Origin of the sequence: Pseudomonas citronellolis, assembly GCF_029335315.1 — a bacterium.
Taxonomy (GTDB): Bacteria; Pseudomonadota; Gammaproteobacteria; order Pseudomonadales; family Pseudomonadaceae; genus Pseudomonas; species Pseudomonas citronellolis_A.
The window spans coordinates 1-49,487 of record NZ_JARJLT010000149.1 but is presented as its reverse complement, the minus strand read 5'-3'; the positions used below and the strand labels follow the sequence as shown (position 1 = coordinate 49,487).

Genomic DNA, 49,487 nt, shown 5'->3' with positions numbered 1-49,487 from the left:
TGCGCCAGCGCTGGAACCACTTGGCCGACGGCCTGCAGCGGCTGCTCGGCGATTCCTTCCTGAGCCTGGTGGCGCGCCTGGGCATCGCCTCGATCTTCTTCCTTTCCGGGCGCACCAAGGTCGAGGGCATCCTCAGCATCACACCGAGCACCTACGAGCTGTTCCGCACCGAATACGTACTGCCGCTGGTGCCGCCGTACATCGCGGCGCACCTGGCGACCTACGCCGAGCACCTGTTCCCGATCCTCCTGGTGCTGGGCCTGGGCACGCGCCTCTCGGCCCTGGCGCTGCTGGGCATGACCACGGTGATCGAAGTCTTCGTCTATCCCGACGCCTGGCCGACGCACCTGTCCTGGGCCGGCCTGCTTCTGCTGCTGGTGGCCCGTGGCGGCGGCGCCTGGTCGCTGGACCGCGCGCTGGGCATCCGCTGAGGCGATCGCGGCTAGTGGCTGGCGGCTAGCGGCGCCGCGGCGCCGTCCAGTTCGCGGCGCGCCTGCTCCAGCCAGTCGTGCTCGCCGGCGAAGGCGCTGGCGTAGTCGACCACCGCATAGCTCAGCGACAGGCCCGAGAGCAGCGCCTCGTCGTGATCGCCGAACAGTTGCTCGATGCGCTCGATGCAGGCGCGCACGCCGCTGCCATGGGTATGCCGGAACAGCACCAGGAATTCGTCGGGCTGGCGCCGGCAGACATGGTCGGTGTTGCGCACTTCGGCCTTGATCAGGTGCCCCAGGCGCAGGCTCAGGGCTTCGGCGGTCAGGCCGCCGTAGCGCCGGCGCAGCGCGGCGTGGTCGTCGATGCGGATCAACGCCAGGCTGGCGCGCGGGCCGCCGCGACGGCAGCGACCGAACTCCTCGGCCAGCTGGTGCAACCAGGCGTCGCTGGGCAGCAGCTGGCGCTCGTCCAGGCAGTTGACCAGGGCGAACGCGCGCCGCTGGGCGTGCAGGCGCCGGGCCAGGCTGTAGCTGGTCCAGCCCACCGCCAGCGGGTAGAGGAAGAGCATCGGCAGGCAGGCCCAGATCACCCGCGAGGGAGTGTCCAGTTCGACCTTGAAGCCGATCAGCAGGCCCATCAGCGCCACGCCGGCGAGGTTGGCCAGCAGGCCCTTGAGCATGAACGCCGGGCCGTTGGCGGCGGCGTTGTGCATGGTCACCATCGACAGCAGCAACGCCGACGGCAACAGGCTGAAATGCATTACCGCCAGCCAGCCACCGGCGAACAGCGAATCCAGCAGCAGGTTGCGCAGCTCGGCGCGATACGGCTCGCGGGCGCGCACCGCGATGACCCGCGCCACGCTCGGCCAGACGAAGCCGTTGACCAGCATCCAGGCCCACACGCCAGGCGAGCCGGGGTAGATGAGTACCGCGATGAAGATGAAGCTGAGGCCACACCCCAGGCTGCGCGGCGCGTGAATCCGACGGGCGAAGCCGATACCGGCCGAGAGGCTGCTTTCCATTTCCATACATCGATCCACAGGGCGAGAAGACGCGGTGCCCGCGCATGCCGCGCGACGCCGACTGCTGCGACTCAGGTCAATAACATCCTTGTCTGACGTGCCTTTCCGGGCGGGCGAGTTATGCTTGCCCTGTGCAGGAAAGCGTCATGGAACCGTCCAGCTCACGAACTCCAGTCCCCTGCCGATAAGGAAATGTCAAAAAATCGACATGACCATAGCTGATGGCGATTTGCCCTTGTACGAGGACTGGGCGAGCATTGACGAAGTGGTCAGGAAAATCCAGCGCCCGCAGCGAGCGTGGGGCTCGTCGGTCCTGTTTTCCTGACACCTGACACGGAGCGACCCGCCACGTCCGCTGCCCGGCACGGCTGGTCAAGTTTCAAATACGATCGTATTCTAATCCAGAAGAGGCCTGATGAGTAAGCGCCCCGTCATTGACAGAGACATGGTCCTGGACGCTGCGGAAAACGTGGTGATGCAGCAGGGCGTGGCCGCCCTGACCATCGGTGAGGTGGCCCGCGCCGCGGGGATCAGCAAGGGCGGCGTGCAGTCCTGCTTCGGCACCAGGGACGGCCTTGTCGAGGCCATGTTCAACCGATGGAAAGCTGAATTCGAGACGACCGTGCGCACTATCGCCGAAGACGAAGCGGACCCGCAGGAACGCCTGCGCGCCCATGTCGCGCTGATGGCCGGCAGCGACGAGGGCCTGGGCCAGCGCGCCGCGGCCATCCTCGCCGCGATGCATAGCAACGAAGGGCTGCGCCAGCAGGCCAGCGACTGGTACCGGCCGCTGCTGCTGCAAGCTGAAGGCGACGACGACAAGAGCCGCAACACGCGCCTGGCGTTCCTCGCCGCCAAGGGCGCCTTCCTGCTGCGCTCCTTCGGCATCATGGAGATGTCCGACAGCGAATGGCAGACGATCTTCCGCGAGATCAACAGCCTGCTCGACGCCGCCGACTGACCGGCGGCCACGAGCGCGGCCTCAGGCGGGCACGCCGAGGATCACGTGGGAAGCCTTGATCACCGCGGTGGCGCTCACGCCCGGCGCCAGGCCGAGTTCGCTCACCGCGTCGCGGGTGACGATAGCGTAGACCTTGCTGCCGCCGGCCAACTCCACCACCACCTCGGCGTTCACCGCGCCATCGGTGACGCTCAGTACCTTGCCGGCCAGGCAGTTGCGCGCCGACAGGCGAATGTCGCTGGCCTCGGTCATCAGCATCACCCAGGGCGCCTTGACCAGCGCCACGGCCTCGGCGCCGGGCGCCAGCTTCAGGCTGTTCACGCTTTCCACCGTGACCACCGCCACCAGGCTCTCGCCGCCGGCAAGTTCCAGCACCACCTCGCTGTTCACCGCGCCTGGGCGCACCTCGCGCACCTTGCCCTTGAAAACGTTGCGTGCACTGACTTTCATCGGAATCTCCTGGCTGATTGAAATGCGCCCCGCCCCGGAGCGCGTCCACAACAGCGTAGGAGGCGTTCGCCGCCAGCGCCTGCGGCAGCGGCTCAGGCGGGGAACAGGTCCAGGGTGCGCTCGACTTCGTCCAGGCTGATGCGGAAGCCGTTGCCGTCGGGCGTGCCGACCACGAAGCCGAAGTGCTGGTGGTCGCGGTCCGTCAGGTATTTGTAGAAGCACACGAAACGGTTCGGCGGTTGCAGCGTCAGCACCGCGCCGCCCGGCGGCAGCACGTTGACGCCATGCACCAGTTGGCTGCCCTCGACGCCCACCACCACACGGGCCCCGGCGCAGGCCGCGACTATGCTCGGCACGTCACTCTTCGACGGGTCGAGGATGCGGAAGCCCCGGTGCTTGCGCAGGTGCTCGGCGATCTCCAGCTCGTTGCTCAGCAGGCGCAGGTCGCCGGTCTCGCCGCGCAGGATGAAGACGCCGGGGTGGGGCTGGTAGCTCACGCGGGACAGCAGCTTCTCGCCCATCGCCCGGTAGCGCAGGTGCTGGTGGCTGTTGTGGCCGAAATCGTCGAACAGCACCAGCTCGCGGAAGTACGCGCTGTGCAGGCGGGCCGGCTGCATCTCCAGCCAGGCTTCGTAATCCAGCGTCTGCGGGTACAGCGGGTACCTGGCCGTGGGCGCGATGGTCACCGGCAGGCCTTCCTCGCGGGCCAGCGCATAGGTCAGGCAGTCTTCCGCCAGCCAGGTGCCGAACCAGCGGTTGCCGTAGGGCGAGCAGTAGATCGCGCCGCGATCGACCTCCCGCTCCACGCTGATCCGCGGCAGCCAGCGCGCCCGGGTGGAGGACAGCCAGAAACTGGCGTTGTCCTTGTACAGGGCCCCGTCGATCATCATCACATCCTTGATCAGGTAGGCCCGCGTCGGGTGCTGCTCCATGCTGCCCAGGCCTTCCATGGTCCGCCGGGGGTGCTCGTAGGGAAAGAAGATCTTCTCTTCCCAGCCGGTCACCCGCTCCCACTGGCCGGGCAGGAAGAAGGCCGGCGGCGCCGGGGTGATCTCGCGTGGGGCGATGTCCCAGGACTTGCTCGCCACGCTCTTGAGGTTTGCCGCCTGCTTTCGTGCCAGTCGCCTCCGTGCGATGTGCCAGTACGCGGCAAGGCTCCAGTTCCTGCCGTTGGAACGCAGGCTGTCGCCAGCTTGCGAGGCATCGCTTTGCATGGTGGGACCGTCCTTCGGCGCTACGGCCGATGGCCAGGCGCGGGGGAGTTGCCCGCGCCCGGAACGCTCAGTTGGAGGGAACTCGTTCCATGATCGGCGGCGACTGGAAGTGCGCGTAGCGTTCGCGCAGGCTCTCCAACAGGCGCTCGCGCGGGTTCGTCGTGCAGTACAGGTAGATCTTCGCCAGCCCGCCGAAGACCATCTCGCGGTAGCGCTCGACGATCTCTTCGTCGCTCGGCCCGTCGGGCAGCCCCAGGTGCAGGGTCAGTTGCCGGCCCTCGACGGCGAACAGCGGCGAATCCCAGAGGAACTTGGCCCTTCCGGTCTTGGGCAGGCGCACGAACATGTAGGCCTGGTTGCCCAGGGTATCGATGTCGCCGCCACGGCGGCGTTTCCATTTCAGCAGCCCGTCGTCCGGCCGGGCCAGGCAATGGCCGATGTCGTAATAGTCGAAGCCGTTCTCGATGGCCCATTCCAGCGCCATGTAGGTGTTGATCGAGTTGACCTCGCGCAGCCGCTTGGCGTCGGAGAACACCGCCTCGGGGTAGCCGAAGCGCAGGGTGCTCCAGTAGCGCTTGCCGGCCCGGGTGATCACGCAGCCGAAGTGGCAGGCGACCACCTCGTCGCCTTGCAGGATCAGGTCGAGCCGGCCGACGGACTTGGCGATGCGGAACAGCTCGTCGGTGCCGAACTGCTTGGTGAACTCACCATGCCGCGCGTGGGCGTAGGGCTGCAGCATCTCGCGGTTGGCCCGGTCGATTTCCTCGTCGGTCAGCGCCTGCTGCATGCGGTACAGCGGCCGGGTCTTGCGGATGCTGCGGCGCAGTTCGCCGTCGTACTTGGCGGTGATCTCTTCCAGGGGGCGCCCCAGGGGAACCACCGCGCTCAGGTAGTGCGGCACCGACAGCGCGCCGGCGCTGGGCATCTCGCTGACCACCACCACATGCGGCGACGCCTCGGCGGCCGCGCCCTCCTCGGCCCTGGCCTGGGACTTGCCGCCGATCAGCAGCTTGGCCATGTTGCGCCGGTCCTTGCGGCCGACGTAGAGGATTTCGTAGTCGCTGTCGTTCTGCAGGCGGAACCGGGCGATCTCCCAGCGCCAGAAACAGGCGCGGCTGAGAATGTCCCGCGACCAGCCCATGGCGCTGCGTATCTCGTGGCGCAGGGAGGGAGGTATGAGTTTGCGGACCAATACCGCCACGTTCTCGTTCATGTCCTTGTCGACTTCCTGTGCAGCGTCCGTCCGGAGAAGCGGCAACGTTCGAGGGGGCTTCGATCAGCCGAAGTGGGTTGCCGAGGCGGCCAATGAAGAGTTCACATTAGGTAACAATTTGCCATCAGCAACGAGTAAAGATGCTCGCCAGGCACTTGGCAAGCGCCGCACCGACCGCTTGCAGGCTCTATTTTATGGCGTCAAATTCCCCTCCCGACGCTCTCGCCCGCGGGGTTCGCGAAGGGCTCGGAGGGCCGCCCCTGGCAGGGCGCAGGAGTGCTCCGGAAGCTAGTAGGCCTGCTTGCCGGTGAAGGCCATCAGCGTGCGCACCAGGATGATGAAGTCCAGCCAGATCGACCAGTTGTTGATGTACTCGATGTCCGAGTCGACCCGCTGGATCATCTGCTCGATGTCTCGCGTCTCGCCGCGGAAGCCGCGTACCTGGGCCAGCCCGGTGATGCCCGGCTTGATGTTGTGGCGGGCGAAATAGTCGGCGATGCCCTTGGAGTACTGCGCGTCGTGCTGGATCGCGTGGGGGCGCGGCCCCACCAGCGACATCTCGCCCTTGAGCACGTTGAACAGCTGCGGCAGTTCGTCGAGGCTGGTGCGACGGATGAAGGCGCCGACGCGGGTGGTGCGCGGGTCGTTCTTCTGCGCCTGCTTCACCTCGCCGTCCTCCGGCTGGTGCATGACCATGCTGCGGAATTTCCAGATGCGGAATACCTCGCCGCTCCAGCCCTTGCGCTCCTGGCGGAAGAACACCGGGCCGGGGCTGTCGAGCTTGATCGCCAGGGCCACGGCCAGCAGCACCGGCGCCGCCAGCAGCAGGATGAGCGCGGCCAGGACCTTGTCCTCCAGGGTCTTGAGGAACAGCCCGGTGCCCATCAGCGGCGTCTCGGCCAGGGTCAGCACGGGGATGCCGGCGATCTCCTTGACGCTGTGGTTGATCAGCCGCAGCGAGAAGATATCCGGCACCCAGTTCACCGAGATGTACTTGTCCAGCAGTTGCAGGTAGGAGGCCTTGACCACGTCCGAGCCGTCGATGGGCGTCACGAAATACACGGTGCGGATGCTGTGTTCGGTAATCACCGACTCCAGGTCGCCGATGCCGCCGAGGATCGCCAGGCGCCGCGAGCCCAGGGCCTCGGGCTGCGGCTCGTGCTTGTCGTCGACGCGGATGCAGCCGACCACCGTCTCGCCCAGCCAGGGGTTGCTGCTGATCTTGTGGTGAAGAAAGCTGGCCAGCTCCCCGGTGCCGATGATCAGCGCGTTCTCCAGGCGCGACGGCAGGGTGAGGAACTTCTTTTGCGCTTCGCGCATCACGAAATGCAGGAACAGCTGGACCAGGTAGCCGATGACGAACAGCTCGGCGACCAGCAGCCGCGAATACTCGGCGCTCTGCTTGGTGAGGAAGGCCATCACCGTCAGGAAGCAGAAGGTCGCCGTCCAGGCCTTGAACAGCTTGAAGGCCTTGAGCGAGAAACGCACGTTGCTGCGGTAGATGGCGTAGTGGTCGTAGATCACCGCCAACGCGCCGATCAGCAGCAGGAGCATGACCAGGTAGCTCGGGGTCATGTAGCCGATGTGGTAGAGGGTCAGGTACCAGGCGACGCCGATCACCGCCAGACCGTCGAGCCCCGCCTGCAGGGCGTTGCTGACGCTGCTCCGGCGCTGGAGCAGGGCGCGGCTACTTCTGGGCTCGAAACTCATGCTCGGACCTCGTTGGATGCGCCCCCACACAGACGCGCGAACGAGCGCAGGCCGGCCGGCCACGGCCCGGCGAGGGTCGTGTGGTCGGAAGCGCGAATGAGTCGTATCGAGAACGCAGATGCATGCCGCCACTCACTGCTGAGATCCTCCCTGATCCGACAACCGCCGTAGCACATGCCGGAAGACGCCGCCAACGACGCCACCCCCACTCATACCGGCAACCAGGCGACTACTGCTTTCACTGTAGCAGCACAATCCGATCGTCGCGGGCCGCCGGCCCGCGCCATTCAACGCGGTCGCGAACCCTTGACCGCCGAACGGGTCGCCACCGCGCCGCGATAGAACAGCGTGCGCAACAGGAACGCCGGGTTGCCGAGCACGTAGCGGCGGAACAACCGCCGGGGCTCCAGCAGCAAGCGGTACAACCATTCGAACCCCAGCCGGCGCATCCACGCCGGCGCACGCGAGACCTTGCCGCCGAGGAAGTCGAGGATCGCCCCGCCGCAGACGATCACGCAGGGGCCGCCGGCCTTGGCCAGGCGCGCGGCGAGCAGTTCCTGGCGGGGCATGCCCATGCCCAGCACGATCAGTTCCGGGCGCGCCTGGCGGGCCAGGTCGAGGTAGCTGTCGGCGTCGGCGAAGCCGTGCTGGACGGATACCACGCGCACACCGAACAAGGCCTCGCTGAGCCGCGCGGCCTCGTCCAGGTAGGGCTCGCGGGTACCCCACAGCGCCACCGGGCGGCCCTTGAAGGCGGCCAGCAGCTTCACGATGAAGTCGGTGCCGTTCATGTTCAGCCCCGGCGCCAGGCCCAGCCGGCGCAGCAGCACTTCCATGCCCTTGCCGTCGCGCAGGAGGATGTCGGCCCCCGCCAGCGCCTGCTGGAAGTCGGCGTCGCGGGCCACCAGGTTCATGCAGTGGGCGTTGACGAAGCCGAGCACCGTGGGCCGCTCGGCGCCGGCCAGGGCGTCGAGCAGGGCCTGTTCGTCGCTGCCGTGGCCGACCAGGCGCAAGCGCCCGATGATGCTTCGCCAACTCTCCCGCCAATCCATGTCAGGCATCAGTTCTCCTCGCGCTTGGAGCGCACCCAGGCGACCTGGCGCTTGACCAGGAAGCCGAGGTACAGGGGAATCTTCCTCAGGGCGTAGAACGGTGCGTACAGCAGCACCGAAAACGGAATCAGCCCACGCGCGAAGCGCGCCCAGGCCAGCACCACGGCGGCGCCCAGCACAACCAGCGCGGCCGTCGCCAGCGCCGCCGGCGGCAGCGTGCCGAACAGCGCGAAGGCCAGCCAGCCGAGGCCGAACAGCACGGCCACCGCCAGGCTCAGCAGGGCCAGCGGCGGCACCAGCAGGTCCAGGGTCATGGCCAGCAGGCGCGGGTCGCGGCGGCGCAGCGACTCGCCGAGCAGCCTGGGCGCGTCGCCGAGGATCACCCCCAGGTGGCCATGCTCCCAGCGCGTGCGCTGGCTGCTCTGGCCCTCCTCGCTGCTGGGGAAGAAGCTGTCCACCCGCGCCTGCGGGCAGAACAGCGGCGGCTTGCCGCGCCGGCAGAAATCGAAGCCCAGCTTCAGGTCCTCGACCAGGTGCCCGCTGGCCAGCTCCACCTCGGCGAGATCGTCCCAGGCGAAGGCCATGCCGGTGCCCATCAGCTGGCACGGCAGGCCCAGCCGCGCCCAGCCGCGCGGGCGCACCAGGTTCTTCACGCGCCAGGCGAACTCGCCGACGCGCACCTTGAGCCCGGCGCCCTCCGGCGCGTGCATGAGATCGAGCGCCTGCACCGGCCGCCCGGCCTCGACGCAGCAGCCGGCCAGCCAGCCGACGCTGCCCTCGGCGACCCGGCAATCGGCGTCGACGATGATCAGCACCCGCGGCGGGTCGGCGGCCAGGTGGCGCACCCCGAAGTCCAGCGCGTAGCCCTTGCCGCGGCGCAGCGCGTCGCTGCGCTCGATCACCTCGGCGCCCGCCGCGCGGGCCTGCTCGGCGGTGTCGTCGGAGCAGTTGTCGGCTACCACCAGCAAGCGGTCGCCGGGCAGCAGCTGCGGGCGGACGCTGGCCAGGGTGCCGAGCACCAGGCTGGATTCGTTGTGCGCCGGCACCAGCACCGCCACCCGTGGCCGCGCCCCGCGCGGCGCCGGCGGCAGCCGCGGCGGCAGGCAGGCGAGCAGCACCTGCGCCAGCAACAGCAGCGCCGGCAGCAGCGCCAGCAACGCCGGCACGGCGAGCAGCCAGCCCAGCGCGGCGGTCATGCCGGCACCTTGAAGAAGCCGCCCAGGCGGGCGGCCTCGGTGTCGATGTCGTGGCGTTCCAGCACCCGCCGATGGGCCGCGTCACCCATGCGCTGGAGGCTTTCGGCGGACTGCCCGAGGCAGTCGGCGATGGCCTCGGCCAGTTCCTCCACCGCGCCGGCGGGGAACAGCCAGCCGTTCTCGCCGGCGCGCACCAGTTCGGGAATCCCCGCCACGTAGGTGGTCAGCACCGGGCGGCGCAGGGCCATGGCTTCCATGATCACCACCGGCAGGCCCTCGGCGAAACTCGGCAGCACCAGGGCGCGCGCGGCGAGGATTTCCTCGCGGACCTGGGCGCCGCTGATCCAGCCGGTGATGCGCACCCGCCCCTGCAAGCCGTGGCGAACGACCAGCGCCTCGATCTCCGCGCGCATCTCGCCGTCACCGGCCAGCACGATCTCGAAGTCCACCGCGCGCGCCGCCAGCAGCCGCGCCGCTTCGAGCAACAGCAGCTGGCCCTTCTGCTCGCACAGCCGGCCCACGCAGACCAGCCGCGGCGCGGACGGCACGGCCACGGGCGGTACCTCGTGGAAGACTTTCTCCAGCCCGCAGTGCACCACCTTCACCTTCGCCCAGTGCTCGTGGGCCACCCAGCGGTACAGCTGGCTGCGCCCGAAGGAGCTGATGGCGGCGACGAAGGCAGCGCGCCGGACCTTCTCGCCCAGGTGGATGAACTGCGCTTTGTCGAACTCCTCCGGGCCATGCACGGTGAAGCTGTAGGCCGGCCCGCCAAGGGCGCTGACGAGCATCGCCACCTCGGCGGAATTGGTGCCGAAATGCGCGTGCACATGGGCCGCGCCGAACGCTTCCGACCACAACAGCAGTTGGCAGGCCTCGGCCAGGTAGACCAGGTGGTAGGGCCAGGCGCGGTCGGCGCGGCGGCCCATGCGCAGCGCCAGCCAGAGCGCCGCGAGGAAGCGCCGGGGGCGCGCGCGCAGCAGTTGCAGGGTCGGTTTCAGCAAGCCCTTCAGGCCACCCCTGAGCACGTAGCGGGTCTTTTCGCGCTCGGCCAGGTCCTCGCCATCCACCACCTCGTCGGCGTCCCAGCCGCGCAGGGCGACACGCTGGACCGCGAAGCCCTGGCGCTCCAGCGCGAGGATTTCGCGGCGGATGAAGCTATGGCTGACCTTGGGGTACTGGTTGATGAAGTAGGTGATGCGCATGGCGACCGTCATGGTGAGTGGTTGGCCCGAGTCAGGAGCGCGCCCGGTAGCCATCGCCCGGCTCCAGGCCGTCGATGGACGGAATGAGGCGAACGGCCGCGACCGCGGACGGCGGCGCCTGCTCGATGATCTCGGCGTAGATGCCCTGCAGTTCCAGCGCCTGGTCGCCGAACAGGGTGAGCTTGTCCTTGAACGGGTTGCGGTGCCGGCGGAAGCGCTCGGCGTCGTCGAGGATGGCGATGACGGCCTGGCGCAGGTACTGCGCGTCGCCGCTGAGCGGAATGATGTTGCCGTTGACCCCCTCGACGATGTCGTCGACCGGGCCGCCCGCGTCGGTGCTGATGATCCAGATGTCGCGCACCAGCGCTTCGCGCACGGCCAGGCCGAAGGTTTCCTTGCACTGCGTCGGGCACAGCAGGACATCCAGGCCGGCGAAGAAATCATCGATGTTCGAGGGGTCGTAGCCGGGGCTGACGTTCAGCTTGCCGGCGATCTCGCGGCCGTTCGACGCCGGGCCGAACGGCGAGCCACCGGCGATGCACAGTTCGTAGTCGGAACGTTCGAGCGAGCTGAAAACACGGGCGATCAGTTCGCTGCCCTTCATCGGGAAGGGTCCGCCCACGTAGCCGAAGCGGATCGCCTCGCCCGGGCGCTTGCGGTAGCCGGGCGCCGGCGGCAGCACGCCGTTCTTGTTGACGCGGATCTTGCCGGGGTCGAAACCGTTGGCGATGTACAGGCCCCGGGCGAACTCGCTCGGCGCCAGCAGCGCGGTGGCCTTTTTCAGGTGGCCGGCGAGCAGTTGCTGGCGGTAGTCGTTCAGCGCCGGGTCCGGCACGCACTTCGCGCAGACCTCGCTGCGCACGGTGCTCTGCCCGCAGTAGTTGCCGCGCGTGTCGATCATGAAGTAGCGCCCGCAGACCCACCAGGCGTCATGCAGCGTCACGATGAAGGGGATGCCGGCCTTGCGGCAGCTTTCCGCCACCTGCGCGCCCAGCCCCTGGACGGAGTGCAGGTGCACGATGTCCGGGGCGACGCTGGCCAGCACCGCCTCGAACAGCGGGCCGGTGGCGGGGTTCTCGAAGTCGATGCGGGTGCCCAGCGTCTCGGCCAGGCCCATGCCGATGACGGCGACCCCGTCCACTTCGTAGCGGATCAGGCTGTAGGGCAAGGCGGTGCTCAGCGGCAGCGAGGTGAAGACCAACTGTTCGAAGCGCGAGTCCGCCGCCACCAGCCGGGCCATCTGCCCGGCCACGACGGTGGCGCCGCCAATCCGCCGTGGCGCGTAGTAGGCGTTCACCGTCAGCACCCGCTTGCGCTGCCGGCTGGGTAGCGCCGGGACGACCTGGCGCAGCTGTTCCGCCATGCGCTGCGGCGAATACTGCTCCAGCACCCGGTTGCGAATACGCAGGCCGACACCTTCGCGCAACTGCCGGTCGTCCAGCAGTTCGAGCAGCGCGCGCTCCCAGCCCGCCTCGTCGTCGGCGAGGAAACCGTTGTCGCCCGCGACGATCAGCCGGCGCGGCGTGCCGCGCGGCGAGCAGACGCTGGGCAGCCCGGCCAGGGACGCGCGGAGGAATTCGGGGTGGCTTGCGGCCTCGTTGAAGCGCGTGGCCGCCAGCGGCAGCACGGCGACGTCGCACGCGGCCAGCGCGCCCGGGTAGTCGGCACGTTCGCCGGCGGCCAGGCGTTCGACCCGCTCCGCCAGGGCGTCGAACGCCTCGGGCAGCACCAGGTCGCCGATGATCCGCAGGCGCACCTGGGGGCGAGCCTGCATGACGTTGTGGATGGCCTGCGCCGCCACCTGGAAGTCCTGGTCATGCAACCGGCCTCCGAGGTCATAGAGGATGCGCGGCGTGGCGTCATCCTCGTCGCTCTGACGCCCCTCGGCGGGCGCGGCCTCCAGGCTATCTTCGATGACCACGACATCCTTCGCCCCGGCCTCGCGCATGGCCGCCGCCAGCTCGGGGGTCGCGGCGATGGCCCGGTCGCAGGCCAGCAGCGCCTGCCGGTAGGCCTCCGGCGCCGCCAGGATACGCCGCGCGCTGTCCTCGTCGAGGCCATCCAGCTCGGCGCTCTCGCGGTACTCGCGGGCATCGAAGATCAGCTCGTCGGCCTCCCAGCAGGCGCTCACCCCGAGCCGCCGGGCCTGGCCGAGCAGCAGCCCCAGCTCCGGGCGCGCCGGAAGCCTGTGGAAGATCACCACCGAGCAGGTCTGCAGGGCGCTCCAGCATTCCTGCGGGTCACGCCAGTCGAGCAGGCGGCAGCGGTAGCCCAGCGCCTCAAGCGCGTGCTGCCGCTGGCGCACCCGCTCGCGCTGGTAGCCGGGCATGCCGAGGTCGCCCACCAACACGACCTCGCCGGCGAACAAGGCGCTGGCCGGCACGCTGGGCGCCGCCAGCTCCAGTGGCACCGGCCCGCGCTGGTGATGATTCCAGAGCAGCCCCGGCCCGCGCTCGCGCAGTTCCCGGTAAAGCTTGTCCAGGGTGGCTCGCCAGCCGGCCTCGTCGACGTGCGAGCGCAGGCGCCGCACGCCCCCTTGCAGGGTCTTCAGGTAACGCAGCGGCGTCGACAGCCGCCCCGCCCTCGGCGCCGCGGCAGTCTCGGCGCCGCGCGCGACCAGCTCGCCCAGGCGCTCCCGGTGCAGGCGCAGCAGCCGTTGCCGGCGCTGTTCCTCGCCGCGCGATAACGCCGCCTCCGCCCCGGCCAGGATGCGCTCCAGCAGTTCATAGCGGCGGCGGTACATGGCGCGCTTCTTCGCCGGGATGTCCTCGGCCGCCTTCCGCGACGCAGCCATGGGCAAGCTGAAGAAATCCTCGCGGTCGGAAGGCGTCGCCTCGTGCTCCAGCCAGATGGCGTCGTAATCGGCCGCCAACTCCCGTTCGGTGTCGGCGCCGAAATACGGATGCCGATGGTGGCGGTCGCCGTCGCGCACGGCGTAGATCCTGGTCGCGCCGACGCTCCTGGCGATCCACTTGAGCACCTCGATCAGCAGGCTGCGCGGGCGCAGCCCCTCGAAGTCCTTGGTCAGGTCGCGGTAGATGGCCAGCGAGCGTTCGCTGTCCACGGTCTTGTTGAGGCCCTGCACCGAGCCGACGAAGATGCACAGCTCGTCGCCCACCTGGCGCAGGCTGAAGGCGAGCGAGGCGACCCGCAGCTCGCCCTGGAACAGGTTCAGCACCAACTCGCCTTCGCGGACGAACCACCAGGCGCGGTCGAGCACCAGGCTGCACCCGGCGGAGTACGCCGATAAATCGCCCAGCAGCAGGCTCGCGTCGCGCCCCAGGAGCAGCAGTTGCGGGCACCGCCGGGTCACCACCTCGTAGTGCGAGGCCAGCGCCTCCAGGCGCTCCGGCGCGTCCCAGCGGCGACTGACATAGGGCCAGTGGACGGCGCCGAGGCCATTCATTTCAAGCGTGGCGCGACCGCCTTCGCCCAGCGCGGCGGAGAGGCGCGCCAGCATCCGCTCCACGCTCTCGCGGTTCCGGGCGATCAGCAGCAACAGCTTCAGCCGGTTCTTCCACGCCCGTGGCGAGTGGCCGGGATGCACGACGAACAGGCTTTTCAGCAACACCCGGTAGCTCATGGGGCTCTCACTTGTATTCGATCAGCGCGGCCCGGCCGGCACCCAGCCGGTTCAGCAGGAACTTCACCTGCCCGAGCATTTCCGGAAACTTGCCCAGCACCAGGAAGAACGCGCGCTGCAGGTTCTCCCGCGGCGCGTTGCCGCCACGCCGCGCCAGGCGCAGCACCTGCAACGGATAGAGCAGCAGCAGCAACGCGCCCCAACCGCCCGACAGCGCGGCCGCGAGCACGGCCGCCAGGGGCACGCCCAGGCCCCACAACCAGGCGCGGCGCGACTCGCGCAGCCAGTGCCGCTCCGGCGCCGCGCCGTGCAGGGCCGCGCCCTCGGCGAAGGCGTAGCCGGTGCGCAGGCTGCGCCGCCACCACTGGCTGAAGCGGGTCATGGCCGCGTCGTGCAGGGTCATTTCCGCGTCCAGGCGCCAGACCTTCCAGCCGGCGCCGCGCAGGCGTACGCACAGCTCCGGCTCCTCCCCGGCGATGAGGTCCGGGCGATACCCGGCCATGGCCACGAAGGCGTCGACGCGCATCAAGGCATCGCCGCCGCAGGCCTTGGCCTCGCCCACCGGCGTGTCCCATTCCAGATCGCACAGCAGGTTGTAGACCGAGCGCTGGGGAAAGCGCTCGCGGCGCCGCCCGCACGCCACCGCCACCTGCGGCTGCGCATCGAGGAACGCCCGCGCTCGCGACAGCCAGCCGGCGGCCACCTCGCAATCGCCATCGACGAACTGCACGTAGCGCATCGCCGGCAGCAGCCTTCGCGCCACGGCGAAACCTTCGTTGCGCGCGCGCGCCGCGGTGAACGGCCGCGCCATGTCCAGCTCCAGCACTTCCACTCCGAGGCCCCGGGCCATCCGCACCGAACCGTCGGTGGAGCCGGAGTCGACGTAGACCACCAGGTCCGCCGCGCCCACCAGCGAGGCCAGGCAGCGTTCGAGGCGCTGGCCTTCGTTGCGGCCGATGACGACGACGCCGATGCCCGTGGCCACGCTGTTCATCCCGCGCCCTCCGCGCGGGACGCCGCGTCGAGCCGCTCGGGAACCTCCGCCGCCCCGCCGGGCCGGCGCTGCCTGATGGTCGCCGGCACGCCCACGGCCAGCGAGTCGTCCGGCACGTCGATGAGCACCACGGCGTTGGCGCCGATCACCACGTTGTTGCCGATGCGAATCTTGCCCAGCACCTTGGCCCCCGCGCCGATGTCGACGTTGTTGCCGAACACCGGGGCGCCCGGCTCGGCCAGGTTCTTCAGGCCGATGGTCACGCCGTTGCGGATGCGGCAGTCGTCGCCGAAGCGCGCGTAGCCGCTGACGATGATCCCGCCGAAATGGTCGATGACGAAGTTGCGGCCGATCTCCACCTCGCAGGGCAGCTCCACGCCGGTGACGATCTGCACCAGCTTGAAAAGAATCTTGTAGAGGATCGAGAAACACTTGCGCAGCGGCGCCGGGCGCACGCCGTAGCGCCAGCGCCCGAAGCGGTAGACCAGCATCACCCAGAAGCCCTGGGCGGCCCAGTCGCCCCGGTGGGCGCGCAGATCCATGCGTACGTTGTCGAACATGCCGCCCCCTATCGCGTCGGCTGGCTGGCGAAGCGGGTGTCGAACACCAAGCCCCAGACCGTCCGCGCGTGCCGCCAGAAGCCCCGCGCGCTGGGCCAGCCGCGGCCCTTGAGCAGGGCCTTGGTGGCCAGGATGAAATCGCCCAGGCTCCACAGCGCCAGGTGCAGCGCCAGGCCGGACAGGCCATGGTGCTTGCGGAAATACAGGAGCTCGCTCTCGATCTGCAGCAGCGATATCTGCCGGCCGGCCGCCTCCACCTCGGCGACCGAGCGGGAGCTTTCGCCGCCGATGTGCACCACCGTGGTATGCGGGTAGTAGACGACCTTCCAGCCGGCCTGCTTGACGCGCTTGCAGTGGTCCACCTCCTCGTAATAGAGGAAGTAGCGCGGGTCGAACAGGCCGACCTGCTCGATGACCTCGCGACGGATCAGGTAGAAGCAGCCGGGCAGCCAGTCGCATTCGCGCACCGAGGCGTGATCCCAGGTCATGTCGTCGACCATGCGCATGCCGGGGAAGAAGCGCCCCAGCCCGGTGCGCACGGCGAACAGGTTCAGCGGCGTCGGGAAGTGCCGGCAGGACGGTTGCAGCTCGCCGTCGCGGCCGACCAGGCGCACGCCGAGGATGCCGCACTCCGGGTGCGCGTCCATGTACTCGAGGGTTTTGTCGAGGCTGTCGGCGGCGACGAAGGCGTCGGTATTGAGCAGCAGCGCGTACTTGCCCTTCAGGTGCGCGACCAGCTGGTTGTTCGCCCGGCCGAAGCCGACGTTGCGCTCGTTCGCCAGCACCAGCGCCTCGGGGCAGGCCCTGGCCAGGCACGCCAGCGAGTCGTCGGCGGAGGCGTTGTCCACCACCAGGTAGTTCGCCCGGTGCGCGCCGTCCGCCCGGCGCATGGCGTCGAACATCGGTTGCAGCAGCGCCGCCGTGTTGTAGTTGACGATGAGTACGTCGAGGACCTCGCTAGTCATCGGCTCCTCCACCAAAGAAGTACTGCACCCGCATCGCCGCCAGCCTCGGCTCGAGAGCGGGATCGAAGTGGCCGCTGCGCTGGCGGATGAGGTCCATCCACGGGTACTTGGCGCAACGCTCCTCGACTTTGTTCATCAGCGCTTCGATGGTGCAGATGACCTTCGCCGGATTGCCCCCGACCACCGTTCCGGGGGGCACGTCCTTGGTCACGATGGCGCCCGCCGCGACTATCGCGTCCGGGCCGATGGTCACGCCGGGCAGGATGATCGCGCCATGCCCGACGAAACTGTTGTTGCGGATGTCGATGGCGCCGACCGAGTCCACCTGTTTCTGGTAGCAGATGTTGAACATGGCGGCCACGCCGTCGTGGCCGATCAGCGTGCAGTCCGACAGGCCGACGTTGCTGCCCAGGCGCACCAGCGCGGGGTCGGTGATGTTGCAGCCGGCATTGATCTCGACGTTGTCGCCCATGCCGTACAAGCCGCCCCAGCGCGCCAGGTACTGCGCCCACTCGCGGCCGTTGGGCCGGCAGAGCCGCTTGTAGTAGCCGCGCCCGCGGCCGGTGGACAGGAAAAAGCGAGTCAGTGCGCGCCTTATCGATTCCTTCATTCTGCTAGCCTCGCAAACTCAGTCACTCGTACGGCCGGAGCGCAGGGCGCCCCCCTCTCTTGTAATTCGAACGGACGCGGCTCAGGAGCTCCCTGCCCTGCCTCGGGACATCTGCTGGTCGAGATGCTCCGCCAGGCGCAGGGCGAACTGCAGTAGCGGCATCGTCGGGTTGCTGGCGCCGCCGGTGGCGAAGATGCTGCTGCCGGCGACGTAGAGGTTGGCGGTGCCGAACACCTTGCAGTCGCTGTCGACGACGCCGGATTCGGCCGAAGCGGCCATGCGCGTGGTCCCCATGTGATGGGCGTGGGGGGTCATGGTCAGCGGCAGGGTCGCGTCGTAGACGTACTCGTGCAGCTTGACGAAGCCCAGCCCCGAGTCGGCGAAACGCTTGGCCATTTCCAGGCCGATGACCTTGATGGTGTGCCGGTCCGCGGGGCTCAGCTGCCAGTTGATGCTGGCCTTGGGCATCCCCAGCGGGTCGCGCTCCGCGACCAGCGACACGCGGCTCTGCGGGTTGGGGAACTGTTCGATCATGGTGCCGATGGTGCCGTCGCCGGGGCAGTTGAACTTGACGATGAAATCGAGCTTGTGGGCGATGCCGATATCGCAGCTGAGGTTTTCCAGGAAATCCTTGATCTCGGCGGTCCGGCCGTAGGCGGTGACCGACTGCAGCAACGAGATGGACACGTTGCCCTTGCCCGCGTGCTGCGCCTTCACGAACGCGTCGCTGGTGTAGAACTGGCGCGGCTCGGGGTCCTGCCCTTGCTTGAGGATGAAGGTGCCCATGTCGATGTTCAGGTGTTCCATGAAGCAGCGCCCGACGAAGCCGTCCTCGCGCACCACGCCGGCGGCGGCCAGGGACTGGCTGTTGAGCAGTTGCCGGGCATTCTCGATGGCCCCGGTCGCGAGGATGAAATGCGTCGCCTTGAAGCTGTCGCGCTGGCCGTCGTAGTCGGACACCACGACCGCGCCGACACGGCCGCTGCCCGGCTCGAACTGGATGTCGACGCAATTGCAGTTGAGGAACAGTTCGAGCCCGGCGGTCTTTTCGAGGGCGTCGGCGTACTTGCTGGCGAAGCGCGTCGGCGGGCTCAGGAGGAAGCGGTCGGCGTCGAACTCGCCGCCGACCAGGGGGGCGTTGCAGGCCTTGAAATCGGCCCCCGCCGGCAGGTCGACGATGGCCATGGCCGCCGGCAGGTAGCGCTCGATGTCGGCGAAGGCGATGGGCCAGCCGGACAGGCCGCCGGGCGGCGTAGCGGAAAAGTCGGAAGGTTCGAACGGCCGGCAGCGCCCCGACCAGTGATTGGAGGTGCCGCCGAGGTAGCGCAGGCGGGTGGCCTCGGGGAACATGTCGAGGTCGCTCAGCGTGCACTGGTAGAGCGACTGCGAGCGCTGCTCGGGCTCGCGTCCGCCGCCCTCCAGCAACGCCACGCTCCACCCGGCCCCGGCCAGGTGCAAGGCCAGGGTGATGCCGGCCGGCCCGGCGCCGACGATGCAGAAGTCATAGGCATCGCGATGCGCCTTCTGCGTCTGGTAGTCCCTTATCATCCCTGCGCATCCTGGAAGTAGCGAGCGGGCAGCACCCAGCCATTGACCACGACGAAGCCGCCGTCGTCCGCGAGCCGCCGTGTTCCCGCACCCGGGAGCCGGGCTACCGCGCCCCCCATCCCCAACACCACACACGCCCTGAGAAAGCCCCTGCGATCCAGCGCAGAGGCGTCAAAGACCCACTTCTTCATGCTCCCCAGACCCGCATCGGCGAAATGATTGGGCGATCCCGTCGTGCGCTGCCGCGAAGGAAGTGCCGGCCAATCCTGGGCTTGTGCGCTACCGCCCCCGCGCGGAGCAGACACAGGCTGGCCAATGGCGGTACTTCAATCGATGGCATAGCATCGATCCCTGACCCGATGACTAGAAAATCACTATAGTCTCAATTAGCCATCCCGCTAGGCGTCGATCACCAAGGAACAGGTCCCCCATGCCTGAGCACATCCGCGCGCTGATAGTCATCCTGTTTCTGGCCGCCGTCGTCTTCATCCTGGCCCGTCGGGCGGCGACCGACCTGATCCCCGACAGCGATTTCAAGCGCCGCCGCAACCTGTGGTTCGGCCTGACGCTGCTGGCGTTCCTGTCCCACAGCTTCTGGGTGTACGCCGGCGTGACCGCGGCCCTGCTGCTGGTCATCGGGCGTCACGAGCGCAACCCGCTGGCGCTGTTCTTCATGCTGCTGTTCCTCATCCCGCCGGCCCAGGCGCAGGTGCCCGGCTTCGGCCTGATCAACTACCTGCTCGACCTCGACCATGTGCGCCTGCTGGAACTCTGCGTACTGCTGCCGGCCTACCTGACGCTGAGCCGGCAGGCTGCCACGACCTCGTTCGGGCGCCTCTGGCCCGACCGTTTCCTGGCCGCCAGCCTGGTGCTGATCAGCCTGCTCTCGCTGCGCGCCACCACGCTCACCGACACCCTGCGGCAGAGCCTGTACCTGTTCACCGACGTGTTCCTGCCCTACTACGTGGCCAGCCGGGCGCTGAGGACCGTCCAGGATTTCAAGGACGCCCTGCTCGGCTTCGTGCTGGCGGGGATGCTGCTGTCGATCGTGGCCATCTTCGAATTCGCCTGGCACTGGCTGCTGTACAGCGCCGTGGTCGGCGCCATGGGCCTGGAATGGAGCATGTCCAACTACCTCGGCCGCGGCGGTCTGCTGCGCGCCAGCGCCACCACCGGCCAGGCCATCGTGCTGGGCTACGTGATCTGCGTGGCCATCGGTTTCTACCTGTTCCTCCAGGCCGACGTGCGCAGCCGCCTGCGCCGCCGCCTGGGCGCCCTGCTGCTGGCCGGCGGGCTGTTCGCGCCGCTGTCGCGCGGCCCGTGGATCGGCGCGGTGGTCATCATCGGCGCGTTCATCGCCACCGGCCGCGGCGCGATCCGCCGCCTGGTCCCGCTGGCGCTGGCGGGGGTACTGGCGATCCCGGCGCTGGCGCTGGTGCCCGGCGGGGAAAAGCTGCTCGACCTGCTGCCCTTCATCGGCAGCGTGGACAATGAAAACATCACCTACCGCGAACGCCTGCTCGACAACTCGCTGATCACCATCCAGCGCAACCCGCTGCTCGGCTCGTTCGACTTCCGCAACACCCCGGAAATGCAGTCGATGATCCAGGGCGAGGGGATCATCGACATCGTCAACACCTACCTGGGCCTGGCGCTGAACATCGGCCTGATCGGGCTGGGGCTGTTCCTCGCCTTCTTCGCCTGCATCCTGTTCGGCATCTTCAGGGCCGTGCGCTCGTTCGCCGACCGCGACGACGAAGCCTGCCGGCTCGGCCGGGCGCTACTGGCGACCCTGCTGGGGATACTGGTGATCATCTTCACCGTCAGCAGCATCACGGTGATCCCCGTGGTGTACTGGTCGGTGGCCGGGGTCGGCGTGGCCTACGCGCGGATGGTCGCCGAACGCGCGCCGGCCCGGGCGCTGCCGGCCGCGAATGCCGGCCTGCAACTGCGCGGGCGCCCCGGCGCGCAACGGCCGGGCTAGCGGACGCGGCGCAGGGCGCCGGCCTTGAGCTTGCGCAGGAGCACCATCGCGGTACTCAGCAGCGGCGTGCGGTCCATCACGGAAAGCGCGTGCAGGTCCGTCCGCGAGGGGCGCTGGTAGCCCAGGTTCGCGGTGAAGTAGTAGGCCTGCACGCCTTGCTCCTGGCGGATGAAGGTATTCAGCGCGCCGTCGTAATGCATGGGGCCGCCGTCGGGATGCCCCGGCGGCCGCGCCAGGATCTGCAGCAGGAAGTCGCGCAGGCGCTCGATGCACTGGCCGTTCACGGCATAGAAGTGCGACAGGTGGATGGGCCGGTCCACCGCCGCCCAGGCGGGCGCGGCGGCGTTCCCTTCGAACGGGTGGCCGAAGTAGGCGAGGTCCCACTCCATGCCGTCCAGGGCCTCGATGGCCTGCCGCCCGTAGGGCCCGATGCGCCTGGAAAACTGGATGTCGTCCTCCAGCAGCAGGACGTTCCGCGCCTTCGCGCGCAGCGCATCTTCCAGTATCTCCAGGTGGCTCATGAAGCAGCCCCTGGCGCCGATGCTCGGGAAACCGGCGGCCTCGCTGGGGGTCACCGCCGGGAAGAACGCCACCTTCTCCGTCTCGATGGGGAAGCCGTTGCGTGCGAACTCGTCGATCGTCTCGCGGCGCCGGTCGGTTCTCGAGGCGATATTGACGATTCTCGCCCGGTCAAAATAGTCGATCACATTCATCCATCGGGTTCCCGTCGAAAGAATATTCGCCCACCGGCGCCGCACCGTGGGGCGGCGTCAGCGGAACAGCAGGGTCAGCAACTCGCCGCACAGCGCTCCCACGGCCAGTATCGGCAGCACGGCCAGCTCGCGCTTCCAGTCGAACATGCCCAGCTCGCGGTTCACGTAGTAGATCAGCACCAGCGTGGGCAGGGTGTGCAGCGCCACGCCCCAGATCGCCAGGTTCACCCCGCCGATGGCCAGCAGCAGCGGCAGCAGCAGCCACAGGGAGACGATGCGGATGATGTTGTCCATGGCCTGGTACTTGGTCAGGCCCAGGGCCAGCCAGATCTGGTGGGCCAGGGTGAAGCGCAGGATGAAGCAGGACAGCGAGAGGATCGCCAGCATCCTGCCGGCGCCGGCGTAGCGCGAGTCGTACAGCCAGCTGATGATCAGCGGGCTCATGGTCAGCAGCAGCCCGCAGGTGAACAGCAGCACCGCGTCCAGCAGCAGCCGGGAGCGGTAGTAGAGGACCCGCAGGCGATCCTTGTCGGTGTCCCGCGCGGCCTCGCTGAAGGCCGGCAGGGCCACGGCGCCGACCAGCCGCAGCACGCCGGTCTGGACGGCGCCGAGAATCAGCACGGCGATGGAGTAGACGCCCATCTCGGTGGCCGACATGCTGCCGCCGAACCAGATGCGGTCGCCCAGGGTGGCCAGCACCCCGGCGATCGACGACAGGAGTATCCAGCGCCCGTAGTCGACCAGCTCCTTGAGCGCGCTGCGGTCCCACGCCAGGCGGTTGTTCGGCCCCTCGAACATCAGGTGGCCGAGCAGCGTGCCGACCACCGCCGACACCAGGCCGGCGATCACCAGCGACCAGATGCTCCGGTAGAGGTAGCCCAGCACCAGCATCGCCAGCAGCGCGGTGACCTGGGTGGCCAGCTCGACCAGCACCACCTTCTTCTGCTCGAAGGCGCGCACCGCCAGGTCGACCTTGGTCGACTGCAGCCCGTAGATGATCGCCGTGAAACCGGTCACCGCCAGCACCGCGGGGAGTTCCGGGGCGGCGTAGGTGGAGTTCGCCGGCCACAGCTCGATGACCTGGGCGAACCAGGCGGCGACGGCGACCAGCAGGGTCATGCCGAACAGCACCACGCCGCGCACCAGTTGCACCGTCCAGGCGGTATTGAGGAACAGCGGGTCGTTGCCGCGCGGGCTCTGGATGATGTTCTGCCGCAGGCCGACGTCGGACAGCAGGTGCAGCAGCATCGACACGGCGCCGGCGATGGCCATGACGCTGAACATTTCCGGCACCAGCAGCCGGGTCATCACGAGGTTGCCGCCCAGGCGCATGCCCTGCGAGGCGAACAGCGCCAGGATGTTCCAGGCTCCCGCCCTGATCGCTCGCCAGCGCAGGCTCACCGATGGCGACAGCTCAATCGACGACATACCACCAATCCCTAAGCCAATGGCTAGCAACTGACTATAGTCTCAATATGCCATGCCGCTAGCCGCCGCTTACCGTTGCCGTTTACCAAGGAACAGGTCGCCATGTCCGAGCACTCCCGTGAGCCGATCACCCTGCCGGGCCGCCTCGGCATGGCCCTCTGCCGCGCGTCCTGGCTGACCCTTTCACTACTGCTCCTGGCCCTGCCGCCAAGCGCATCGCGGGCGGCGGACTGGGTCGCCGGCCTCGACGAACACAGCGGCCTGCCGCTGCTGACCCGCGGCGGCGGCACGGCGCTGACCTCGTCGTTCGAGTTCTGGGGCAGCGACTGGTCCTGGGCCGACCTGCAACCCTCGTTCAAGGTCGACGCCCCCGGCCGCTACAGCCTGACCGGCATCAGCAAGGCGCTGGACTTCGACCTGAAGGCCGACATCCGCAAGCGCGACGAACGTACCCTCACCTGGCAGTTCGGCCTCGACGCCCACAGCGCGCAGTCCAACGTCATGGGCGGCGGCATCGTGTTCCGCTTCGACCCCGCGCTGATCGACGGTGAAATGGGCCAGCCGGAGCTGCTCCCCGGCAACAGCGGCTGGACCTGGGGCAAGAACGCCCAGGGGCCGCGCGTGGAAGTGCGCTTCGACCCGCCGCTGGCGCGGCTGTATTTCGAACCGGGCGACAAGGGCCAGCTGCGCGCCTTCATCTACAAGGACAACATCCACCCCGGCCACCAGGCGTTCAAGGCGACGTACAGCGTGTCCGGCGATATCGCCATGCTCGGCACCACCAGCGAGCGCTTCGGCCTGGCCGATCCTGCGCGCTGGCCGAGCGACCGGGTCGACTGGGGCACCTCGCCGGTCGACCTGTCGTTCCTCAACGCCGAGGAGAAACCGGCGGGCAAGCATGGCTTCGTCCAGGCGGTCGGCGAGCAGCTGCAATTCGCCGACAAGACCCCGGTGCGCTTCTGGGGCACCAACCTGTCCGCCTACACGCTGTTCACCACCCCGGACGACGCGATCAAACAGCAGGCCAGACGTCTCTCGGCGCTGGGCTTCAACCTTGTGCGCCTGCACCACCACGACTCGCCCTGGGTGCTGCCCAACATCTTCGGCGACGGCCGCAGCCTGCGCGACACCCAGCGCCTGAGCGCGGAGTCGCTGAAGAAGCTCGACTGGTGGATCAAGTGCCTGAAGGACGAGGGCATCTACGTCTGGCTCGACCTGCACGTCGAGCGCCAGTTCACTCCCCAGGACGACATCTACGGCTTCGACGAACTGCCCAAGGACGACCACGGCAACGCCGGTCTCAAGGGCTACGCCTACGTGAACCTGACCATCCAGCAGGCCATGAAGCGCTTCGCCGAAGCCTACCTGGGCCACGTCAACGACTACACCGGGCTGGCCTACAAGGACGACCCGGCGATCGCCGCGGTCCTCCTCACCAACGAGGACGACATCACCCAGCACTACGGCAACGCCCTGCTGCCGGACAAGAACGTGCCCAAGCACAACCGCCTCTACATGCACGAGGCGAGCGCCTTCGCCGCGCGCCACGGCCTGCCGCGCGCGCTGACCTGGCGCTCCTGGGAGCCGGGCCCGGCCAAGCTGTTCCTCAACGACCTGGAACAGCGCTTCGACGTCGACCTGATCCGCCACCTGCGCGGCCTCGGCGTGAAGGTGCCGATCGTCACCACCAGCACCTGGGGCCGCAACGGCCTGAGCGCGCTGCCGGCGCTGACCAGCGGCGACCTGATCGACGCCCACAGCTACGGCGGCGTCGGCCAGCTGGAGCGCAACCCGCTGACCAGCGACGGCATGATCAACTGGATCGGCGCGGCGCAGGTCGCCGGCAAGCCGCTGAGCGTCTCGGAGTGGAACGCCGACCCCTTCCTCACCCCCGACCGCCACGCCCTGCCGCTGTACGTCGCGGCCACCGCCCGGCACCAGGGCTGGAACGCCCTGGTGCAATACGCCTACAGCCAGGAAACCCTGGACAGCCGCTGGATGAGCCCCAGCAACTGGCACACCTACAACGACCCGGCGATGCTCGCCACCCTGCCCGCCGCCGCCCTCCTCTACCGCCGCGGCGACGTGCGCCAGGCCAGCACCACCACCGTCTTCGCACCCACCCCGAACACCCTGTTCGGCCAGGTCATCGACCCGGCCAACTCGGTACTCCTGCGCACCGCCATGCTCAAGAGCCGGCTGCAGATCGCCATGCCGGCGACCCCGGAGCTGCCCTGGCTGCAAGCGAGCCCCTACCCCGCCGACGCGCAGGTAGTGCGCGACCCGAACCAGGCCCTGCTGGACGCCAACGCGAGCGAAGCCAGCAGCGACACCGGCGAACTCAAGCGCAGCTGGCGGGACGGCATCTTCACCGTCGACACCCCGCTCACCCAGGCGGCGAGCGGCTGGCTCGGCGGCAAGACGCTGGCACTGGGCAACCTGCAACTCCAGGTGAAGACCGCCAACGCCAGCGTGGCGGTACAGAGCCTGGATGGGAAACCGCTGGAGCAGTCGCAGGCGCTGCTGATCTCCCTCGGCACCCGCGCGGTGCCCAAGGACGACAACGGCCTGCCCTACCGTGTCGAACCCCTGGAAGGCAGCTTCAGCATCAAGGCGCCGCCGGGCCTCTCGCTTTACCTCGGCGGCACCCCGAAGCAGGCCGAACCGCTGGCCGCGCCGTACCGCGACGGGCGCTACACCATCAGCCTCGACGGGCAGAAGATGAGCAATTGGCTGTTCCTGAAAAAGGCATCTAGAGTCTCAGGCGAAACACCCCCTTCCAGCACCACCCAGTAGTACCGCAAGCCCAGGGACGATCGCGCGGACAGCAGCGCCGGCGCTCGAGCACCAACAGATTCCAGGAGAGATGGATGAAGTTTCTGGTTGTCGGCGGCGCAGGCTACATAGGTTCGCACATGGTCCGGCACCTGCTGGATGCGGGACATGCAGTGGTGGTGGCGGACCGGGTCGCCAACCCGCTGCACGACCCGTCCATCGAACTGGACATCGCCGACGGCCAGGGCCTGGACGCCCTGTTCGCCGCGCAGCGCTTCGACGCGGTATTCCACTTCGCCGCCTACATCCAGGTCGGCGAGTCGGTCAGCGAGCCGGCGCGCTACTACCAGAACAACGTCGCGGCGACCCTCACGCTGCTGCAGGCGATGCTGCGGGCGGACGTCAGGCGCCTGGTGTTCTCCTCCTCCGCCGCCGTCTATGGCGAGCCGCTGTGCGACCCCATCGATGAGACCCACCCCAAGGCGCCGATCAACCCCTATGGCCGCAGCAAGTGGATGGTGGAGCAGGTGCTGGAGGACTTCGACCGCGCCTACGGGCTGAAGTCGGTGTGCCTGCGCTACTTCAACGCCGCCGGCGCCGATCCGGGCGGCCAGCTGGGCGAATGCCACGAGCCGGAAACCCACCTGCTGCCGCTGATCCTCCAGGCCGCCTCCGGGCGGCGCGCCGACGTCACCGTCTACGGCCGCGACTACGACACCCCCGACGGCACCTGCATCCGCGACTACGTCCATGTCGCCGACCTCGCCAGCGCCCACGCGCTGGCCCTGGACTACCTGTTGGCGGGCGGCGCGAGCACGGCCTTCAACCTCGGCAACGGCCAGGGCTTCTCGGTGCAGGAGGTGATAGACGTGGCGCGCCAGGTGACCGGCCGGACCATCGTCTGCCGCGACGCGCCACGCCGCGCCGGCGACCCGCCGCGCCTGGTGGCCGACGCCAGCAAGGCGCGCAGCCTGCTCGGCTGGCGCCCGGAGTTCGCCGCGCTGGAGCAGATCCTGAGCCACGCCTGGAACTGGGAAAGCAAGCACCCCTGGCGCTGAAACGCCGGGCCGGCGCCAGGCGCCGGCCCGGATCGCGACCTAGTAGTAGGTGTGGTCCGGCGGCTCGGCCTTGTTCAGCACGGTGCCGATCAGGTTGACGTTGCCCAGGTGGTAGAGACAGTCCTCCACATCCTTCTTGTTGTTCATTCCGTTGGCCACCACCAGCAGCACGCAGTCGAACTTCGGCAGCACGGTGATGGCGTCGTCGGAACTCAGCAACGGCGGCAGGTCGAAGATGCAGATGCGCGAGTCGTAGCGCTCGCGCAGGTCGCTGATCAAATTGCTCACCCGGGGCGAGGACAGCAGCTCGGTGGACAACGGCACCGGCTCGCGGGTCGGCAGCACCACGAAGCGCGGCAGCGTCGGGTTGACCAGCACTTCCTCCAGCCCGGCCTCGCCCTTGAGCAGTTCATTAAGCGACGCCTCCATGGGCAGGTCCAGGTAGGCCCCCACCCGTGGCCGGCGCAGGTCGAAGTCGACCAGCAGCGCGGTCTTGGTGGTGTGGTGGGCGATGCTCATGGCCAGGTTGATCGCCACCACCGTCTTGCCCGACTCGGGCGTCGGCGAGGTGATCGCCAGGGTGCGCCAGCCGTTCTCCTCCATGGTCTGCAGCACCTGGGTGCGCAGCAGGTCGAAGGCCGAACTCATGGTCGAGTTCTTGTTGTAGGCGACGATCCGGTTGCGCTCCAGGTGATCCGCGCGCAGGGGCACGACACGGGTCCGGGTGTAGTCGAACGGGTCCAGGGTCACCGGGTGATCCGCCTTGGCGGGCTCAGGAACGACGGCCCTCGGTGAACCCAGGAGCAGCGCTTTGTCTTTAGCCGGCTTATTTCTGTCCATTACTGCTTTCCTATGCGAACCGAGCCATGACCTTGAATAGCAGAAGGTCCAGCGGCATGTAGAAAATGTGCAGGAGCACCAACGCCAGGACAGCCGCCACCAGGCCGCCGACGATCAGGAAAATGCGCCATTTGCGCCGCCGCGCCAGCTCCTCCTGGGTGGGTATGAAGGGAATGGCGGCGAGCACGCGCCGCCCCAGTACGCTGCCCAGGGCATTGACCCCGCGGATGCGCTGGTTCAGCGCCTCCAGCAGCATGACCAGGCCACCGGCGCCGGCGGGCGCGAGGACCACGCCGAGCGCGACGATCTTCTTGCGGTTCGGTTTGATCGGCCGCTCGGGCATCAGCGGCGGCTCCAGCAGCACAAAGCGCTCGGCCTTGTTTTCCTGCTCCAGGTTCTCGGAGATCTTCGCGTTCATCTCCTTGGTGCGGATTTCCTCGTACTTCTTGCGCGCGTTGTCGTGGTCGCGGGTCAGCGTGACCATGCCGCGCTCGACCTGCGGCGTCTCGAGGATGTCCGCCTCGTAGGAACTGATCTTGCTCGCCAGCTCGCGCTTCTGTTCGAGCAACGACTTGATCCGCGACTGCGCCGCGGCGACGCGGGTCTCCGCCCGGGCCGCGTCCAGGCTCACCGGCGCCGCCGGGCCGCCCTTGGCGCCGCTGGCTTCCAGGGCCTCGATCTTGCGCTTGACCGCGCGCACGTCCGGATGGGCCTCGGTGTAGCGCGCGCGCAAGGTGACGTAGCGGGCCTTGAGGGTGGCGAGGTCCTCGGGTTGCTCGGTGCCGGGGGCGGCGCTGGGCAGGGGCACGGCGCGCGACCCGGCGAGCGCCGCCGACTGCTCCATCTCCAGGTAGCGCATTTCCTCCTGCGCGGCCTTGTAGTCGCGGTCGACCTCCTGCAGGTCGAGCTGCGCCCGCGAGAGCATGTTCATGCGCATTTCCTGGTGCTCGGGCAGGGCGTTGGCGTGCTGCTGCTTGAAGTCCGCCAGCTTGTTCTCCAGCACCTCCAGGTCGCTGCGCAGCTTGTCCGCTTCCTGGCTGAGGAACTCGGTGGTTTCGCTGGCCCGCTCGGTACGCTGCTTGATGTTCTCGTCGAGGAACAGGGTGACCAGGTCATTGGCCACGTCGCGGGCGACCGCCGGGTCCTTGTAGTCGAAGGACACCTTGAAGGCGATGGTCGACTCGCCACGGCCCGGGGTATAGGAATTGACCCGGGAAACCTCGATGGCGTTGCGCAGCTGCTCGATCCGGTCGGCCTCGCTCAGCACATAGCCGCCGCCGGCGAACAGGTGGTACTTGTCGACGATCGCCAGCAGGTGCTCGCGGGACATCACCCGCTGGCGGATAACTTCGATGCGGTCGTCGGCGAAGCCGCTGTTCGCCGAGATCAGGTCGGGGGAAATCTGCGGGGACTCGACCAGGATGGTGCCGGAAGCCTGGTAGACCGGCGGGATGGCGACGGCGACCGCGATACTCGCTGCCAGAATCAGTACGATGCCCAGCCCCAGCAACAGGGCCCTGTCCTTGATAATGGCAATGTAGTCGTTAAGTGACATCTCGTATTCGGATTTCATAATAACCACACTGCTGAAGTTCAGAGGTTGGAGAACCTGTAGATCAGGCTCACCCCGACAACCTTGCTATCGGCATCCTGCACGCCTTCACGCTGGCGCTCGTTGTAGCTCAAGGATAGGCGCACCGACCAGAAAGGCGAGAGATCGCGGGTGCCCCAGGCACCGACCTGGCGCAGCGTGTTCGGCGTCTGCCCCTTGCTGTCCTGCCAGGACGCCGAGAAGCCGATCCGGCTGAGTTCATCGACGTCGTAGCTCCAGGTGCCCTGGACCACATCGATTTCGCTGAAACCGCCCTCGCCACTGGCCACCGAACTGCGGCTCGCATCCAGACTCGCATCGAAGCGCTCTCCCTTGTAGTTGACCGTGACGCCACCCTCGCCGCGCGGGCCACCGTCTGCACTGCTGTCCTTGTTGACCCCGACGTACATCGACGCGCGCAGGCGCTCGGAAAACTGGTACTTCAGGCCGACTTGCGGGTCGTAGCTGTTGGATGTGGAAAAACCGGACGAAGAAGTATTGGAAGTCTGGTCCGGCTCATAACGCCGCGCGGTGAAGCGACCGAACAGGTCGAGGCGTTCACTCCAGGCATGGTCCAGGGTGAAACTGCTGACATACTCGTCGTAGTCGGTCAGGTCGCTGACGTCGTAGGTGACATGCCGGTAGCCGGTTTCATTGCTCAGGGTGTTTCTCTCGTCGAGTTCCCGAGTCCAGTTGCCGAACAGCGAATACATCTTCTGCGTGCCGTCGGAAGTGACCACGCCGGTTTGCTGCACTGCCGTGGAGAGCGTCGAACTTTCCACATAGCTGGCGTCGAGCCCGAAACTGCCCTTGTCGTTGTAGCGTTTCCAGCCCAGCCGCAGGTTCGGGTCCTCGTGGTTGGCAATCACCGAGGTGTCGGAGGAGCGCACGGCCTCGACCCCGGCGCCGAAACTCAGCTCGTCCAGGCCGTAGGTGCCGACCAGGGTGAAATCGGGCGCGATGATGGTGCGCGTCACCGACTTGTCGAGGGTGGCGTCGAGCAGCGGGTTGCTGTCGTATTCGACCTTCATCGGCAGTTCCACCGCCGAATGCCAGACAGCCGCCTGTACCATGGCGGGAAACGGCAGCATGCAGATCGCCGTCGCCACCCCGGTCGCACGCAGCCTAGGCACGATGAGCCCCGTTGCGCCACGCAAGGTCAGGGTACGACCAGCGTGTCGCCAGCCTGGAGTTGGATATTGGTGGACATGTCACGCCCGGAGATCAGGTCGCGGTAGCGCACCGGCAGCACCTGCTGGGCGTCGCCCTTGCGGCGGATGACCTTGATCGCGTCCTCGTCGGCGAACTTGTCCAGCCCGCCGGACATGCTCAGCGCCTGCAGCACCGCGGTCGGGCCTTCCATCAGCACCGGGCCGGGCTTGGCCACCTTGCCCTGCACGTAGACCAGGTTGCCGGCGATGCTGGTGACCACCACGCTGACGTTGGGCTCGGGTAGGTAGGTCTCGAGCTTGGCCGCGATCTTCTTCGACACGGCCGTGGCGTCCAGCCCGGCGACGTCGACCCGGCCAGCCAGGGGGAAGGTGATGCTGCCGTCGGGCAGTACCTTGACCTCCTGGTGCAGGCTGTCTTCACGCCAGACCGAAACCAGGATCACATCACCGGGGCTGAGCAGGTAAGGCGCGTTTCTTTCATCGGCACTGCTGGCGCCGGACCACACGACCAGCATGCAGAACACGGAAAACAGCAAACGCAACATCGGGTTCCCTCCGACCAGGTAGCCACGCCAAGCACTTCGCGTGAAAACGGGGCGAAACCACTCCCCTATCCGCGGCAATGAACGACCCGCCGCAAGGCCTCGAGCATCCACGAGACCGAATTCCACCGGGGCGCGACAGGCACAACCCATGCCGCCAGCGACACCCTCGGAACAACGGACAAATGGAATATAGCCAGCGTCGGGATTTAAACAAGGCGCCAGCGGAATCGACCGCTGCGCATTGAACCGCGACACTTTCGACACCCCCTGGCAGCCATTAAAAACCCGCCAGGTATATTCCACAGACTAAACAATAGTTGCCGCCGCCCGATGCAAGCGGCGGCAACTGTGAATCAATCTCTTTAACCCGCGCGACCGCGCAGAGCGTAACTCGGAAGAGCCGGCTAGACGTTTCGCCGGTTGGCGACGGCAACGAAGCCGATCAACGCCGAGGCAATCAACCAGGCAACCGTGGAAGTCGGTACGACGCTGGTCTGATTGATATAGGAACCGGCAGTACCTGCCGCCCCACTGAGAAGTATCAGCAAAAACACAAACTTTATAAGAAGTGTCGAGCGCATAACCCCCTCCCACTACGAGGAACATCCAATCGGGTTGGACCAAGGAATTCTTTGCTGCTGCAGGGCGAGATTATGAGCACATGGCCACTACGTCAATGACCTGTCACCATTGTAAATCTCAATGAGGTTTTCCCGACTTCGTCAAAATTTCGGCGAATCCGCCACCCTCCCCTCGCCAACCCGCATGGCACCTGAGGCGGCAAATTTCCCAGGCAGGCATCTCAGCCGTGAAACACCTGGAAGCCGCGCCGAAACCTCGGATGGAAGGGGGGAATGCGCGACCGACGGTAGATCGGGAGAGGTCGCGACAGCGCTTCGTCCGCCGGCGCGGCAAACACCGCCGAGCGCCCATGAAAAAGCCCCGCAGCCGTTGGGCTGCGGGGCTTGCGTCGACCCCGAGAGGGGTTAGACGATCTGCACCTGCTCGGCCTGCGGGCCCTTGGCGCCAGCGGTCACGATGAAGCTGACCTTCTGGCCTTCCTCCAGGGTCTTGTAGCCGCTGGTTTCGATCTGGCGGAAGTGCACGAACACATCGGGTCCGCTTTCCGGGGTGATGAAGCCGAAGCCTTTCTCGGCGTTGAACCACTTGACGGTACCGTTTTGGCGATTGGCCATGATGGAGTCTCCAGAATCAGGGATTGCGCAGTTGGGTAACTGCCAGGCACTGAATGCAACGTGAAGCATGGCCGCGAAGGGGTCGCTTGCAAGTGATCCTGACGACGTGGCGCGATACAGGGCAGGCAGGTTATTCAGCATAAGACTCAATTGGCGAATGTGAAGTCCCGATTCGAGCGATAATAAGCGCCAGAAATATACCGTTGTCGCCCCTGAAACTTCGCCAACGCCAATTTAAAGACTCTTTATTGGCGACTATTTCCACCCCGGAGATATACGCGCCTGACGCTGCCGGGCTTCACTGTGCCCTTCCAGAGGTCGAACGGATCGTCGATCGATCATAGAGCCGATATTGCAGGCCACGCGCAACGCGCAGCATTTTCGCGAAAAGCTTGTTCGTACTCATGGGCTTGGCGTCGCTATTGCCATGGGTCGCCAGGCGCTCCGCCAGCCAGTTGGCGAACTCGGGACGCTCGCTGCCCAGCCTGCGCAAGAACGCCTCGCGATACGGATGCTCCATGGATCGGGAATAATGAACGACAGATGACTTATCCATGCAGGGCGCGGCCTCGGGGCCGGTTATGAAACCCTGGAAGACCATATTGTGTTGATCGGGAGTCAATTCGCGCCACTTCAGGCCAAGGCGGGCGACGATGGGACTGAGTATCACCTGGTCCGCCGTAAAGAATTGCCCTTCGGGGGTCGCCAACTTGCTCCGTAGAAGTTTCGAGAAGGCGGAATAATAGGCATCGGCAAAGCCGGTGCCGCGTCGCCACGAGAACAGGCCGGAATTGAAATAGGCCAGTTGTTCGGCGCGCCGGCCATCCGCGGCGCACCACGGCAAAGCATCCAATGAAGTGTCGAGCACCTGGCATACGTCGCGCCAATACGGCTCATAGTGGGCGTCGCCCCTGAACATCGCCGGCGGCAACCATTCGCGCCTGGCGACGAATGCCTCTTCGCCATTCAGCAACAACGCGCTCGGCTCGCTCAGTACGAAGATGTCGCTATCCAGCCAGGCGATGGTCTCCGTGCGCGCCATGCGTTCGGCGGTCTGCACGGCAACCACCTTGTTCGCATAGTTGAGCCAGGGATGCGGGTTCTCCCCTTCCTTCGCTTCGACGAACTCCACATTCAGCCGCTCGAATGCGCGCAACGTCGATGGCATCAGCGCCGGGCCCCGCCGCCCCTTGACCGCAAGCAACCTGGAAGAAGCGAGCTCGCCGCCAAATGCCCTCAACGACTCGATCATCAGCAGCGTTTGCTGTTCGAGGCGGCCGTATTCGACGCAACAGACAAAGGTCAACATGCGGGCATCTGTCCTTTAAACCGAAGTGAAGATTCCAGTCGGTGAATTCACCCAACCAGCCGGCTGCTTGCCATTCAGCATGAACGTATAGCCCAGGCCGCCACGGCTGGCGAGCAGCGCCATGTCCCAGGGCGCGGATGCCTGGGCGGCCAGGGGCACCACGAAGAGATTGGCCAGAGGGGCCGCGGGTTCGCTCGACAGGAATCGCGAAGCAACCGACTGGAGAGTCCACACCGCGCTTCGCAAGTCCCTTGATCAGGGGACGATGAGGGGCGGCCTCGGGCCCGCGACAGAGGCATCGCCGCAACGGCGTTTTTTTCCGCCCCCGAAAACGCAAAACCCCCGAAACGCTAGGCATTTCAGGGGTTCGGCAGGGTGTTCTGGAGCGGGCGAAGGGAATCGAACCCTATAATTACTATGGTTATCAGTGCCCTACGCTGCATATTGCGGGGTTTTGCGCGTTTGCTTTTGGTCTATGTAGCCCAGTGATGGGTTACGTTTTCGACACTTTTTCGACGCTTATGAGCATTCTTTTAGCATGCGCGTTCGGTATTGCTCTTTGTATGCGGGGTTGCGTTCGTTGCTGAAAATCGATCTCCATGCTTGGCATTGTGCCGTTTCTGTTGGCATGGTGACGGATGGTGTTTGCGTTGCCTCTCGTGTGGTGATCGGCTCTTCTAGCATTTTTAGTTGCCAGATCATGTAGAGGTGCCAGCTTGCCCCTAGTGCTAGCCCGCCTAGAAAAATACCTAGAGCGATTGAGGCTACTAGGTTTGCAGGGCTCACATGGATTTGTATTGGTCTATTCGTCCTGATCAATTTTCTTTCCCTGTCGGTCTTCGGGCATACCAGCGCCTACTCACTTCCTTGGTGATCGCTATCCCACGTTTTGACTGGTCAAGTTTCTGTTGGCTTCGTCGTACTCGGGGCTTGTTTGGCCGCACTCTGGTGCGGTTTGGCCGCTGGCAAGCCATAGCGCGTACTGAGGAAAGACCCGTACCAGTACGTCTAGCTCTTCACTGCTGATTCGTACTGTCTTGTGTCTGATGTTTTTCCAGCGGCTGTAGTTGATTTCCGAGGCACGGACTAGATCGTCTAACCCTGCCTTATAAATCAAAGCTATAGCCCTATCCTGAATTGATTCCATAAAGTTCTAATTCGCTTTGAGTTTAGCTATTGAACCACAAAGCTAAGCTGGTTAATCTATGCCCAAGGTTTAGTTATTAAACCCGCTATCTAATCCAAGGTAGTGCCGTATAGACCAACATAGTGCAGCAAAGGCCATGGAACTGGAACAGATCAAGGTAAAGGAACTCACAGCCGCCCCGCCCCTTCTGCCGTGGAAGGTCTTTTGCGCTTGGATCGGTATGGCCTCGGAGACCGATACGGTCCGTGGCTGGATTCGCCAGGGCTATCTGCCGACTCGTCGGGTTGGGAAATACCTCATGGTCAATGTCGCGTTGCTCAATAAGCAGTTGCTGGAAGAGGAGGATTTTTAATGGACTCTTTTGCTCTTCTTACCTTTTGGCGCATCGCTGAGGGTTCTTACCTCGCCTCCACCGATTCTCATCGTCTTTCTATGGCATTTAAGCTTGATGGCTTTCTCGAGTGTCTTTGGGTTACGGGGCAGATTTCTGCTGAACAGCACATTGCACTGAATCGTCTTGTGGACTCTCTTATTTTTCGCTGCTCTTCTTCTGGTTTCCCTTCGCCTAAGAATGCTGGCCCGGTTATGCCTTCCTATGTCGCTCTTGCTCGGAGGGTTCCGGCATGAGGGCTTTTAAGCTGGTAATTGAGCTTGGCTTCTGGTTTTTTGCCTTGTTTGCCTGCGTTGGTATTTTTTGCAAAGTTACTTCTGATTTGTATGGTGTTGGACTCCCTGTTTTTAACTTTTATTTGATTTGGATTTTTAATTTCTTTTTGGTTTTTATTCCTGCGGTTGTTTGCAGTATTGAGCGAATTTCTAAGTGTAAGGCTTGGGATTTCTTGGGCGAATAGTTATGCACGCTCGCAAATACTTAGGGCTTCCTCATGCTGAAGATTGTGACTGCTCGGTTTGCTGGGTTAAGAGAATGGGTCCTAACCCTGCTCGTGTACATGGCCCTTTCTGTCGTCGCCACCGTATTTATCTTCAAGGTGGTGTTTGGCGAATTGTACGTGGACCTTGCTACTGCGGTGGTCGTAGCCGCTCTGATTGGAGTGTCTCTAGAACTGAGGGATTCGATTCGAGGGCGTTCTATGCGGGAGATATCTTCCGTAGACCCTAAAAGGATTGTTCAGCTGTATTGCTTCTTTGTTGTCGTTGTTACGTCTTACTTGGGGATTCCTCTTTACTTCTTTTTCTGGTGGTCATTATGAGCGCGATTATTCCCCCGCGCCGGGAAACTCCGGGCGACCCGCCTAAGAAGTTCCTGGTTCAAGTTAAAACTTCGGATTTCCTTCTTTTGCAGCAAGAGGCGGCCAATCGTGGAACTGATCTTCTCAAGCTGGGTGGTTTCGTCCTTAGTGCTTGGATTGCTGCTGGCTGCCCTGATTTCAGTAGTTAGTTTTGGCTGCCGGGCTATCTGGAACTATCAGGATAGCAAGCATGAAGTAGGCGAACCGCTTCTGTTGTATCTGTGGCATTGCCGGAAAAGCCCGCAATCGTTTGATCCGGCATATGCCGCGACGCTTGTTTGGTCGATTAGGTGTCGGCGTTGTCGTCACCGTTATATGCCCTTGGCGCGAATGCTTCACCGGGCCCGGCTTGAAAAAGCAGAGTTTGGGCAGTTTCGGGAGTGGGCAGTAAAAGCAGGCTTTCACGTTTAACGCCCGGTTGGGCACTTCAAAAACCCCTAGGAGGTAATTCCTATGTTCGATCAAGTGATGAAACAAAACATGTTGGTGCTTGGTGTTGAGCGCACCACGGTGGAACGCTCGGTGTTTGTCTCGGCGTTCGTGGGTCGCCAGCCGGAAACGGAACGTGTCGGGGACACTCGCGGTTACGCGATTTCGAAGATCGGCGTCGAACCGTCCGTTTTCGACAAGTTTCCGGCTGTGACTGAGCCGGTGGAGCTTCAGCTGCATATCCGTCTCGTGAAGGCTGCGGGCGGGAAGATGCAACCTCGTATCGTCGACGTGGAAGCGGTCAAGGCCGGTGCTTCCGCTCCGCGTGCCGCCGCCAGCGACAAGCCCGGGGCCTGATGATGGAAGCCGCCTGGGCATCATCGTCTGACGTGGCGCCGCTCTTCGGCCGCGCCTCTCAGCCGGTGTACGTGGATGGGAACGGGGGCCGCGGCGGCCTAGCAGGTGTGGCCCGCTGCTCTATCGCGTGGCCCGTTTCCTGCGAGCCGCCGCGATCTGCCCCCGCGCCGTCTGACGATGTGTCCGGTGTCTGCGCGGCCTCCGTCGGCGCCGTTCTTGCCGTTTACGTGCATCCCATCGGCGCCAGTCTCGCCCCCGTCAAGGGCCGCGCCCCCGGCTCGTCGGAACAGCTTCACCGTTCCGGCGAACGGAGGCACGGGCGAAGCGAACCCTTGATGGCTCCCCGACAAAACAGCCTCCGAGTCATAGGGGCGGGGGAAGCTCTATCCCCCCGCCCCTCTGACTCCCTGGCGAAGGGCGGGATTGTAAGGGCAGAGCCCTTACGACCTTGCTCTTGGATAAAGGGCTACCGGCGCAGCCGGGCAACTTCCGCCGATCTTTCAGCCGCCTGCGTAGGCAAGGGGGACTCCATGTCCGAATGGCTGGCAAACGTCACCTTGGGCGATTTGTTCGCCCTTCACCTCGTCCTTGGCCTCGTCCAGTGCGCGGCTTTGGGCCTCATTCATGGGCATCAGAGGTAACGGCTATGTCGCTCTCCTGGGACACGTATCTGTTTATCACTGGGCTCGCTGTCGGTTCTGTGGGCATCGGCATCGCCTACGGTCACTTCCGCCTCGGGTGGAAGGAATTGATTGATGCCGCAACGTAAGAGGAAAAACCTCATGAAACTGCAAAGCAAGCTGCCGGCCCTGCCGGTTGGTGTTTCCAGCGACGTGACTCCGGCCGGTAAAGCCGGGGGCCAAATCATGGCCGCTTCCAGCGTCAAAACCCTCGCCATGCTCGGCGTTCTGTCCGCCGGCATGACGGCCGGAATGGCGAACGCGGCGATCACCATCCCGCCCGAGATCATGGACGTGTTCACCGATCTGGCGACCGCCTTCGGCGCTCTGATGGCCGCCGGTGGCATCCTCTTCGGCGTGATCCGTGGCGGCGTCGCCCTCTTCAAGCTGGCCGGCCGCGTGTTCTCGGCCGCTGGCGCCTGACGGGTGGGCGGGTAGATGCGCGCGGCTATCCGCCTACTTATTGCCCTCACGCTTCTTGCGTGGGGGCAATTTAGTTTTGCGGCTGATTATTACTGGAATCGTCGTGGCGATACGGCCACTCAATATACGAGTGCGGTGGCGGCTTGTACTGCTCTAGCGACATACGCGACCACGCAAAGCAATGCACAAAATAACTCGACATATGCCGTCTATAAATATGCGTCATGGGGGAACTTCAGCTCCGGGACCGGTGTTGCGTACTGCACATTTACATTTACGACGTATGTTCGTGCTACTGGCGCTGTAAACAATACGGGTACGGCGACTCAGGATGCTACCGGGCTCTTTAGCATTACGCGCAGGGGTACCGCTTGCCCGACTGGCGCCACTTATAACGCCACTACTGGCGCTTGCGATATGCCATTGAATTGCGGCGCGACGGCTGGAAAAAAGAAAGCTGTTGCTATGTCGTGCACTTATGTCGCCAGCTCTAAGCTTTATTCATGTCCTCGGGAAATGAACTCCGATGGTTGTGCATATATCCCTAACGGTGCGAAAACGAACTGCAATCTTGACAAAGAGGCTGATGGTACTCATATCTGCACGGCTTATTACACTGGCTCCGGAGAGGAGGCTAGTGATAATGCTACTGATTGCGGCGATAAAACTTGCGCCGATGTACCTTCGGAAGGTGATACTAATCCTGATTCGGGGTGTGTTACAGCTGGAAGTAAGACTGTTTGCATTAAAGATGAAGCCAATGGGTGCGGTGAAATTAACGGCCAATATGGTTGCTATAAGCAAGATGAGGGCTGCGGCGAGTTCAATGGTACATTTCAATGCTTAAATACTGACAAGCCTCAGAACAACTGTAGTTACTTCAACGGCCAGCAAACTTGTTTTGATCCGAGTGATCCGACTAAGGTTATTAGCCCATCTTCGCCCGATCACCCCGCCAATGGCGGTAACGCTGACGGGAATGAAAATAATGACCCAATGGCGCCTGGGGGCACTCCTGGGAGCTCTCCGCAGTCCGGCAGCTCTGGTGCCACGAACCAAGCGATTAATGACCTTGGCGAAAAGCTGGGGCCCAAAATCGATAAAACCAATAGCTTGTTGGAAACGATTATCGACAAGCTGTTTGGGACTGATTATGACAGTTCCGGCGACGGCTCCGATTCCGAGGCGGAAGTTAAAGGGGGCAATGCGGGTGATGCCATTGCCGCCAAGCTCAAATCGGAGGGTGATCGTGTTCAGCAAGAGCATGAAGGCGAGGTGCAAGATAAATTAGATGGCGTGCCGGCCACGGTTGATTCTTGGTTTGGTGGTGGCATTGACCTTGGTAATGCCTTGAACCGAGTTTTCCCGTCTGCGTCGGGCTGCGGTATCTACGCGATCAACTTTGCGCTTGGCAAGTATACGGTCAATATGTCGTTGGACACTTGCATACTTAGCCGCATGAAGGCGTTACTTGAGTGGCTTGTTTGGTGCTGGACGATTATTGCGGTTTGGAAGATTTTCTACTCTGGTCTTCGTCTTGAAGATGCGAAGGCGGCTAAGAAGGGCTAACTATGAACTGGATAATTGGCTTCCTCAAAAAGCTGTTCCCGCGTTTCTTCGCGCAGTTGACCAAGTGGGTAATTGGCTTTATTTCTCCGTTGATCGCCCCGTTCCTTGAGTATATTGCGAAGTTCTTTAGCAAGCTCGGCGTTATCATTATGGTGATTGCATCTATCGGTGCGGCGATCACTGTATTTACCCTAGCGCTGGAAGCTATTGGGTCTGGAATTTCTGCGCAGGCGCCCAATGACTTAATTGTTATAGGGCGCATGTTCCTTCCTAGCAATCTCTCGATTGCAATTTCTACTATCATGCTGGCCCGCCTGAAGTCTCTAATCTTTATGTGGGTTGTTCGAATTACTGAAAAATTCGAAAACGCATAGGTATTGCTATGGCTGTCTATATCGTCACCGGCAAACTTGGCGCAGGGAAGACTCTTCTTGCTGTCATGAAGATACTTGAGTACCTCAAGAAGGGCCGTCGTGTGGCGGTGAATGTTGATGTTCGTATGAACAAGTTGTGCCAGCCTAACAATCGTCACTCCCGTGTTGTTCGTCTGCCTGACCTTCCTACGGCTGATGATCTTGTTGGTCTTGGTATTGGTTGTGATGTTTACGATGAGGAGAAATTCGGCGGAATCTTCCTCGATGAGGCGGGTGTTTGGCTTAACTCTCGGGATTGGAACTCGGGTGGTCGTACTGACTTGCTTAAGTTCTTTCTCTTCCTCCGCAAACGCCGGTGGGATTTGTGGCTTATCGTTCAAAACATCAATGTAATTGACAAGCAAATACGCGAATCGATTGCTGAGCACGTTGTTTATATTAATCGTCTTGATCGGGTCAAGATTCCGTTCCTAAGCGCAATGGGGCGTTTCCTGAGCTTCGGGCTCTGGAACGGTTGCCTGCCTAAGATGCATTACGCAATAGTTAAGTATGGCGCTAAGTTTAATTCGATGAAGGTCGACGAGTGGTTTTATCGCGGCTCGGAGTATTACGACTTTTACGACACTACTCAGGAATATGACAAAGAGTACGACAAGGGTAGTTACTCGATGCTGCCTCCCGGCTATTGGCGCAGAAAGCTTCCGATTGCCGTCCGTAATCTGGGGTTCTATATGCGCACCACTAAGATTTTTTTCCGTCGCACCCGAGTGATTACAGGATTCTTTATCGGGGCACTCTTGGCGGCGAGTGTTACTTTTGCGGCGACTTATCACGCATCTCCTAAGGTTGCTGGCGTAGATCAATCAAAGCCAGCTGCTGCGCCTGTTGAGAGCAAGAAACTTAAAGAAGAATTTGCGGATTACAAGATTACTTCCTTCCAGCGCTTTCCTGACGGCGTTCGTTACATATTCGAATCCAAGGATGGCAAGCGTATCAACTCTAAAGACTTTGCCGTAAAGAACATTACTGTTAAGGATCGTGGCGCCTCTGAGGCCCTGCTTGTTCGTGACAGTGATTATCTTTCTATCTATCGCTAGGGCTTAATCATGGTCTACATAGCTAGGGGGCTGCTCGCTCTCGGGATGGTTTTTGCTCCGATTGTTAGTGCTACAGAAGCCATTGACATATCAGAGGGCACGGTTATGGATTTGGTGGATTGGGCCTCTGCCCATCTTGGCAAATCTCTTATTGTGGGCGCCGATTTAAAGTCGGCGCCTTTGTCTATTTATGCAAAGTACGATACCCCCCAACAGCTTGAAGATTTAGTTGGTCAGGCGGTTCGCACGGCTGGCTTTTATTTTTCGAGTGACGCGAAAACCATACAAGTTAGTTCGAAAGAAATGCCGGTTCCGCTTTCGTTTAAAACGGAAGTTATTCAGCTTCAAAACCTTCAGTCTGATTTTGCCTTTGAGTCCGTGCGTGATGTTTTGAACTCTCGTATGGCGGCCGATCAAGCCTCTAGCAAAGGCTCGATGCCAGGCCAGGCGCAGGCGATGGTTTCGCCGTCGCCTACGTCGAATGCGCTGATTGTGACGGCCACTGCGGATCAGCTCGACGTCGTTCGGCAGGTCGTTAAGGAGATTGATCGGCCGAGGCGGCAGGTGATGATTACGGCTGTGGTGGCCGAGCTTTCGGACGATGATTTTCAGTCGCTCGGGTTGAACGTCACGGCCGCGAATAACCGTCTGAGCATCAGCGGTACTGCATTCGGGAAGGTTGATTACTCCGATCTTGGTTTCAGCATGACGTTTGACGGGCCGACGCTGGGGGCCTTCTTCCAAGCGGTCAAGTCGACCGGGCGTAGTCGGATTCTGTCCACTCCGCAGCTGCTTACGCTGAATCGCGAGGAGGCCAGCATTGTCGTTGGCCAGAATGTTCCCTTCATCACTGGTAGCACTACCTCTGGCGCGACGCCCGCTGATAACCCCTATCAGACCATCACTCGGCAGGATGTAGGCGTTACGTTGAAGGTGAAGCCGTTTATCACCCCTTCTGGCTCTATCGAACTCACGATTGAACAGGATGCCTCTAGCGTCTCAAACGATAAAACGGCAGCTGACATCATCACCAATACCCGGCGTATTTCGACAAAGGTGCAGCTGGCTAACGGGTCCGGGATCTTGCTTGGTGGTCTGCGTTCTGAGCAGACCGATAAGTCGACCTCGAGGGTGCCGCTTCTGTCGGATGTTCCGGTCGTGGGGCGCCTGTTCCGGTTCGATTCCGAGCGTACTAAGGCTTCCAATCTGGTGGTCATGCTTTCGGCGCGAGTGTTTGACCCCGCTAAGCCCCTTTCTGACCTCTCACAAGCCCCGTTTACGTCGCCGCAGGTAGCCGCCCAACTGGCGTTGCCTGTGCTGAGCATTGGCGATTCTGAGGCCCTTGGGCGAGCCGCTAGGGGGCAGCGTCGGGCGCAGCACGGGGATGCTCCCTAGCGGCCGCCCTTTGGGGCCCAAAGACGCCCCTGTAGCACGTCTTATAAACAGTTTTTCAAGTGGTCATTACTGCACATTGCTGAAGGATTTGGGGAATGAAAAAGGCTAAGGATCAGGTTCGAATCGATGTGCTGACTGGGGAAGAGAGCGTGCGCGGGCGGCTCTTTGTTGATCCTTCTTCGGCTGCCATTACTGATCTTTCTGGTGTTCGAATTCTTCGCTGTGGTGTGGATACGGTTCGCCAGCTCTACAAGGGGTTGATTCGTCCTCAGGTGCTAGCGCTTTTCGAGCAGTCGGGCATGGTTGAATTTGCTGGTGAGTGGTGGCATGCGGGTCGTGTGGGTCGTGATTCGGGGTATCAGTGCAAGCTCCAGAATGCTGATCTTGGCTTGATTTTGCTGATCAAGAATTTCAACGAGAAAGCCGATGTGGTGGGCTCTCATCTCAAAATTGAGGTGTCTCCGCATGCGATTGACTCTAGGTCGCCTGGGCAGCTTCAGGCGTGGCTTGATGGGGTCGCTGCTCAGGTGCTCGAGCAATGCGAGGTTAACCAGTGTGCTGTTCACGTTGCGCTTGATTTGCAGGGTTGGACGCCTCCGACTGACCTTGTCGCGCGCTTGCATTGTCGTGCCAGGGCTCAGCGTGATCATTCGGGGATTCAATCGGTTTGCTTCGATGAAAACGTTGCGACCTATGGCCGTGGTCAATCGTTTTTGTTTGGTTCGGCGTCTGGCATGCAAATGGCGATTTACAACAAGACGTTGCAGGCACGTGCCATCGATAAGCTGGATTACTGGGAGTCGGTGTGGCGACGTGGTGATAACCCGTTTGATGCTGATGACAGTGCCAATTTTGACCCTGAAAAGCCGGTCTACCGTATCGAAGCGCGTTTTCACCATTCGGTTGTTCGGCAGTTCGCTGATGGCTCGGTGTTGCATCAGACCGGTGAATGCATAGGTACGCATTCCTTTGCCACGTTGGCTGGGCATCTTCAGGGGCTTTGGAGCTATGCGCTTGCGTCGTTTCGCTTGCTTTCTCGGCCGGGAATGTATGACGCCTTTTGGACCTTGATTCGTGATGACGTGGTGGTCTCTGTCGAGGCTGATTCGCTGCTTGAGGACACTGTTTACAGGCGTTACTACAAGACTGCTCGGGGTTTTTCGGGCAAGAACGTGGAGCTATTCCTGGGAAATTTTCTTTCTATCGTGGCGCGTGATCGTATCGGGGCCCAGCGTGCGTTTCAGCAGCTCAAGCAATGGGATTGCTGGCCTGTGATTCGGGATCACTATGCGTCGAAGGGGAAGGAGGAGCATCAGATTTATAAGCACGTGGCTGAGTTGTTGCGTGAACGGACGGTGCGCTGGGGGAGGGCTGTTTGATGGCTGTATCTAAGCTTGATGACGGTCGTTGGCTTGCTGATATTGAGCCCATTAAAGGTAAGCGTTTTCGTAGAAAATTTAAGACTAAAGGTGAGGCGCTTCGTTTTGAAACTGGGGTGCGCCTTAAGTGTGCTGAAAATCCTTCGTGGAGTGCTAAACCTAAGGATCGTCGTAAGCTATCTGAGCTTGTTGAGCTTTGGTTTGATTTGCATGGCCAAACACTTGCCAATGGTTTGCGGTGTGTGGCGATTCTTCGTCTGATGGTTAAGGATCTTGGTGATCCTGTTGCGGTGGCTTTGGAGCCTTCGAAGGTTGCCAAGGTAAGGTCTAAGCAGGTTTCTAGGGGTATGTCTGCAAAGTATGCCAATAACCGGCTGGGTTATCTTAAGTCAATGTATAACGAGCTTCGGCAGCTTGGTGTTATTGATTATGAGAATCCTATAGGTCGACTTCGCCCGCTTAAGCTTCAGGAAAGGCCGCTTTCATTTTTGACGGAATTTCAGGTTTCTGAGCTGTTGGCAGCTCTTGATGATCGTCATACGTCGCCTCATCCGCGAATGGTTGCTCGCATTTGTCTTGCTACGGGGGCGCGATGGGGTGAGGCGCAGGCTTTGACGCCTGATCGGCTTAAGGGGCGCCAGGTTGTTTTTGCAAATACTAAGTCTCGTCGTGTTCGATCGGTGCCGATTTCTGATGAGCTGGGTGAGGCGATACGCTTGCATTGGCAGACCTATGGGCCGTTTACCAATTGCCTCGGCGTTTTCCGTAAGGTCTTGCTTGCGACCTCGATTAAGCTTCCTCGAGGTCAGGCTAGCCATGTTTTGCGGCATACCTTTGCTAGCCATTTCATCATGAATGGTGGGCATATTGTGACGCTGCAAAACATCCTTGGTCATGCTTCGTTGGCTATGACCATGCGTTATGCGCATCTGTCGAAGGATCACCTTTCGGAGGCTGTGCGCCTTAACCCTCTTGGGCGGATTTCGTGAGTGGTCTTCGACACTTTTTCGACACTCGGCATGTCTGAAAAAGCAAAAGCCCTCAAAAACTCAGTGTTTTCAAGGGCTTGCGGGGATGTTCTGGAGCGGGCGAAGGGAATCGAACCCTCGTCATGAGCTTGGGAAGCTCAGGTAATGCCATTATACGACGCCCGCTTGGGGGTGCCTTTTTACCAGAAGGCGTGGGCCGAGTGAAGCCTTGGCGTCGGGTATTCGCCTGCATTTCGTGTGACGCGGGTGCCAAATGGCGCGGCGGCAGGTATCTTCGGCAGCCAGTCATGACACCGCCAGAATAAAGACGGAACGCTTCCATGGGCATCGATTCGCTACGCGCGGCCATCCTCGGCCTTTCCCTGCTGGGTTCCACGGCGGCGTTCGCGCAGGTCGAGGTGAAGCCGGTGCAGAACAAGAACCTCGGCCTGACCCTGGCCGTGCGCGTCACCGAGGACATCGCCCCGGGCGACTACGAGCGCCTGTTGCAGGGCCTGAAGGACAACCCCGGCAAGTTCGCCCGCAAGATCGCGCTGCTCGATTCCATCGGCGGCAGCCTGGGCGAGGCGATCAAGATGGGTCGCCTACTGCGCGAAGCCGGGTTCGACACCTGGGTGCCACGCAACAGCATCTGCCAGGGTACCTGCGTCTACCTGCTGGCGGCCGGCCACGCGCGCCAGGTGCGCGGCTATGTCGGCCTGCACCGCCCCTACTTCCCCGGCGGCGACTCCTGGCTGGCCGACGGCGCCAGCCGCTACAGCCCGGCGGCCTACCTGCGCGAGATGGACGTGCCGCTCAGCCTGCTGGACGACATGGGCGCCATCGAGCCGGGGCGCATGCGCGTGCTATCCACCCAGGACCTGGCGCGTTACCGCCTCGACTGAGCCAACTGGCACGACGGTACCCCTTGTAACAGCCCGCGGCGGAATCCCGTCGCGGCGCCCATCCGCCTGCCCGTCCGCCCCCTGATGGCGCCCTAGAGCCGCCGCTGGTCGCCACGGAAAACTGGCCGCAGGCCATTATCGGGAATGCTTTTTGCTGCGCAGTTGCGAGGAAGACCCAACCCCCCGCATGCAAAAAGACTCGGAGCTCACGCATGTTCAAGACCTTCGGCAAGACCCTGCTCGCTGTAACTCTGGCGGGCGCTGTGGCTGGTATGGCGCAGGCGGACAACAAAGTGCTGCACGTGTACAACTGGTCGGACTACATCGCCCCGAACACGGTCGACGAGTTCACCAAGGCCACCGGGATCAAGGTCGTCTACGACGTCTACGACAGCAACGAAGTGCTGGAGGCCAAGCTGCTGGCCGGCAAGTCGGGCTATGACGTGGTGGTGCCTTCCAACAACTTCCTCGCCAAGCAGATCAAGGCCGGCGTCTATGTGCCGCTGGACAAGTCCAAGCTGCCGAACTGGAAGAACCTCAACCCCGACCTGATGAAGACCCTGGAAATCAGCGACCCGGGCAACAAGTTCGCCATCCCCTACATGTGGGGCACCATCGGCATCGGCTACAACCCGGACAAGGTCAAGGCCGCCCTCGGCGACAACGCCCCGGTGGATTCCTGGGACCTGGTGTTCAAGCCGGAGAACATCCAGAAGCTGAAACAGTGCGGCGTCACCTTCCTCGACTCGCCGACCGAAATGCTGCCCGCCGCCCTGCACTACCTGGGCTACAAGCCGGACAGCCAGGACCCGAAAGAGATCAAGGCGGCCCAGGACCTGTTCCTGAAGATCCGTCCGTACATCACCTACTTCCACAGCTCGAAGTACATCTCCGACCTCGCCAACGGCAACATCTGCGTGGCCATCGCCTATTCCGGCGACGTCTACCAGGCCAAGGCCCGCGCGGTGGAAGCCAAGAACAACGTGAAGGTCGCCTACAACATTCCGAAGGAGGGCGCCGGCGCCTTCTTCGATACCGTGGCCATTCCCAAGGACGCCGAGAACCAGGAAGGCGCGCTGCAGTTCCTGAACTTCCTGCTCGATCCGAAAGTGATCGCCGAGATCAGCAACGCCATCTCCTATCCCAACGCCAACTCCGCCGCCACCACCCTGGTGAACGAGGAAATCCGCAAGGACCCGGGCATCTACCCGAGCGACGCCGTGATGAAGAAGCTGTACGCCTTCCCCGGGCTGCCGGCCAACACCCAGCGTCTGATGACCCGCAGCTGGACCACCATCAAGACCGGCAAGTAAGCCACCCACGGCAGAACGCCTGATGCACCAGGATGGTGCCTGCAAACCACGACACGCCCCCTTTTAGCTCATCGAAAGGGGGCGTTTCGCTTTGCCTGCCCGCAGCCGGCGCCCCGAACCTTCCGTCGCGCTGCAAGCGCCACGGGCTCGAAATCCTCGAACGGCACAGGCATGATGGCCACTGGATATCACCGCACTTCCCTGCCAGACCAAAGCCAGGGGTCGGATCGAACGGCCGCACCGTCACGGACCTTGGCGCCCCAATGCCAGGCCGAGGCGCCCCCGCTCCCCGCCCCGTCGCACCAGCACGGGGCGCACCCAGGAGCCCAGGCATGACCGCCCTCGTCGACACCCCTTCCCCGCAGATGCCCGAACGCCCGGCCGAGGATTACCTGGCCGAGCGCGTCGCCACGCTGTTTTCCACCAGCCCGTCCACCGCGGTGGGCAACGTGTTTTCCGGCACCATGGTGTTCGGCGTCTACCACGCCAGCGCGCCGCTGTTCGGGCGCTGCCTGTGGCTGGCCACGCTGGTGCTGCTGATGTGCGTGCGCCTGGGCCTGGTGCACGCCTGGCGGCGCGACCCGCAACGCCTGGCGCCGGCCACCTGGGCCCGGCTGACCATGCTGCAGTGCGGCGCCGTGGGCCTGGCCTGGGGCCTGGGGGCGATCTGGCTGATGAGCTACGGCACGCCCTACGAGGACGTCATCTATGGCTGCATCGCCCTGGCCTCGGTGATGGTGGCCATGAGCAACGTGTCGTACTGGCCGGCGCACCTGGCCTTCCACGTGCCGATGTTCTTCTTCCTGGGCATCGCCTACTTCCGCGATCCCGAGCCCCAGGCGACCTTCCTCGCCATCTCCGCCTGGATCGTCTGCCCGTTCATCGCCGAGATGGGCCGGCGCCTGCAAATCCGCTTCAACGAGGCGCTCAAGCTGGCCTGGGAACACCAGTTGCTGGCGCACCGCTATGCCCTGGCCAACCAGGAACTGGCGGTGCTCAGCCGCACCGACGACCTCACCCGCATCGCCAACAAACGCCACCTCGACGAGACCTTGCGCCGCGAGTGGCACCGCTGCGCGCGCCACGCCGAGCCGCTGAGCGTGCTGATGCTGGATATCGACCATTTCAAGCTGTTCAACGATGGCTACGGCCATCTCGCCGGCGACGTGTGCATCCGCCGCGTGGCCGAGGCGATCCGCGACAACGTGCGCGAGCACTGCGACTTCGTCGCGCGCTTCGGCGGCGAAGAGTTCAGCGTGGTGATGCCTGGCGCCGACCTGGCCACCGCCTGCGCCATCGGCGAACGCATCCGCGCCGCCATCGAGGCGCTGCACCAGCCCCACGCCTGGACCCCACTCGGGCAACTGACGGTGAGCATCGGCGTGGCCTCCACCGCCCAGGGCCCGGTGCCCAGCGAAGAAGCCCTGGTGGGCAACGCCGACGTCGCCCTGTACGCCGCCAAGCATGGCGGCCGCAACCGCGTGGAAGCCTTCAGCGGCGACCCGGCCAAGGCGCCGCTGCCCCCGGCGGGCGTCCTTCTGGCGAACTGAACCGACGACGCGACGCCCCCTTACATAGCGACAGTCCATGCCGCCCGCTCAAGGACGCGGCTGGCGCGGGCTCGGCCGAAATCCGTGAAAATGTTCAGTATAATTTTCACGAAAAGGTGCCTTACGTAAAAAATATTGGACCGATATTTATCGGATTACATAAAAAACACTTCAAAATCATACAGTTATAAATGATCCGAGTGACGAATTCGGCCATTATATTTGACGCTGAAAAGCGAAATTGTTTGACATATTTTACGGCTCTGGCAGGCTGGTACGCAGGTTTCGACCGCAATCGGGCGCCCAAAACCCCTCTGCGGCAGTGCTCGAAGCCCCAGGTAGCGCCCCTCCGGTCGCGCCTGCACAGAAACGACAGGCCGCGCCTGTCCCAAGGTGACATATGTCCAACAGCAACATTGGCAATAACAATTCGAAACTCCGCAAGCCCGTCGTCCTGATGTCCATGGGCCACCAGGAACGCAAGGGTCACGACTATCAAGTGATGACCCACAAGTACATCACTCCGATCACCGATATCTCCGGCTGCGTGCCGGTGCTGGTGCCGACCTGCTGCGGTACCGACGACCTCGAGCAGTACCTCGACATGGCTGACGGCGTGTACCTGACCGGTGCCGGCAGCAACATCGACCCGGCGCTCTACGGCCAGGAAAACGAAACCCCCGGCAAGGGCCAGGACCAGCAGCGCGATCTGTTCGATCTGCCGCTGATCAAGGCCGCCCTCGCCCGTGGCCTGCCGATCTTCGGCATCTGCCGCGGCATGCAGGAAATCAACGTGGCCCTGGGCGGCGACATGTACCAGAAGGTCTACGCCGAGCCCGGCTTCAACGACCATCGGGAAAACCCCGAAGACCCGGTCGACGTCCAGTACGCACCGGCGCACAGCGTGCGCGTGGCGCCGAACAGCTGGCTGCAGAAGCTGCTGCAGGCCGACTCGATCCAGGTCAACTCGCTGCACGGCCAGGGCCTGAAGACCCTCGGCAAGGGCCTGGAAGCCATCGCCCACGCCGAAGACGGCCTGGTCGAGGCGATCCACGCACCGAGCATTTCGCCCTTCCTCTTCGCGGTGCAATGGCACCCGGAATGGCAGGCGGTGAAGAACCCCGACTCGGTGAAAATCTTCCAGGCCTTCGGCGACGCATGCCGCCAGCAGGTCAAGAAGAAGCAGGCCCGCTACGGCAACGCCGCCTGAGCGAACGCCTTGTCTAGTCCTGAAATAGGTTTACACCTATCCGGACAAGATCCAGACCTCAAAACGCCCGATGCACCGCATCGGGCGTTTTGTATTTCAGGGCCTGGTGAGGGCGCTCG

At 63.9% G+C, this 49,487-nt stretch carries 46 protein-coding genes and 1 tRNA gene; 21 read left to right on the top strand and 26 right to left on the bottom strand.

The window, feature by feature from the left end:
* The coding region (locus tag P3W75_RS12420; RefSeq protein ID WP_276227644.1) for a DoxX family protein at window positions 1-431 on the top strand (431 nt) is incomplete at its 5' end.
* Between the two features lie 11 nt (window positions 432-442).
* On the opposite strand, the gene P3W75_RS12415 is transcribed toward P3W75_RS12420, so the two are convergent.
* A complete protein-coding gene (locus P3W75_RS12415) occupies window positions 443-1,459 on the bottom strand; it encodes an MASE2 domain-containing protein (protein ID WP_276227643.1) in 1,017 nt (338 codons plus the stop codon).
* Window positions 1,460-1,868: 409 nt separating this feature from the next.
* Here P3W75_RS12415 and P3W75_RS12410 point away from each other — a divergent pair, with 409 nt between their 5' ends.
* Window positions 1,869-2,414 (top strand): TetR/AcrR family transcriptional regulator, encoded by a 546-nt coding sequence (locus P3W75_RS12410; protein ID WP_276227642.1) that lies wholly within the window; start codon window positions 1,869-1,871, stop codon window positions 2,412-2,414.
* A 21-nt stretch (window positions 2,415-2,435) separates the two neighbouring features.
* On the opposite strand, the gene P3W75_RS12405 is transcribed toward P3W75_RS12410, so the two are convergent.
* The 14 genes from P3W75_RS12405 to P3W75_RS12340 all read right to left on the bottom strand — a co-directional run bounded on the left by P3W75_RS12405 (window position 2,436) and on the right by P3W75_RS12340 (window position 18,902).
* Window positions 2,436-2,864 (bottom strand): TOBE domain-containing protein, encoded by a 429-nt coding sequence (locus P3W75_RS12405; RefSeq protein WP_276227641.1) that lies wholly within the window; start codon window positions 2,862-2,864, stop codon window positions 2,436-2,438.
* Between the two features lie 92 nt (window positions 2,865-2,956).
* Complete coding sequence (locus P3W75_RS12400) at window positions 2,957-4,078, bottom strand: glycosyltransferase 61 family protein (RefSeq protein ID WP_276227640.1); 1,122 nt, start codon at window positions 4,076-4,078, stop codon at window positions 2,957-2,959.
* 67 nt (window positions 4,079-4,145) lie between these two features.
* On the bottom strand, window positions 4,146-5,291 hold the full coding sequence (locus tag P3W75_RS12395; protein WP_276227639.1) for a hypothetical protein: 1,146 nt from the start codon (window positions 5,289-5,291) through the stop codon (window positions 4,146-4,148).
* 288 nt (window positions 5,292-5,579) lie between these two features.
* Window positions 5,580-7,001 carry an undecaprenyl-phosphate glucose phosphotransferase gene (locus P3W75_RS12390; RefSeq protein ID WP_276227638.1) on the bottom strand — a complete coding sequence of 474 codons (1,422 nt, stop codon included), beginning with the start codon at window positions 6,999-7,001 and terminating at the stop codon, window positions 5,580-5,582.
* Window positions 7,002-7,288: 287 nt separating this feature from the next.
* A complete protein-coding gene (locus P3W75_RS12385) occupies window positions 7,289-8,053 on the bottom strand; it encodes a WecB/TagA/CpsF family glycosyltransferase (RefSeq protein ID WP_276227647.1) in 765 nt (254 codons plus the stop codon).
* Between the two features lie 8 nt (window positions 8,054-8,061).
* On the bottom strand, window positions 8,062-9,249 hold the full coding sequence (locus P3W75_RS12380; RefSeq protein WP_276227637.1) for a glycosyltransferase family 2 protein: 1,188 nt from the start codon (window positions 9,247-9,249) through the stop codon (window positions 8,062-8,064).
* Window positions 9,246-10,451, bottom strand: coding sequence for a glycosyltransferase (locus P3W75_RS12375; RefSeq protein ID WP_276227636.1), 1,206 nt, complete (start codon window positions 10,449-10,451; stop codon window positions 9,246-9,248). Before P3W75_RS12375 ends, P3W75_RS12380 begins: the two co-directional genes overlap by 4 nt.
* A 31-nt stretch (window positions 10,452-10,482) precedes the next feature.
* On the bottom strand, window positions 10,483-14,034 hold the full coding sequence (locus P3W75_RS12370) for a DUF535 family protein (RefSeq protein ID WP_276227635.1): 3,552 nt from the start codon (window positions 14,032-14,034) through the stop codon (window positions 10,483-10,485).
* Between the two features lie 7 nt (window positions 14,035-14,041).
* A complete protein-coding gene (locus tag P3W75_RS12365; protein ID WP_276227646.1) occupies window positions 14,042-15,019 on the bottom strand; it encodes a glycosyltransferase family 2 protein in 978 nt (325 codons plus the stop codon).
* Window positions 15,020-15,024: 5 nt separating this feature from the next.
* Window positions 15,025-15,588 carry a serine O-acetyltransferase gene (locus tag P3W75_RS12360; protein ID WP_276227634.1) on the bottom strand — a complete coding sequence of 188 codons (564 nt, stop codon included), beginning with the start codon at window positions 15,586-15,588 and terminating at the stop codon, window positions 15,025-15,027.
* 8 nt (window positions 15,589-15,596) lie between these two features.
* Complete coding sequence (locus P3W75_RS12355; protein ID WP_276227633.1) at window positions 15,597-16,553, bottom strand: glycosyltransferase family 2 protein; 957 nt, start codon at window positions 16,551-16,553, stop codon at window positions 15,597-15,599.
* On the bottom strand, window positions 16,546-17,163 hold the full coding sequence (locus P3W75_RS12350; protein WP_276227632.1) for an acyltransferase: 618 nt from the start codon (window positions 17,161-17,163) through the stop codon (window positions 16,546-16,548). The genes P3W75_RS12355 and P3W75_RS12350 overlap by 8 nt, the downstream gene beginning before the upstream one ends.
* A gap of 81 nt (window positions 17,164-17,244) precedes the next feature.
* Complete coding sequence (locus P3W75_RS12345; protein WP_276227631.1) at window positions 17,245-18,711, bottom strand: FAD-dependent oxidoreductase; 1,467 nt, start codon at window positions 18,709-18,711, stop codon at window positions 17,245-17,247.
* The gene (locus P3W75_RS12340) at window positions 18,708-18,902 is read right to left on the bottom strand and encodes a hypothetical protein (protein ID WP_276227630.1); all 195 of its coding nucleotides are present in this window, start codon (window positions 18,900-18,902) and stop codon (window positions 18,708-18,710) included. Before P3W75_RS12340 ends, P3W75_RS12345 begins: the two co-directional genes overlap by 4 nt.
* A gap of 239 nt (window positions 18,903-19,141) precedes the next feature.
* On the opposite strand from P3W75_RS12340, the gene P3W75_RS12335 reads away from it, so the two are divergent.
* The gene (locus P3W75_RS12335; RefSeq protein WP_276227629.1) at window positions 19,142-20,695 is read left to right on the top strand and encodes an O-antigen ligase family protein; all 1,554 of its coding nucleotides are present in this window, start codon (window positions 19,142-19,144) and stop codon (window positions 20,693-20,695) included.
* Here P3W75_RS12335 and P3W75_RS12330 read toward each other — a convergent pair.
* Together P3W75_RS12330 and P3W75_RS12325 are read right to left on the bottom strand one after the other, a co-directional pair.
* On the bottom strand, window positions 20,692-21,408 hold the full coding sequence (locus P3W75_RS12330; protein ID WP_276227628.1) for an LPS biosynthesis glycosyltransferase: 717 nt from the start codon (window positions 21,406-21,408) through the stop codon (window positions 20,692-20,694). The genes P3W75_RS12335 and P3W75_RS12330 overlap by 4 nt on opposite strands.
* 57 nt (window positions 21,409-21,465) lie before the next feature.
* Entirely contained in the window at window positions 21,466-22,836 is a 1,371-nt protein-coding gene (locus tag P3W75_RS12325) for an oligosaccharide flippase family protein (RefSeq protein WP_276227627.1), read from the bottom strand.
* A gap of 150 nt (window positions 22,837-22,986) precedes the next feature.
* Here P3W75_RS12325 and P3W75_RS12320 point away from each other — a divergent pair, with 150 nt between their 5' ends.
* The gene (locus P3W75_RS12320) at window positions 22,987-25,632 is read left to right on the top strand and encodes a cellulase family glycosylhydrolase (RefSeq protein ID WP_276227645.1); all 2,646 of its coding nucleotides are present in this window, start codon (window positions 22,987-22,989) and stop codon (window positions 25,630-25,632) included.
* Between the two features lie 74 nt (window positions 25,633-25,706).
* Window positions 25,707-26,669, top strand: coding sequence for a UDP-glucose 4-epimerase GalE (gene galE, locus P3W75_RS12315; RefSeq protein ID WP_276227626.1), 963 nt, complete (start codon window positions 25,707-25,709; stop codon window positions 26,667-26,669).
* A 39-nt stretch (window positions 26,670-26,708) separates the two neighbouring features.
* Here galE and P3W75_RS12310 read toward each other — a convergent pair whose 3' ends face one another.
* The 8 genes from P3W75_RS12310 to P3W75_RS12280 all read right to left on the bottom strand — a co-directional run bounded on the left by P3W75_RS12310 (window position 26,709) and on the right by P3W75_RS12280 (window position 34,469).
* Entirely contained in the window at window positions 26,709-27,509 is an 801-nt protein-coding gene (locus P3W75_RS12310; RefSeq protein WP_276227625.1) for a CpsD/CapB family tyrosine-protein kinase, read from the bottom strand.
* A gap of 10 nt (window positions 27,510-27,519) precedes the next feature.
* Window positions 27,520-29,082 carry a GumC family protein gene (locus P3W75_RS12305; RefSeq protein WP_276227624.1) on the bottom strand — a complete coding sequence of 521 codons (1,563 nt, stop codon included), beginning with the start codon at window positions 29,080-29,082 and terminating at the stop codon, window positions 27,520-27,522.
* A 20-nt stretch (window positions 29,083-29,102) separates the two neighbouring features.
* Window positions 29,103-30,233, bottom strand: coding sequence for a hypothetical protein (locus P3W75_RS12300; protein WP_276227623.1), 1,131 nt, complete (start codon window positions 30,231-30,233; stop codon window positions 29,103-29,105).
* A 26-nt stretch (window positions 30,234-30,259) separates the two neighbouring features.
* Complete coding sequence (locus tag P3W75_RS12295; protein ID WP_276227622.1) at window positions 30,260-30,817, bottom strand: polysaccharide biosynthesis/export family protein; 558 nt, start codon at window positions 30,815-30,817, stop codon at window positions 30,260-30,262.
* A gap of 404 nt (window positions 30,818-31,221) precedes the next feature.
* Window positions 31,222-31,398 (bottom strand): EPS-associated small membrane protein EppA, encoded by a 177-nt coding sequence (gene eppA / locus P3W75_RS31900; RefSeq protein WP_430765366.1) that lies wholly within the window; start codon window positions 31,396-31,398, stop codon window positions 31,222-31,224.
* A 405-nt stretch (window positions 31,399-31,803) separates the two neighbouring features.
* Window positions 31,804-32,013 (bottom strand): cold-shock protein, encoded by a 210-nt coding sequence (locus tag P3W75_RS12290; protein WP_276227621.1) that lies wholly within the window; start codon window positions 32,011-32,013, stop codon window positions 31,804-31,806.
* Window positions 32,014-32,311: 298 nt separating this feature from the next.
* Window positions 32,312-33,322 (bottom strand): hypothetical protein, encoded by a 1,011-nt coding sequence (locus P3W75_RS12285; protein ID WP_276227620.1) that lies wholly within the window; start codon window positions 33,320-33,322, stop codon window positions 32,312-32,314.
* Between the two features lie 877 nt (window positions 33,323-34,199).
* Window positions 34,200-34,469 carry a hypothetical protein gene (locus tag P3W75_RS12280; RefSeq protein ID WP_276227619.1) on the bottom strand — a complete coding sequence of 90 codons (270 nt, stop codon included), beginning with the start codon at window positions 34,467-34,469 and terminating at the stop codon, window positions 34,200-34,202.
* 136 nt (window positions 34,470-34,605) lie between these two features.
* Here P3W75_RS12280 and P3W75_RS12275 point away from each other — a divergent pair, with 136 nt between their 5' ends.
* The 12 genes from P3W75_RS12275 (at window position 34,606) to P3W75_RS12225 (ending at window position 44,411) form a co-directional block, all read left to right on the top strand.
* Entirely contained in the window at window positions 34,606-34,821 is a 216-nt protein-coding gene (locus P3W75_RS12275; RefSeq protein ID WP_276227618.1) for a DNA-binding protein, read from the top strand.
* Between the two features lie 271 nt (window positions 34,822-35,092).
* Complete coding sequence (locus tag P3W75_RS12270; protein WP_276227617.1) at window positions 35,093-35,320, top strand: hypothetical protein; 228 nt, start codon at window positions 35,093-35,095, stop codon at window positions 35,318-35,320.
* Between the two features lie 2 nt (window positions 35,321-35,322).
* Window positions 35,323-35,589, top strand: a complete 267-nt coding sequence (gene pflM, locus P3W75_RS31895; protein ID WP_430765365.1) for a lysogeny maintenance protein PflM — start codon at window positions 35,323-35,325, stop codon at window positions 35,587-35,589.
* Window positions 35,590-35,788: 199 nt separating this feature from the next.
* Complete coding sequence (locus P3W75_RS12265) at window positions 35,789-36,130, top strand: hypothetical protein (protein ID WP_276227616.1); 342 nt, start codon at window positions 35,789-35,791, stop codon at window positions 36,128-36,130.
* 42 nt (window positions 36,131-36,172) lie between these two features.
* The gene (locus tag P3W75_RS12260) at window positions 36,173-36,505 is read left to right on the top strand and encodes a hypothetical protein (RefSeq protein WP_276227615.1); all 333 of its coding nucleotides are present in this window, start codon (window positions 36,173-36,175) and stop codon (window positions 36,503-36,505) included.
* A 782-nt stretch (window positions 36,506-37,287) separates the two neighbouring features.
* Window positions 37,288-37,608: a hypothetical protein gene (locus tag P3W75_RS12255; protein ID WP_276227614.1), complete on the top strand. Its 321-nt coding sequence runs from the start codon at window positions 37,288-37,290 to the stop codon at window positions 37,606-37,608.
* Window positions 37,609-37,623: 15 nt separating this feature from the next.
* On the top strand, window positions 37,624-39,177 hold the full coding sequence (locus P3W75_RS12250) for a hypothetical protein (RefSeq protein WP_276227613.1): 1,554 nt from the start codon (window positions 37,624-37,626) through the stop codon (window positions 39,175-39,177).
* A 2-nt stretch (window positions 39,178-39,179) separates the two neighbouring features.
* Window positions 39,180-39,551, top strand: coding sequence for a hypothetical protein (locus tag P3W75_RS12245; protein ID WP_276227612.1), 372 nt, complete (start codon window positions 39,180-39,182; stop codon window positions 39,549-39,551).
* 8 nt (window positions 39,552-39,559) lie between these two features.
* Window positions 39,560-40,648: a zonular occludens toxin domain-containing protein gene (locus tag P3W75_RS12240; protein ID WP_276227611.1), complete on the top strand. Its 1,089-nt coding sequence runs from the start codon at window positions 39,560-39,562 to the stop codon at window positions 40,646-40,648.
* 9 nt (window positions 40,649-40,657) lie between these two features.
* Window positions 40,658-42,043, top strand: a complete 1,386-nt coding sequence (locus tag P3W75_RS12235; protein WP_276227610.1) for a type II secretion system protein GspD — start codon at window positions 40,658-40,660, stop codon at window positions 42,041-42,043.
* A 95-nt stretch (window positions 42,044-42,138) separates the two neighbouring features.
* Complete coding sequence (locus tag P3W75_RS12230) at window positions 42,139-43,422, top strand: hypothetical protein (protein WP_276227609.1); 1,284 nt, start codon at window positions 42,139-42,141, stop codon at window positions 43,420-43,422.
* Window positions 43,422-44,411 carry a phage integrase gene (locus P3W75_RS12225; protein WP_276227608.1) on the top strand — a complete coding sequence of 330 codons (990 nt, stop codon included), beginning with the start codon at window positions 43,422-43,424 and terminating at the stop codon, window positions 44,409-44,411. Before P3W75_RS12230 ends, P3W75_RS12225 begins: the two co-directional genes overlap by 1 nt.
* A 91-nt stretch (window positions 44,412-44,502) precedes the next feature.
* Here the strand turns inward: P3W75_RS12225 and P3W75_RS12220 are convergent.
* Window positions 44,503-44,576 (bottom strand) — tRNA-Gly (locus P3W75_RS12220).
* A 155-nt stretch (window positions 44,577-44,731) separates the two neighbouring features.
* Here P3W75_RS12220 and P3W75_RS12215 point away from each other — a divergent pair.
* The 4 genes from P3W75_RS12215 to P3W75_RS12200 all read left to right on the top strand — a co-directional run bounded on the left by P3W75_RS12215 (window position 44,732) and on the right by P3W75_RS12200 (window position 49,368).
* Window positions 44,732-45,295: a hypothetical protein gene (locus P3W75_RS12215; RefSeq protein ID WP_276227607.1), complete on the top strand. Its 564-nt coding sequence runs from the start codon at window positions 44,732-44,734 to the stop codon at window positions 45,293-45,295.
* 212 nt (window positions 45,296-45,507) lie between these two features.
* Entirely contained in the window at window positions 45,508-46,608 is a 1,101-nt protein-coding gene (locus tag P3W75_RS12210; protein WP_276227606.1) for a polyamine ABC transporter substrate-binding protein, read from the top strand.
* A 332-nt stretch (window positions 46,609-46,940) separates the two neighbouring features.
* Window positions 46,941-48,158 carry a GGDEF domain-containing protein gene (locus P3W75_RS12205; protein WP_276227605.1) on the top strand — a complete coding sequence of 406 codons (1,218 nt, stop codon included), beginning with the start codon at window positions 46,941-46,943 and terminating at the stop codon, window positions 48,156-48,158.
* A 400-nt stretch (window positions 48,159-48,558) separates the two neighbouring features.
* Window positions 48,559-49,368, top strand: a complete 810-nt coding sequence (locus tag P3W75_RS12200) for a gamma-glutamyl-gamma-aminobutyrate hydrolase family protein (RefSeq protein ID WP_276227604.1) — start codon at window positions 48,559-48,561, stop codon at window positions 49,366-49,368.
* The last annotated feature ends 119 nt before the right edge of the window (window positions 49,369-49,487 follow it).

What these genes read in the sequence shown, in the direction of transcription:
- P3W75_RS12415 (WP_276227643.1), bottom strand. Translation starts at nt 1,459, where the DNA reads ATGGAAATGGAAAGCAGCCTCTCGGCCGGTATCGGCTTCGCCCGTCGG.
- P3W75_RS12410 (WP_276227642.1), top strand. Translation starts at nt 1,869, where the DNA reads ATGAGTAAGCGCCCCGTCATTGACAGAGACATGGTCCTGGACGCTGCG.
- P3W75_RS12405 (WP_276227641.1), bottom strand. Translation starts at nt 2,864, where the DNA reads ATGAAAGTCAGTGCACGCAACGTTTTCAAGGGCAAGGTGCGCGAGGTG.
- P3W75_RS12400 (WP_276227640.1), bottom strand. Translation starts at nt 4,078, where the DNA reads ATGCAAAGCGATGCCTCGCAAGCTGGCGACAGCCTGCGTTCCAACGGC.
- P3W75_RS12395 (WP_276227639.1), bottom strand. Translation starts at nt 5,291, where the DNA reads ATGAACGAGAACGTGGCGGTATTGGTCCGCAAACTCATACCTCCCTCC.
- P3W75_RS12390 (WP_276227638.1), bottom strand. Translation starts at nt 7,001, where the DNA reads ATGAGTTTCGAGCCCAGAAGTAGCCGCGCCCTGCTCCAGCGCCGGAGC.
- P3W75_RS12385 (WP_276227647.1), bottom strand. Translation starts at nt 8,053, where the DNA reads ATGGATTGGCGGGAGAGTTGGCGAAGCATCATCGGGCGCTTGCGCCTG.
- P3W75_RS12380 (WP_276227637.1), bottom strand. Translation starts at nt 9,249, where the DNA reads ATGACCGCCGCGCTGGGCTGGCTGCTCGCCGTGCCGGCGTTGCTGGCG.
- P3W75_RS12375 (WP_276227636.1), bottom strand. Translation starts at nt 10,451, where the DNA reads ATGCGCATCACCTACTTCATCAACCAGTACCCCAAGGTCAGCCATAGC.
- P3W75_RS12370 (WP_276227635.1), bottom strand. Translation starts at nt 14,034, where the DNA reads ATGAGCTACCGGGTGTTGCTGAAAAGCCTGTTCGTCGTGCATCCCGGC.
- P3W75_RS12360 (WP_276227634.1), bottom strand. Translation starts at nt 15,588, where the DNA reads ATGTTCGACAACGTACGCATGGATCTGCGCGCCCACCGGGGCGACTGG.
- P3W75_RS12355 (WP_276227633.1), bottom strand. Translation starts at nt 16,553, where the DNA reads ATGACTAGCGAGGTCCTCGACGTACTCATCGTCAACTACAACACGGCG.
- P3W75_RS12350 (WP_276227632.1), bottom strand. Translation starts at nt 17,163, where the DNA reads ATGAAGGAATCGATAAGGCGCGCACTGACTCGCTTTTTCCTGTCCACC.
- P3W75_RS12345 (WP_276227631.1), bottom strand. Translation starts at nt 18,711, where the DNA reads ATGATAAGGGACTACCAGACGCAGAAGGCGCATCGCGATGCCTATGAC.
- P3W75_RS12340 (WP_276227630.1), bottom strand. Translation starts at nt 18,902, where the DNA reads ATGAAGAAGTGGGTCTTTGACGCCTCTGCGCTGGATCGCAGGGGCTTT.
- P3W75_RS12335 (WP_276227629.1), top strand. Translation starts at nt 19,142, where the DNA reads ATGCCTGAGCACATCCGCGCGCTGATAGTCATCCTGTTTCTGGCCGCC.
- P3W75_RS12330 (WP_276227628.1), bottom strand. Translation starts at nt 21,408, where the DNA reads ATGAATGTGATCGACTATTTTGACCGGGCGAGAATCGTCAATATCGCC.
- P3W75_RS12325 (WP_276227627.1), bottom strand. Translation starts at nt 22,836, where the DNA reads ATGTCGTCGATTGAGCTGTCGCCATCGGTGAGCCTGCGCTGGCGAGCG.
- P3W75_RS12320 (WP_276227645.1), top strand. Translation starts at nt 22,987, where the DNA reads ATGGCCCTCTGCCGCGCGTCCTGGCTGACCCTTTCACTACTGCTCCTG.
- galE (WP_276227626.1), top strand. Translation starts at nt 25,707, where the DNA reads ATGAAGTTTCTGGTTGTCGGCGGCGCAGGCTACATAGGTTCGCACATG.
- P3W75_RS12310 (WP_276227625.1), bottom strand. Translation starts at nt 27,509, where the DNA reads ATGGACAGAAATAAGCCGGCTAAAGACAAAGCGCTGCTCCTGGGTTCA.
- P3W75_RS12305 (WP_276227624.1), bottom strand. Translation starts at nt 29,082, where the DNA reads ATGAAATCCGAATACGAGATGTCACTTAACGACTACATTGCCATTATC.
- P3W75_RS12295 (WP_276227622.1), bottom strand. Translation starts at nt 30,817, where the DNA reads ATGTTGCGTTTGCTGTTTTCCGTGTTCTGCATGCTGGTCGTGTGGTCC.
- eppA (WP_430765366.1), bottom strand. Translation starts at nt 31,398, where the DNA reads ATGCGCTCGACACTTCTTATAAAGTTTGTGTTTTTGCTGATACTTCTC.
- P3W75_RS12290 (WP_276227621.1), bottom strand. Translation starts at nt 32,013, where the DNA reads ATGGCCAATCGCCAAAACGGTACCGTCAAGTGGTTCAACGCCGAGAAA.
- P3W75_RS12285 (WP_276227620.1), bottom strand. Translation starts at nt 33,322, where the DNA reads ATGTTGACCTTTGTCTGTTGCGTCGAATACGGCCGCCTCGAACAGCAA.
- P3W75_RS12280 (WP_276227619.1), bottom strand. Translation starts at nt 34,469, where the DNA reads ATGGAATCAATTCAGGATAGGGCTATAGCTTTGATTTATAAGGCAGGG.
- P3W75_RS12275 (WP_276227618.1), top strand. Translation starts at nt 34,606, where the DNA reads ATGGAACTGGAACAGATCAAGGTAAAGGAACTCACAGCCGCCCCGCCC.
- P3W75_RS12270 (WP_276227617.1), top strand. Translation starts at nt 35,093, where the DNA reads ATGAGGGCTTTTAAGCTGGTAATTGAGCTTGGCTTCTGGTTTTTTGCC.
- pflM (WP_430765365.1), top strand. Translation starts at nt 35,323, where the DNA reads ATGCACGCTCGCAAATACTTAGGGCTTCCTCATGCTGAAGATTGTGAC.
- P3W75_RS12260 (WP_276227615.1), top strand. Translation starts at nt 36,173, where the DNA reads ATGTTCGATCAAGTGATGAAACAAAACATGTTGGTGCTTGGTGTTGAG.
- P3W75_RS12255 (WP_276227614.1), top strand. Translation starts at nt 37,288, where the DNA reads ATGAAACTGCAAAGCAAGCTGCCGGCCCTGCCGGTTGGTGTTTCCAGC.
- P3W75_RS12250 (WP_276227613.1), top strand. Translation starts at nt 37,624, where the DNA reads ATGCGCGCGGCTATCCGCCTACTTATTGCCCTCACGCTTCTTGCGTGG.
- P3W75_RS12245 (WP_276227612.1), top strand. Translation starts at nt 39,180, where the DNA reads ATGAACTGGATAATTGGCTTCCTCAAAAAGCTGTTCCCGCGTTTCTTC.
- P3W75_RS12240 (WP_276227611.1), top strand. Translation starts at nt 39,560, where the DNA reads ATGGCTGTCTATATCGTCACCGGCAAACTTGGCGCAGGGAAGACTCTT.
- P3W75_RS12235 (WP_276227610.1), top strand. Translation starts at nt 40,658, where the DNA reads ATGGTCTACATAGCTAGGGGGCTGCTCGCTCTCGGGATGGTTTTTGCT.
- P3W75_RS12230 (WP_276227609.1), top strand. Translation starts at nt 42,139, where the DNA reads ATGAAAAAGGCTAAGGATCAGGTTCGAATCGATGTGCTGACTGGGGAA.
- P3W75_RS12225 (WP_276227608.1), top strand. Translation starts at nt 43,422, where the DNA reads ATGGCTGTATCTAAGCTTGATGACGGTCGTTGGCTTGCTGATATTGAG.
- P3W75_RS12215 (WP_276227607.1), top strand. Translation starts at nt 44,732, where the DNA reads ATGGGCATCGATTCGCTACGCGCGGCCATCCTCGGCCTTTCCCTGCTG.
- P3W75_RS12210 (WP_276227606.1), top strand. Translation starts at nt 45,508, where the DNA reads ATGTTCAAGACCTTCGGCAAGACCCTGCTCGCTGTAACTCTGGCGGGC.
- P3W75_RS12205 (WP_276227605.1), top strand. Translation starts at nt 46,941, where the DNA reads ATGACCGCCCTCGTCGACACCCCTTCCCCGCAGATGCCCGAACGCCCG.
- P3W75_RS12200 (WP_276227604.1), top strand. Translation starts at nt 48,559, where the DNA reads ATGTCCAACAGCAACATTGGCAATAACAATTCGAAACTCCGCAAGCCC.